At 58.7% G+C, this 57671-nt stretch carries 46 protein-coding genes (2 of these 46 only partly in view); 23 read left to right on the top strand and 23 right to left on the bottom strand.

Features of this window, described 5'->3' with window-relative positions; translation table 11 throughout:
• From E4631_RS01105 to E4631_RS01090, 5 genes are all read left to right on the top strand, one after another.
• Window positions 1-740, top strand: partial view of a MoxR family ATPase gene (locus tag E4631_RS01105; protein WP_166648137.1) — the 3' portion only. 331 nt of this gene lie to the left of the window's left edge; only the last 740 of its 1071 coding nucleotides appear in the window; its start codon lies beyond the left edge, outside the window; it ends in the stop codon at window positions 738-740.
• Between the two features lie 64 nt (window positions 741-804).
• Complete coding sequence (locus tag E4631_RS26880; protein WP_317129118.1) at window positions 805-1035, top strand: GxxExxY protein; 231 nt, start codon at window positions 805-807, stop codon at window positions 1033-1035.
• Window positions 962-1207, top strand: coding sequence for a GxxExxY protein (locus tag E4631_RS26875; protein ID WP_317129117.1), 246 nt, complete (start codon window positions 962-964; stop codon window positions 1205-1207). The genes E4631_RS26880 and E4631_RS26875 overlap by 74 nt, the downstream gene beginning before the upstream one ends.
• A 40-nt stretch (window positions 1208-1247) precedes the next feature.
• Window positions 1248-2597 (top strand): DUF58 domain-containing protein, encoded by a 1350-nt coding sequence (locus E4631_RS01095; protein WP_240734583.1) that lies wholly within the window; start codon window positions 1248-1250, stop codon window positions 2595-2597.
• A gap of 161 nt (window positions 2598-2758) precedes the next feature.
• A complete protein-coding gene (locus E4631_RS01090) occupies window positions 2759-4624 on the top strand; it encodes a beta-N-acetylhexosaminidase (RefSeq protein ID WP_166648136.1) in 1866 nt (621 codons plus the stop codon).
• A gap of 20 nt (window positions 4625-4644) precedes the next feature.
• Here E4631_RS01090 and E4631_RS01085 read toward each other — a convergent pair whose 3' ends face one another.
• Both E4631_RS01085 and pucL read right to left on the bottom strand, forming a co-directional pair.
• Complete coding sequence (locus E4631_RS01085; RefSeq protein ID WP_133658253.1) at window positions 4645-5592, bottom strand: XdhC family protein; 948 nt, start codon at window positions 5590-5592, stop codon at window positions 4645-4647.
• A 124-nt stretch (window positions 5593-5716) separates the two neighbouring features.
• Window positions 5717-6565, bottom strand: coding sequence for a factor-independent urate hydroxylase (pucL, locus tag E4631_RS01080; RefSeq protein WP_133658252.1), 849 nt, complete (start codon window positions 6563-6565; stop codon window positions 5717-5719).
• A 69-nt stretch (window positions 6566-6634) separates the two neighbouring features.
• Between pucL and allB the strand changes: the two genes are divergently transcribed.
• The 10 genes from allB to E4631_RS01030 all read left to right on the top strand — a co-directional run bounded on the left by allB (window position 6635) and on the right by E4631_RS01030 (window position 16715).
• Window positions 6635-7969 (top strand): allantoinase AllB, encoded by a 1335-nt coding sequence (allB, locus tag E4631_RS01075; RefSeq protein ID WP_133658251.1) that lies wholly within the window; start codon window positions 6635-6637, stop codon window positions 7967-7969.
• 191 nt (window positions 7970-8160) lie between these two features.
• Entirely contained in the window at window positions 8161-9411 is a 1251-nt protein-coding gene (locus tag E4631_RS01070; protein ID WP_133658250.1) for a Zn-dependent hydrolase, read from the top strand.
• Between the two features lie 137 nt (window positions 9412-9548).
• Window positions 9549-10295, top strand: a complete 747-nt coding sequence (gene allE, locus E4631_RS01065) for a (S)-ureidoglycine aminohydrolase (RefSeq protein WP_133658249.1) — start codon at window positions 9549-9551, stop codon at window positions 10293-10295.
• A 93-nt stretch (window positions 10296-10388) separates the two neighbouring features.
• On the top strand, window positions 10389-10892 hold the full coding sequence (gene uraD, locus E4631_RS01060) for a 2-oxo-4-hydroxy-4-carboxy-5-ureidoimidazoline decarboxylase (RefSeq protein WP_133658248.1): 504 nt from the start codon (window positions 10389-10391) through the stop codon (window positions 10890-10892).
• Window positions 10889-11227 carry a hydroxyisourate hydrolase gene (gene uraH / locus E4631_RS01055; RefSeq protein WP_133658247.1) on the top strand — a complete coding sequence of 113 codons (339 nt, stop codon included), beginning with the start codon at window positions 10889-10891 and terminating at the stop codon, window positions 11225-11227. The genes uraD and uraH overlap by 4 nt, the downstream gene beginning before the upstream one ends.
• Before the next feature lie 95 nt (window positions 11228-11322).
• On the top strand, window positions 11323-12753 hold the full coding sequence (locus E4631_RS01050; RefSeq protein ID WP_133658246.1) for a phosphoenolpyruvate kinase: 1431 nt from the start codon (window positions 11323-11325) through the stop codon (window positions 12751-12753).
• A gap of 282 nt (window positions 12754-13035) precedes the next feature.
• Window positions 13036-13872, top strand: coding sequence for a bacteriorhodopsin (locus E4631_RS01045; protein ID WP_133658245.1), 837 nt, complete (start codon window positions 13036-13038; stop codon window positions 13870-13872).
• On the top strand, window positions 13859-14857 hold the full coding sequence (locus tag E4631_RS01040; protein ID WP_133658244.1) for a Brp/Blh family beta-carotene 15,15'-dioxygenase: 999 nt from the start codon (window positions 13859-13861) through the stop codon (window positions 14855-14857). Before E4631_RS01045 ends, E4631_RS01040 begins: the two co-directional genes overlap by 14 nt.
• A 97-nt stretch (window positions 14858-14954) precedes the next feature.
• Complete coding sequence (locus E4631_RS01035) at window positions 14955-15983, top strand: mechanosensitive ion channel family protein (protein ID WP_133658243.1); 1029 nt, start codon at window positions 14955-14957, stop codon at window positions 15981-15983.
• Between the two features lie 24 nt (window positions 15984-16007).
• The gene (locus E4631_RS01030) at window positions 16008-16715 is read left to right on the top strand and encodes a plasmid pRiA4b ORF-3 family protein (protein WP_133658242.1); all 708 of its coding nucleotides are present in this window, start codon (window positions 16008-16010) and stop codon (window positions 16713-16715) included.
• 92 nt (window positions 16716-16807) lie between these two features.
• On the opposite strand, the gene E4631_RS01025 is transcribed toward E4631_RS01030, so the two are convergent.
• A complete protein-coding gene (locus E4631_RS01025; protein WP_133658241.1) occupies window positions 16808-19090 on the bottom strand; it encodes a xanthine dehydrogenase molybdopterin binding subunit in 2283 nt (760 codons plus the stop codon).
• Window positions 19091-19203: 113 nt separating this feature from the next.
• Window positions 19204-20727 carry an FAD binding domain-containing protein gene (locus E4631_RS01020; protein ID WP_133658240.1) on the bottom strand — a complete coding sequence of 508 codons (1524 nt, stop codon included), beginning with the start codon at window positions 20725-20727 and terminating at the stop codon, window positions 19204-19206.
• 283 nt (window positions 20728-21010) lie between these two features.
• Between E4631_RS01020 and E4631_RS01015 the strand changes: the two genes are divergently transcribed.
• Complete coding sequence (locus E4631_RS01015; RefSeq protein ID WP_133658239.1) at window positions 21011-21781, top strand: hypothetical protein; 771 nt, start codon at window positions 21011-21013, stop codon at window positions 21779-21781.
• Between the two features lie 384 nt (window positions 21782-22165).
• Here E4631_RS01015 and E4631_RS01010 read toward each other — a convergent pair whose 3' ends face one another.
• From E4631_RS01010 to E4631_RS00920, 18 genes are all read right to left on the bottom strand, one after another.
• Window positions 22166-26047: a hypothetical protein gene (locus E4631_RS01010; protein ID WP_133658238.1), complete on the bottom strand. Its 3882-nt coding sequence runs from the start codon at window positions 26045-26047 to the stop codon at window positions 22166-22168.
• A 106-nt stretch (window positions 26048-26153) separates the two neighbouring features.
• Window positions 26154-29927, bottom strand: coding sequence for an ATP-binding protein (locus E4631_RS01005; RefSeq protein ID WP_166648135.1), 3774 nt, complete (start codon window positions 29925-29927; stop codon window positions 26154-26156).
• Between the two features lie 171 nt (window positions 29928-30098).
• Window positions 30099-30344, bottom strand: a complete 246-nt coding sequence (locus E4631_RS00995; protein ID WP_133658236.1) for a hypothetical protein — start codon at window positions 30342-30344, stop codon at window positions 30099-30101.
• A 37-nt stretch (window positions 30345-30381) separates the two neighbouring features.
• Window positions 30382-30963 (bottom strand): DUF420 domain-containing protein, encoded by a 582-nt coding sequence (locus E4631_RS00990; protein ID WP_133658235.1) that lies wholly within the window; start codon window positions 30961-30963, stop codon window positions 30382-30384.
• Entirely contained in the window at window positions 30947-31639 is a 693-nt protein-coding gene (locus E4631_RS00985) for a hypothetical protein (protein WP_133658234.1), read from the bottom strand. Before E4631_RS00985 ends, E4631_RS00990 begins: the two co-directional genes overlap by 17 nt.
• A gap of 7 nt (window positions 31640-31646) precedes the next feature.
• Complete coding sequence (locus E4631_RS00980) at window positions 31647-32000, bottom strand: cytochrome C oxidase subunit IV family protein (RefSeq protein ID WP_133658233.1); 354 nt, start codon at window positions 31998-32000, stop codon at window positions 31647-31649.
• Between the two features lie 89 nt (window positions 32001-32089).
• Window positions 32090-32866, bottom strand: a complete 777-nt coding sequence (locus tag E4631_RS00975; protein WP_133658232.1) for a cytochrome c oxidase subunit 3 — start codon at window positions 32864-32866, stop codon at window positions 32090-32092.
• 44 nt (window positions 32867-32910) lie between these two features.
• Complete coding sequence (locus E4631_RS00970) at window positions 32911-33501, bottom strand: cytochrome c oxidase subunit 3 (protein WP_133658231.1); 591 nt, start codon at window positions 33499-33501, stop codon at window positions 32911-32913.
• Window positions 33502-33603: 102 nt separating this feature from the next.
• Window positions 33604-34455, bottom strand: coding sequence for a heme o synthase (gene cyoE, locus E4631_RS00965; RefSeq protein ID WP_133658230.1), 852 nt, complete (start codon window positions 34453-34455; stop codon window positions 33604-33606).
• Window positions 34456-34498: 43 nt separating this feature from the next.
• A complete protein-coding gene (locus tag E4631_RS00960; protein ID WP_133658229.1) occupies window positions 34499-35647 on the bottom strand; it encodes a heme A synthase in 1149 nt (382 codons plus the stop codon).
• Between the two features lie 127 nt (window positions 35648-35774).
• Window positions 35775-37640 (bottom strand): cbb3-type cytochrome c oxidase subunit I, encoded by a 1866-nt coding sequence (locus E4631_RS00955; protein ID WP_133658228.1) that lies wholly within the window; start codon window positions 37638-37640, stop codon window positions 35775-35777.
• 29 nt (window positions 37641-37669) lie between these two features.
• Window positions 37670-38767, bottom strand: coding sequence for a cytochrome c oxidase subunit II (locus E4631_RS00950; RefSeq protein ID WP_133658227.1), 1098 nt, complete (start codon window positions 38765-38767; stop codon window positions 37670-37672).
• Between the two features lie 81 nt (window positions 38768-38848).
• Window positions 38849-40147: a quinol:cytochrome C oxidoreductase gene (locus E4631_RS00945; RefSeq protein ID WP_166648134.1), complete on the bottom strand. Its 1299-nt coding sequence runs from the start codon at window positions 40145-40147 to the stop codon at window positions 38849-38851.
• 7 nt (window positions 40148-40154) lie between these two features.
• Window positions 40155-40907: a cytochrome c gene (locus tag E4631_RS00940; protein ID WP_133658226.1), complete on the bottom strand. Its 753-nt coding sequence runs from the start codon at window positions 40905-40907 to the stop codon at window positions 40155-40157.
• Window positions 40908-40909: 2 nt separating this feature from the next.
• A complete protein-coding gene (locus E4631_RS00935) occupies window positions 40910-41494 on the bottom strand; it encodes a DUF3341 domain-containing protein (RefSeq protein WP_133658225.1) in 585 nt (194 codons plus the stop codon).
• On the bottom strand, window positions 41487-42965 hold the full coding sequence (gene nrfD / locus E4631_RS00930; RefSeq protein ID WP_240734581.1) for an NrfD/PsrC family molybdoenzyme membrane anchor subunit: 1479 nt from the start codon (window positions 42963-42965) through the stop codon (window positions 41487-41489). Before nrfD ends, E4631_RS00935 begins: the two co-directional genes overlap by 8 nt.
• A gap of 49 nt (window positions 42966-43014) precedes the next feature.
• On the bottom strand, window positions 43015-46071 hold the full coding sequence (locus E4631_RS00925) for a TAT-variant-translocated molybdopterin oxidoreductase (protein WP_240734579.1): 3057 nt from the start codon (window positions 46069-46071) through the stop codon (window positions 43015-43017).
• Between the two features lie 110 nt (window positions 46072-46181).
• Complete coding sequence (locus E4631_RS00920; protein WP_240734577.1) at window positions 46182-47525, bottom strand: cytochrome c3 family protein; 1344 nt, start codon at window positions 47523-47525, stop codon at window positions 46182-46184.
• A gap of 401 nt (window positions 47526-47926) precedes the next feature.
• Here E4631_RS00920 and rpsF point away from each other — a divergent pair, with 401 nt between their 5' ends.
• From rpsF to priA, 6 genes are all read left to right on the top strand, one after another.
• Complete coding sequence (gene rpsF, locus E4631_RS00915; protein ID WP_133658223.1) at window positions 47927-48310, top strand: 30S ribosomal protein S6; 384 nt, start codon at window positions 47927-47929, stop codon at window positions 48308-48310.
• Window positions 48311-48329: 19 nt separating this feature from the next.
• The gene (gene rpsR / locus E4631_RS00910) at window positions 48330-48602 is read left to right on the top strand and encodes a 30S ribosomal protein S18 (protein ID WP_133658222.1); all 273 of its coding nucleotides are present in this window, start codon (window positions 48330-48332) and stop codon (window positions 48600-48602) included.
• A 10-nt stretch (window positions 48603-48612) separates the two neighbouring features.
• Window positions 48613-49056: a 50S ribosomal protein L9 gene (gene rplI / locus E4631_RS00905; protein WP_133658221.1), complete on the top strand. Its 444-nt coding sequence runs from the start codon at window positions 48613-48615 to the stop codon at window positions 49054-49056.
• Between the two features lie 188 nt (window positions 49057-49244).
• Entirely contained in the window at window positions 49245-51413 is a 2169-nt protein-coding gene (locus E4631_RS00900; RefSeq protein WP_133658220.1) for a GSCFA domain-containing protein, read from the top strand.
• Between the two features lie 58 nt (window positions 51414-51471).
• Complete coding sequence (locus tag E4631_RS00895) at window positions 51472-53517, top strand: thioredoxin domain-containing protein (protein WP_133658219.1); 2046 nt, start codon at window positions 51472-51474, stop codon at window positions 53515-53517.
• 205 nt (window positions 53518-53722) lie between these two features.
• Entirely contained in the window at window positions 53723-56269 is a 2547-nt protein-coding gene (priA, locus tag E4631_RS00890) for a primosomal protein N' (protein ID WP_133658218.1), read from the top strand.
• Window positions 56270-56371: 102 nt separating this feature from the next.
• On the opposite strand, the gene E4631_RS00885 is transcribed toward priA, so the two are convergent.
• The gene (locus tag E4631_RS00885) at window positions 56372-56992 is read right to left on the bottom strand and encodes a hypothetical protein (RefSeq protein WP_133658217.1); all 621 of its coding nucleotides are present in this window, start codon (window positions 56990-56992) and stop codon (window positions 56372-56374) included.
• A 190-nt stretch (window positions 56993-57182) separates the two neighbouring features.
• Between E4631_RS00885 and E4631_RS00880 the strand changes: the two genes are divergently transcribed.
• Window positions 57183-57671: the 5' portion of a class I SAM-dependent methyltransferase gene (locus tag E4631_RS00880; RefSeq protein ID WP_240734575.1), read on the top strand. It continues 303 nt past the right edge of the window; the window shows 489 of its 792 coding nt (coding positions 1-489); the start codon lies at window positions 57183-57185; its stop codon lies off the right edge, out of view.

Genomic DNA, 57671 nt, shown 5'->3' with positions numbered 1-57671 from the left:
TTACGCCCGACCTGATGCCGGCCGATGTGCTGGGCACCAGTATTTTCCGGCCGGCGCAGGGCGATTTCGAGTTTCGGCCCGGCCCCATTTTCGCCAGCGTGGTCCTGATTGACGAAATCAACCGCGCTCCGGCCAAGACCCAGTCGGCGCTGTTTGAGGTGATGGAGGAGCGCACCGTGACCCAGGACGGCACCACGCACCACATGACTACGCCTTTTGTGGTGCTGGCTACGCAAAACCCTATCGAGCAAGAAGGTACCTACCGCCTGCCCGAGGCCCAGCTCGACCGCTTTCTCTTCAAGCTCAACGTGGGCTACCCCACTCTGGCCGAGGAAATCCAGATTTTGCAGGGTCACCACAGCGGCTTCGGCGGCACGCCATTAGAAAAAGTAAAAGCGGTGCTTTCCGCCTCTGACCTGGCCGCGCTGCGCCAGCAAGTGGGCCGGCAGCGCGTGGAGGCCAACGTGCTCGAATACATTGCCAAAATAGTGGGCCACACGCGGGCGCACAAGGCGCTGTACCTGGGCGCGTCGCCCCGCGCCAGCATCGCGCTGCTCAACGGCGCCAAGGCGCTGGCCGCCCTGCGCGGCCGCGACTTCGTGACGCCCGAGGACGTGCAGTTTCTGGCCGCGCCGGTGTTGCGCCACCGCATTATGCTCACGCCTGAGCGCGAGATGGAAGGCGGCACGGCCGATGAGGTGGTGCGGGCGATTGTGCAGAGCGTGGAGGTGCCGCGGTAGGTTATGGTTCGGGAAGTTACCGCTGAGGTGCGCGGTGGTAAAACGCTGAGGTTCGCTGAGTTTTATGCAGGAGAACGATATTTCTTACTTGATTCGGAAGGCAGCTTTTGAAGTGCATACTGAGTCGGGGCCGGGGCTGCTGGAGTCGGTTTATGAAACAGCCTTGCAGTTTGAGCTGCGGCAGGCGGGCTTGCTGGCGGAAGGCCCAGGTACCCTTGCCAATGGTGTACAAGGGCGTAGGCATGGATGTGGGCTTCCGCATGGATTTGCTGGTGGAGAACCGGGTGGTAGTTGAAATCAAGTCTATCGAGTCCATTATGGAGGTGCATCCTATGCAGCTACTTACTTATCTCAAGCTATCAGGCCACAAACTCGGTTTGCTTATCAATTTTAATGTGTCACGCCTTAAAGAAGGCATCGTGCGCAAAGTCAACGGCCTGGACGATTCTCAGCGAACCTCTGCGTAAACCACCGCGCACCTCAGCGGTAACTTCCCGAACCATAACCGTGTCCCTCTTCCTCACCCGTCGCTTTTTTTACCTCTGCGCCGCGCTCATCGCGGGCTTCGTGGTGGCGTTTTTCCTGCCCTGGCTGCTGGGGCCGATGGAAATTCTGCTGGGCGCAGCGGGGCTGCTGACGCTGCTCGATGCGGCGCTACTTTATGCGCCGACCAAGGGCAGCCCTACCCCCCTTTTTGGGCGGCGGGTGCTGGGCGACAAGCTTTCGAACGGCGACGACAACGAGGTAAAGTTATTCCTGGAAAGCCGCTACCGGTTTGGTATTCAGATGGAAGTGATTGACGAGATTCCGCACCAGTTTCAGCGGCGCGATGTGCTGTTTGAGGCCAGCATTGCGCCGGGGCAGACCCAGGTTATCACTTACCAATTGCGGCCGACCAAGCGCGGCGAATACGAGTTTGGGGCCCTGAACGTGTACGCGGCCTCGCCGCTGCGGCTGGTGCGGCGGCGCTTCCGCTGCGAAGAGGGGGGTAGGGTGGTGCCGGTGTACCCGTCGTTTTTACAGATGCGGCAGTACGAGCTGCTGGCCATCCACAACCGCCTCACGGAGGTGGGCGTGAAGCGCATCCGGCGGGTGGGGCAGAGCATGGAGTTTGAGCAAATAAGGCCCTACGCCGGGGGCGACGACCCGCGCACCATCAACTGGAAGGCCAGCGCCCGGCGTGCCGGCGGGGGCAGTGATACACTGGTAGTCAACCACTTTCAGGACGAGCGCGCCCAGCAGGTGTATTGCCTCATCGACAAGGGCCGGGTGATGCGGATGCCATTTGAGGGCCTGAGCCTGCTCGACTACGCCATCAATGCCACGCTGGTCATGAGCAACATTGCACTCATCAAGCACGACAAGGCGGGGCTGATTACGTTCGCGAACAAGCCCGGTGCCACGGTGGCCGCCGAGCGCCGGCCGGGCCACCTGCGCACCATTCTGGAAGTGCTGTATCGCCAGAAGACTCAGTACCTCGAAACCGACTACGAGCGCCTCTACGCCACGGTGCGCGCCAAGATTAAGCAGCGCAGTTTGCTAATTTTGTTCACCAACTTTGAGACGTTGCAGGGGATGGAACGGCAGTTGCCCTACCTGCGTGCCCTGAGCAAGGCGCATTTGCTGCTGGTGGTTTTCTTCGAAAACACCGAGCTGCGCACCTTCCTCGACGCGCCAGCCGACACGACGGCCGACGTATATAACCAAACCATCGCCGAGAAATTTCAGCAGGAAAAGCGCCAGATTGTGCTGGAGCTTCAGCGCTACGGCATTCAGGCACTGCTTACTCCGCCGCAATTGCTGACGGTGAACACGATAAATAAATACCTGGAATTCAAGGCCAGGGGACTCATATGAAGATTTTCGCACAGAGTTTAACCGGAGTTAAAAAGGAGTTTCACCGAGTTTTTAGACGACTTTCTCCGTGGAACTCCTTCTTAACTCCGGTTAAACTCTGTGCGAAAATCTTCCTGGTTTTTTCGAGCTTACTTGCCCACGCCCAGCGCCCGCTGCTGCCGGTGCCGGCGCAGGCTACCTGGCAGGCTGGCCACTACCGCTTTGCTACCGCGCCGCTGCTGGCCCTGCACCGCCAGGTCACCGGCCCGGCCGGCTCGACTGACGAGAGCTACCGCTTACATATCACAGCGGCCGGCGCGAGCCTCACGGCTGCCTCGCCGCTGGGAATTCAGCGCGGGCTGGCCACGTTTCGACAGGTTATTGAGAGCACGCCGCGCGGCTGGCGGGCGCAGCTTTGCGACATCCGCGACCAGCCACGCTTTGCCTGGCGCGGGCTCATGATTGACCCGGCGCGGCACTTTCTGCCGGTGGCCGTTATCAAGCGCAATATTGATGGCATGGCCGCCGTGAAGCTCAACGTGCTGCACTGGCACCTGAGCGACGACCAGGGTTGGCGCGTGGAGAGCAAGCTATTTCCGCGCCTGCACACCGTGGCCGGCGCCACCGGCTACTACACCCAGGCCGAGGTGCGCGAGGTGGTGCGCTATGCCACGCAGCGCGGCATTCGGGTGGTGCCCGAATTTGACCTGCCGGGCCACACCGGGGCGCTGCTGGCCGCCTACCCCCGCCTGGCCTCCAACGATTCCATCAAGACCCTGCCCGTGCGCTGGGGCGTGCTCAACATTGCCCTCGACCCCACCCGCGAGGGCACCTACACCATGCTCGACTCGGTGCTGACCGAGATGAGCGGGCTGTTTCCGGATAAGTATTTCCACATCGGCGGCGATGAGAACGATGGCCGGCAGTGGCGCCACAGCCCGCGCATTGTGGCTTTCATGAAAGAAAAAGGCTTTGTCACGACCAAGGGGGTAGTGGACAAGCACCAGCTGCAGAACTACTTCAACCGCCGGATGCTGACCATTTTGCAAAAGCTGGGCAAGACGATGGTAGGCTGGGATGAGATTCTGGGCCCCGACCTGCCCGCGCCGGTCGTGATTGAGAGCTGGCGCGGCCCCAAGGGCGTGCTCGAAGCCGTGAGCCAGCGCCACCCAGCCCTGCGCGCCAACGGCTACTACCTCGACCTCTACTTCACGGCCGCCAGCCACTACGCCGCCGACCCGTTGCAGGGAATCCCCGACTCGCTGCAAAGCCGCGTGCTGGGCGGCGAGGCCGAAATGTGGAGCGAGTTTGCCGACAGCGTTATCTACGAGAGCCGGGTGTGGCCCCGCGCCGCCGCCGTGGCCGAGCGCCTCTGGAGCCCCGCCGCCCTGAGCCAGGACGTGCCCGACATGTACCGCCGCCTGGCCTTCGTGAGCGAGGAGCTGGACGCGCTGGGCCTGCGCCACCGGCGCGCTCCGGCCGCGCTGCTGCGCCAATTGGCCGCGCCCTACCCGGCCGCCCTACCCTCCCTGCAAACCCTGGCCTCGGTCATAGAGCCAGTAAAAGAGTACAAGCGCCACTTCCAGGGCTTCAAATACACCACCGAAACGCCCCTTACCCGCCTCGTGGACGCCGCCCCGGCCGAGTCGGACGTAGCTCGCCGCTTCGGCGCCACGGCCGATAGCCTGGTGGCTGAGCTGAGCATCGCGGTGCCCAAGTTTCCGGCCGCGCCCCCTACCCTCTCGCCAACCGCCCAGCGCCAGCTAGCCAGCCTGCAAAATCAACTCGCCGGCTGGCAGCGCGCCACCGAGGCCCTACCCCCCCTGTTTGTGCTGAGCCCCAGCCTGGCCGAATATGCGCCGCTGGCCGCCCAGCTCAGCATTGTCGCCAACTTGCTCAGCGAGCGCCTCACGCAGCTGGCGCAGGGCCAGGCGCCGCCGCCCGGCTGGCAAGCCGCCGCCAAGCTCCAGCTCGACGCCGCCCAGAAACCCGTCGGGCAAACCGAGCTGGCCATCATCGGCCCGGCCCGCCGGCTGGTGGGGCTGTAGCGCGAGGTTTCCACTTCGTGCTACTGATTCCGCACCCGTATCAATTCCGCCGCCACGCTCACCGCGATTTCTTCTGGCAGGCGGCTGTTTATCGGCACGCCGATGGGGCCGTGCAAACCATCCAGGTTGAAGCCTTCTTCCAGCAGCACCCGGCGTAGCTCGGCTACTTTGGCGGCGCTGCCCATTACGCCGAGATAGCGATACTGGTGGCCTAGCAGGCGGCGCAGGGCCACGGCGTCGGTGCGGTAGCCCACGGTCATGACGACTACGTAGTGATGCGGGCCGGGGGGTAGGGCCAGGGATTCGTAGCTCACCCGCTGGCGGTGGTGGGCGTAGGGATTGGCGTCGAGGGTCGGCAGGTCGGCGCGGTCGTCGAGCACGGTTATCTCAAATTGCAGCGTGCTAGCTAGCTGCGACAGCGCCAGGCTCACGTGCCCACCGCCCACAATCGTGAGGTGGTCGCGGAAACCCAGCTGCTCGCGGTAGCTCCACGCAGGGCCGGGCTGGTAAGCGTAGAAGTCGGCCGGCTTTTCGGAGGCTAGCTGCAAGCCACCAGCTTCGCTTACCTCCCACGCGCCCCCTTTGAGGCTGCGCAGCATCGTTTCGATGGCCGCTACTACTGGCAAGTCAGCTGGTTGCAACGGCCATAGCAAGACTTCCTGCTCGCCGGCGCACATCATGCCCGAGCGGTCGGCAGGCGCCTCGCGCCGGTGAATCTGGGGGCGCAGCAGGGGGGTAGGGTCGCCGTCGCGCAGGCGCTGGCGGGCCAGCTCCACCCACTTGTGCTCCATGATGCCGCCGCCTATGGAGCCGGCTACGACCTCGGCCGTTACGACCATTTTGAAGCCCTGGCGGCCAGGGCTGCTGCCCTCGCTGCGCACCACGCACAGCAGCGCGGCCGGCTGGCCGGCGCGCAGGGCAGCGGCGGCGAGGGTCCAGGCGGGCAAGTCGCGGGGGGGGCGGGGCATTAGGAGTGGTTATTAGATGTTGTCATTGCGAGAAGAAACGACGAAGCAATCGTATCAGAACGAGTCGTTCATAAATTGTTCTGGTGCGATTGCTTCGTCGTTCCTCCTCTCAATGACAAATTAGCTATCCCCGCACCAGCGTGCCGGTGATGTAGCCAAACGGCGCATCCGTAGCTACAAAAACCTCATTCGTATTCGGCTGGCCGAAGGGCTCCAGGTTGAAGGGAATATGGTGCTTATTGGGCATGATGAGGCTGATTTCTTTTACCTCGGCGGTTTCTTCCAAGATATTTTCGCCGATGGCGTAGAGCGTGTGCTGCACCGAGAGGCTCTGGTGCGCGGAGAAGGTGCGCAGCAGGCTGAGGCGGATTTTTTGGTAGAGGGCCTCAAAATCGAGGTCGGCGCTGGTGTATTCCCACTCGGCCTCGCACTCGGTGGCCAGGATGCGGTCGGTGGTTTCGGGCAGCACGGTGTACTCGTCTTTGGGGTAGCCCACGAAGCCGGAGTCGGCGGTTTTGAGCAGCATCAGGCCTTTCAGGCCGGCCCACACGGTGGCGGGGCCATTGGCGAGTAGCTCTACCACGGCGCGGCGCTTTTCGTTGCTGCCGCCCACGAAGGCGTGCGGGTGGTCGTGGCCGTCGAAGCTCATGCGCTGCCAGGCGTGCTCCAGTATTTCGATGCGGGCCTGGCTCACCTGCGGATTGCGCGACACGAAATGCCGCGCCAGCACCAGCCCAAATGCCTCGATAGTACCCGTAAAATGCTCTTTGGCGAGCGCGTACACCGTGTTTTTCTGGGTGTCGGTGGGCACGATGAGTGCGTTGTCGCCCAGGGTGTGGGCGGCGTCGAAATCGCCGGTCAGCCGCACGCTCACCGACACCTGCCGAAACTCGTGGTGGCCGGCGTGGCGGATGACGCGCGAGAGGTTGACGGCGTTTTTACCGTAGGCGTTGGCGGCGAGTTTAATGGGCATAGCGTGTAGATTGCGGGGCAAAAAAAGAGCGGCAAGATAGTCGCCAGGTGCTACCCCCCCACTCACCCCATGCCCGACCTAATCTTAAAAAGCACGGCCGTCGTCACGCCCGAAGGCCAGCGCCCGGCCCTGCTGGTGCTGCAAAACGGTCGCATTGCCGACGTGCTGCCCTACGACGCGCCCGTGGCCGGCCCCGTGCTCGACCTCGGCGGCGCGGCTATCCTGCCCGGCGTTATCGACCCGCACGTGCACCTCAACGAGCCGGGCCGCACCGAGTGGGAAGGCTTCGACACCGGCACCCGCGCCGCGCTGGCCGGCGGCCTCACTACGCTGGTAGACATGCCGTTGAACTCGGCCCCGGTGACGACTTCGGTGGCAAATCTGCGCATTAAGCAGGCCGCCACTCAGGGCCAGCTGCATACGAACGTGGGCTTTTGGGGCGGCATTGTGCCCGGCAACGCGGCTGAGGTGGGGCCGCTTATTGCGGCGGGCGTGCTGGGGTTTAAGGCGTTTCTGACGCACTCGGGCATCGACGATTTTCCCAATGCTACGGAGGCCGATTTGCGCCAGGTGATGCCGCTGCTGGCCCGCCACGGCCTACCGCTGCTCGTGCACTGCGAACTGAGCGAAGACAATGACGAGTGGAAAAAAGGCGATACCCGCGCCTACCCCAACTACCTGGCCTCACGACCCAAAAGCTGGGAAGACGAGGCCATAAAGCTCATGGTGCGGCTCTGCGCCGAGTACCGCTGCCCGGTGCACATCGTGCATTTATCGTCGGCCAATTCCCTACCCCTCCTCGCCGAGGCCAAGGCCAACGGCCTGCCCCTGACGGTGGAAACCGGCCAGCACTACCTGTTTTTCAACGCCGAAGACATCGCCGATGGCCAGACGCAGTTCAAGTGCGCGCCGCCCATCCGGGAGCGGGCCAACAACGAGCAGCTGTGGCAGGCGCTGCAAAACGGCCTCATCGATTTCGTGGCTACCGACCACTCGCCCGCCCCGCCCGACCTCAAACAGCTGGCCAGCGGCGACTTTGCCAGCGCCTGGGGCGGCATCGCCTCGTTGCAGCTGGCCCTACCCGTGCTCTGGACCGCCGCCCGCGCGCGCGGCGCGGCGCTGCCCGACCTGGCCCGCTGGCTCAGCACTAACCCCGCCCGGCTCATCGGCCAAAGCCACCGCAAAGGCCAGATTACCAGCGGCTACGACGCCGACCTGCTGGTGCTGGCCGCCGACGAGAAATTCACGGTGACGGCAGAAATGCTGCACCACCGCCACAAGGTATCGCCCTACCTGGGCCGCGAGTTGGCGGGCGTGGTGACGCATACTTTCCTGGCGGGCGAGGAAGTTTTTCGGCACCCCGATGCCATGCACCTGAACCGTGGGCAGCTGCTGACGCGGTAAGCGTGTATGTTTGCGGTTTCGCCCTCCGCGTCAACCTCACCCCCTAGCCCGCTCTCCCGTGGAGAGGGGAAACTAGCTCTAGAATAGTTTTAGACTAGAAATTTAGAGTTAAAGACTAGTCCCCCCTCTCCACGGGAGAGGGGGCTAGGGGGTGAGGTTGACGCGGAGGGCGAGTATCCCTACAAACCATTATGCCTGACTACCCCACCCGCACCGCCCGCCTTCTCAGCCGCATTCACGAGCTGGGCGCCATCAGCGAAGACGCCACGGGCGCGACTGTGACGCGCACGTTTGGCACGCCGGCTTTTCTAAAAGGCCGCGACCTGGTGCAAGGCTGGTTTGAGGCCGCCGGCCTCGAAACCCGCCTCGATGGCATCGGCAACCTGCGCGGGCGGCTGCGCAGCCAGCGGCCGGGCGCCAAAACGTTTGTACTGGCTTCGCACATCGACACGGTGGTGAACGCTGGCAAATACGACGGGCCACTGGGCGTGCTGATGGGGCTGGACCTGGTGGAAAGCATTATTCAGCAAAGACTTGAGTTACCCTTCAACCTGGAGCTGATTGCTTTCAGCGACGAGGAAGGTGTGCGCTTTCATACCACCTACCTGGGTAGCAAAGTGGTGACGGGCGCCTTCGAGCCGGCGCTTTTGCAAAAAACGGATGCCAACGGCATTACCCTGGCCCAGGCCATTGCCGAAATGGGCGGCAACGCCGCGACCCTCGCCGCCGACGCCCTACCCCCCGCCGAGTGGCTGGGCTACTTCGAGCTGCACATCGAGCAAGGCCCGGTGCTGTGGGAAAGCGGCGTGCCGGTGGCGCTGGTCACGGATATTGCTGGGCAGCAGCGCGTGGAGCTGACCTGGCTGGGCATGGCCGGCCACGCCGGCACCGTGCCAATGGATATGCGCCAGGATGCACTAGCCGCCGCCGCCGAGTTTGTGCTCGCTACCGAAGCCTTTGCGCTGCGCCACGGCCACGGGCTGGTAGCCACCGTGGGCCAGCTGCGCCTAGTGCACGCGGCCAGCAATATTATTCCCGGCCAAGTCGTGCACAGCCTCGACCTGCGCAGCCCCGATGCCGACCAACTGGCGGCAGCTTACACTGACCTCCAGGCGCAGGCTGAAGCTATTGCCGCCCGGCGGGGGGTAGGGCTGACCTGGCAGCTGGTGCAAGCCACCGCGCCCGTGCAGTGCGACCACGAGCTGAACCGCCTGCTGGGCCAAGCCATCGCGGCCAGCGGCTACGAGGTAGACGGCCTGGTGAGCGGCGCCGGCCACGACGCAGTGCCGGCCTCGGCCGTGGCGCCGGCCACCATGGCCTTCATTCGCTGCTACAAAGGCATCAGCCACAACCCGTTGGAGAACGTGGAAGCGGCCGATGTGGCGGCGGCGCTGGAAGTGGCCGAGCGGTTTTTGCTGGAATTAAAAAACGCGCATGAATAAAATTGCCCGTCATGCTGAGCTTGTCGAAGCATCTCTACCGCTTCATCTGCATCGTACAATGAAGCGGTAGAGATGCTTCGACAAGCTCAGCATGACGTTTTGCTTTCCTTTATCCTTCTCCCCCCTACCCACACCTTATGCACTTAGGCTCTGCTACCCGCTCTGTTACCCGGCGCAACCACGCCATTATCGCGCCCGACGGCTACATCAACAGCAACGTACCCGGCTGGACGGGCGGCACCGTCAACGTCATTATCAATGAGCAGATGGGCGCGCGGCTCTGCCAAACGCTCGTGACCCTCACCGACGCCGGGCAGCTGACGGGCACTACCGAGGCAAGCCAGATTTTCTTCTACGTGGTGCAGGGCCAGGTGCAGGCCACCATCGGCGACGATAGCCGGATTCTGACCGCGGGCAAGTTTGTGTACGTACCCATCGGGCAGCACTACGTGTTCAAAAACCCCACGGCAAATACGCAGATTCTCACCTTTCACAAGGTGTATGAGCCGCTGGCGGGGCACGACCAGCCGGGCGTGCACTGGGGCGAAAAAGACGACAGCAAAGCGCCTATTTACATGAACGATGAGGCGCTGCGCATCCAGGAATTACTGCCCAATGAGCTGGGTTTCGACATGGCCGTCAACATCTTCACCTACCAGCCCGGCGGCAACCTGCCGATGGTCGAAACACACATCATGGAGCACGGCCTGCTCTACTTGCAGGGCCAGGCTATCTATATGCTTGACCAGCAGTGGTACCCGGTGCAGAAGGGCGATTCCATCTGGATGGCGCCGTTCTGCCAGCAGTGGGCCGCTTCCATTGGCAAGGAGCCGTCGGTCTACATCTATTATAAGAACGTGAACCGCTTTCCGACGGTGGTGTAGCGCGGACTCTGTGAGTCCGCGCGTTGCACAGCCTGCACGCCACCTTTTCCTTATCGTTCTACGCGCGGACTCGCAGAGTCCGCGCTACAGCTCATGACCCTCGCTGACCTCAACGCCCTACCCCCCGCCGCCCGCGCCGAGGCGCTAGCTACCTGCTGCGGGGCCGCCGCCTGGGTCGCCACCCTGAACCAGCAGTTTCCCTTCGCGTCGGCGGCAGTGCTTTATGAGGCGGCCGAGCGCACGTGGTACAACCTCACCGAGGCCGACTGGCGCGAGGCGTTTTTGCATCACCCGAAAATTGGGGATGTGAATGCATTAAAGGAGAAATTTGCCAGCACGGCTACCTGGGCGGCGGGCGAGCAGGGCGCCGTGCGCCAGGCTTCGGACGACACGCTGGCGGCGCTGGCGGCGGGCAATGAGGCCTACGAAGCGAAATTCGGCTACATCTTCATTGTGTGCGCCACGGGTAAATCGGCTGGCGAGATGCTGGCTTTGCTGCAAGCCCGGCTGCCGCACGAGCCGAATACTGAAATACACGTTGCCATGGGCGAGCAGGCCAAAATCACGCGCCTGCGCCTCGAAAAACTACTCGCATGAGCCAGCTCACCACCCATATTCTTGACACGACCAAGGGCCGACCGGCGGCGGGCGTTACCATCGCGCTCTTCGAGCCAAGCGGCGGCGACTGGCGCGAAATTGCGCGCGGCGCGACCAATGCTGATGGCCGCATTCCCGATTTATTGCCCGAGAATAAAATTCTGGCCACGGGCGTATACAAGCTCAAATTCTTCACCCAGGAATATTTTGAGCGCGACGGGCTCGCCCATTTTTATCCCTTCGTAGAAATCTGTTTCACCGTGGCCGACGCGGCGCACTACCACGTGCCGCTACTGCTTAACCCCTTCGGCTACAGTACCTACCGCGGCTCGTGAGCAACCTGTAAAACGGAGTGGCACTCCGTTTAATCGTTGAACAAGCCGCTCACGCATAAACGGAGTGCCACTCCGTTTTACACTTTCCCTACCCCATGAAACTCAGCCTTCAGGACTCCGACAAAACCGCTTTGCTCGACCAGTTGGGCGAAGCTAACCTGCGCTTTCAGCACACCTACCCCGGCGACCGGCCCGACCGCCAGCCCGTGCACACCGTGTATGGCGGCGCCAACCTCTTCAAAGCCGACACCTGCGGGCGGATGGGTGAAATCGCGCTGCGTAACCTCCAGACCTACGCCCCCAACTTCGTGGAGCTGGCGCGGGTGCTGGCGCTGGCCGGCCACGAGCACCTGCCTACCCTCGAAAAAGACATCCACGACCTCACCGACTACCTCGACAAGCTGCCCGCCGACCAGCGCCGCCAGGAGCCCGCCTGGCTGGCCTACACGGTGTACAACAAGATTGTGCAGAAGCTCAAGACCGAAGCCGTGGAGGATTTTCGCATCGACTTTGAGGATGGTTTCGGCAACCGGCCCGATGCCGAGGAAGATGCTACCGCCGTGCAGGCCGCCGAAGAAGTGGCCAAAGGCATGGCTGATAATACCTTATCGCCCTTCATCGGCATTCGCATCAAGCCCTTCACCGAAGACCTGAAGGCGCGGGGCGTGCGCACCCTCGACATCTTCCTGAGCACTTTGCTCGAAGCCACCGGCGGCGCCCTACCCCCCAATTTTGTGGTGATGCTGCCCAAGGTGACGATACCGGAGCAGATGACCACGATGGTACGCCTGCTGGAGCTGCTGGAAAGGGCTAACAACCTGGCTCCCGGCACCTTGAAGATGGAAACGATGGTGGAAGCCACCCAGATTGTGATGGACGACGAGGGGCGCAACCCGCTCCTGCGCATAATTCGGGCCAGCGAGGGGCGCTGCATTGCGGCGCACTTTGGCACGTACGACTACACGGCTTCGGCCGGTATCACGGCCAAGTACCAGACCATGGCGCACCCGGTGTGCGACTTTGCCCACCACATGACCAAGGTGGCGCTGGGCGGCACCGGCATCTGGCTCTCGGACGGGGCTACCAACGTGATGCCCATTGGCCCGCATCGGGGTGATAACCTGAGCTTTGCGCAGCTGCGCGAAAACCAGGACGCCGTGCACAGCGGCTGGCGCCAGGCCTACCACCACACCACGCACTCGCTCATCAACGGCTTTTACCAGGGCTGGGACCTGAACCCCGCGCAGCTGCCCATGCGCTACGCGGCCACCTACAATTTCTTCCTTAGCTCCTACGAAAGCGCCGTGCACCGCCTCAAAACCTTTGTGGAACGCGCCGCCATTTCGACGCTCACCGGCGATATTTTCGACGATGCCGCCACGGGTCAGGGCTTGCTCAACTTCTTCCTGAAAGCGCTGAACTGCGGCGCCATCTCGGAGGAAGACATTGTGCCCACTGGCCTCACGATTGAGGAAATCGAGACGCGCTCGTTTTATCGCATTCTTGAAGGCCGCCGCAAGGCGTAGCGGCGGACGCGCAGAATAAGCACCAAGAACTATACATAATTCGGGCATTTATCGCCCCAAAGCCTCTCCTGGCAGCGCTCGCCTACCTTTCGGGGTAGCGGCTGCCGGGAGAGGCTTTACTGTTGGTAATCAAGAATTTAAAAATTAGTAGCCTTCAGTAAGCTCACGAAATCTTCATGTATAATGAGCACATTATGAAGCAGTTAGCCACCAACGCTTAAACTGCCTGGTGCGTAGGAAAGAGAGCAAATAATCCGTTTTCTCACTCCTATTCCTTTTCCCATGACTTTTGCTACTGAATTTGTCCCGACCGCCGGGGAGGTTGGCATGCTGCCCATGCTGACGTATTTTTTCATGACGTTTGCAGCCTACTGCTTTTTGGGCAACGTGTTTTTCAGCGTGCTCACCAACCAAAGCGTGGCGCCCGAGCACCGCATTTCGCGGGCCTACGGCGGGGTTATTGCCATTGTGGCGGGGGTGTCGTACTTCCTCATCACACGGTTTTACCACGGCATGCTGCAAGACCTCAGCCACTTGACTTCGCCCGAGGCGCGGACCGCCCTCATTCGGCACAGCTACCAGGCCATCGGCCAGTACCGCTACATGGACTGGGCCGTGACTACCCCCCTGCTGCTGCTTAAAGCCGCCTCGATGCTGCGCATTCGCTACAGCGAGGCCGCTGGGGCTATTACCCTGATGCTGTTCGCTGACTTTTTTATGGTCGTGACCGGCTACATCGGCGAGCAGCAATTGACGGCGGCGGGCGAGATTATTACCAGCGGCAAGCTGCTGTGGGGTGCCATCTCGACGGTGGGCTACGTGGTGGCGGTTGTAGTGCTGTACGGGCTGTATAAGAAGTTTGCGGAGCGCGGCAACGACACCGAGCGCTGGGGCTTTAAGTTTATTGGCATCACGACCGTTACCACCTGGGGCGTGTACCCGCTGGGCTACATGCTGACGATGACGAGCATCGACCTGAACTACATCCACATCGCGTTCAGCCTCTTCGACGTGTTCAATAAAGTAGGTATCTCAGTGGTGGCCTACCTGGTGGGCAAGCGCCTGCTCGACGAGCGCCTGAACGAGAAGAAGGTGCTCGACGGCTATGCCACGGCCTAGCCTGGCCGATAGTCTGCGCCAGCCCACGGTGCGGCCCCAGGTCTACTCCTACGGAATAGTGCTGGTGGCCGTGGCCGTGGGCTGGCTGCTGCCGGGCGCGGCCGGCTGGGTGCTGGGGCCGGCACTGCTGCTGGGGCTGGTGCTGCTGGGCGTGGCCCACGGCGCCTGCGACCAGTACGTGGTGCCCGCCACGCACCCCGCGCTGGCCCACGACCGGGTGCGCTACTGGGCCGTGTTCTTGGGCGGCTACCTGGGGCTGGCGGGGGGGGTAGGGCTGCTGTGGTGGTGGCAGCCGGCGCTAGCGGTGGCCTTCTTTTTTGGGCTGTCGGCCTGGCACTGGGGCTCGGGCGATGCGCCGACCGCGGCGCGTTACCGGGCGCAGTGGGTGGCGCACGGCCTCTTGCGCGGTGGGCTCATTTTTGCGGTGCCGCTCTGGTTTTGGCCCGCCGAAACGCGCGCCCTCACCAATGGCCTGCTGGCCCTGGCCGGAGCCGCGCCGGTGAGCGCGGCGGCCGTAGGCACGGCGGCGCGCGGGCTGGGGCCGCTGGTGCTGGCCGGCCACGCGCTGCTGTGGGGTAGCTATTGGGTAACTAATCAGCGCCGGCTGGCCCTGGCCGATATGCTGGAAGCACTGCTGCTCAGCCTCTTGCTGGTGGCGCTGCCGCCGGTGTTGTCGGCGGGCGTGTACTTTGTGTTTTGGCACAGCTTGCAGCACATGCTGCGCATGAATGCCCTGATGGGCCGGCCCTTTGCCGGCAGCGGGCGGGCCTTGTGGGCCGAGCTGGGCTTCTTTCTCAAGCGCTCGGCGCCGCTGCTGGCCATTAGCGTGGCGGCGCTGGCGGTGCTCTACGGCTTGGCGTGGGCGCGGGCGGCGGGCGGGCCGGTGCTCATCAGCCTGGCGCTGCTGGTGGCCTCGGTGGTGACCCTACCCCACGCGCTGCTCGTGACGCTGGGCCTGGATGCGGCCCGCTGGCGGCGGGGGTAAAGCGTACTTATCTGCTTTGATTTGACAACCCTTAGGCAAATTATTGCGTGTGTAAGCAAAGCGCGGTAGCGCTCTTACTTTACCCTTTACCTCCAGTATGGATTTCTCGATAGCCTGGCAGCAAATCAACGACATGGGCCGCGAATTTATGGTGCTGCTGCCCAACCTGATTTTCGGCATTATCGTCTTTGTCGCGTTCATTTTTGCCGCCCGCGGCGTGCGCACGCTGGTGCAGCGCCTCACGGAGAATCGCCAGCAGAGCGAAAGCCTGAAAATCCTGCTGAGCCGCCTGGCTTACGTGGTGACCCTCATTCTGGGTATTCTCATCACGGTAACTATAGTGGTGCCCAGCTTCACGCCGGCCAGCTTGCTGAGCGCGCTGGGGGTAGGCGGCGTGGCAATTGGCTTCGCGTTCAAAGATATTTTTCAGAACTTCCTGGCGGGCGTGCTGCTGCTGCTCACCGAACCCTTCAAGCTCAACGACCAGATTAAGTACAAGGATTTTGAGGGCACCGTGGAGTCGATTCAAACCCGCGCCACTACCATTATGACCTACGATGGCCGCCGGGTAGTTATTCCGAATGCCGAGCTGTTTATCAATGCCGTCACCGTGAACACGGCCTACGACAAGCGCCGCCTGCAGTACGACATCGGCATTGGCTACGGCGACGATATTGCCACGGCCCGCAAGCTGATACTGGAAGCCCTGAGCAGCATTGAGGGCGTGCTGACCGACCCCGCGCCCGAGGCGTTGGTCGTGGACCTGGCCGGCAGCAGCGTCAACATTCGGGCGCGTTGGTGGATAAACCCGCCGCGCCGCGCCGACTTTATGGCGGCGCAGGACCGCGGGCTCGAAGCCATCAAAAACACGCTTACGGCCCACGGCATCGACCTGCCCTTCCCGACCCAGCAAATCTTGCTGCACGACCAAACCGAGGCCACCGACGGCGACCGCAAAACCCAGCGCGAAGGCTGGCCCGCCGGCGGAGGCGACGTGCCCAAGTCGCGCCAGCAGCTACGAGAAGCCGAAGCTCAGCAGGCCGCCGAGGTCGGAAGGAATGAGGATAACGCCAGTTCTTTTTCCGCTAAGCCGGAAAAGAGCGCCGCGCCCGCCCCAGCCGGCTAGCCCACGCCACTAGCTAGGGCGGCGTTGCTGCCTACCTTCGCCGCATGGCTAACTTACTCACTCTCAAAGCTGCGCTACACGCAGCCGCCCGTGTGGCGGCGGCTGGTGCTTCCCGACACGCTCACGTTCTGGGACTTGCACTTTGCCTTGCAGCTGGCTTTTGGCTGGGAAAACGCGCACCTGTTCGAGTTCAGTACCGGGCGGGGTAGCCCTGGCGACTTGCTCACTGGCTCGCCACCCATGCAGCCCGGCGAAGCCGACTACCTGCCCGAGTGGTGGCGCGACCCGCGCCAGGTAGCGCTGGCCGAAATCCTGCGCGCGCCGAAGGATAAGCTCAGCTACGTGTACGACATGGGCGACCACTGGGAACACCAACTGGTGGTCGAAAAAACTGCGCCGCTCGCCGCCGGCGCGCCCCTACCCCCCGTGCACTGCCCCGATGGCCGCCGCGCCGGCCCGCCCGAAGACATCGGCAGCATTCCCGGCTACGAAATGCTGCTCGTCGCGCTGGCCGAAAAAGCCGCCGGCACCCGCAAGCGCATGCCCAGCCACTTCGCCGGCCTCGGCAAGTATGACCCCGACGCGCCCGAGCTGGATATTGTGAACGACAACCTGGCCCAACTTTCCTTCATCGTGGCCGACGAAAACGCCTCTATCGAAGCATATCGGCAGCAGCTGGCCGCCCAGCCCCGGCCCATCCGCCAGCGCCCTACCCCCGACGAACTGCTGTAGCAGCTGGCGGCGCTGCCTACCCCAAGCGTTCCGCCCGTAGCTCCAAAGAAACCGGAAAAGTCATAGGTTATTCGCCGAGATGGGGTTATACGTTAGCTAGCCGCAAGCTGGCCCACAGTCACAAACTCGGGGTAGAGCGCGCCGAGTACCCGCTCGGGCGTCAGGGGCGCCACGAGGGGTAGGGCGGTGCCGGGGCGAAAGGCGCGTACGGCATCGCGCAGAGCAAAGTACGCGCCGATGCCGTACATCAGCGGCGGCTCGCCCACGGCTTTGGCGCGCAGGATGGCGTTGGGGTGGCCGGGCGTGTCGAGAAAATGCACGTCGAGCACGGCGGGCACCGAGTAGAGGTCGGGTATCTTATAGCTGTTCAGCGAGTTGCTGAGCAGGCGGCCTTCGTTGTTGTAGCTCACTTCTTCCAGCGTCATCCAGCCGATGCCTTGCACGGCGCCGCCCTCAATCTGGCCGCGGTCGATGGCGGGGTTGAAGCTCTGGCCAAAATCGTGGGCAATCTGCACGCTGTCGATGGTGTAGGTGCCGCGCAGACAATCGACGGTGGCGGTGGTCAGGGCCGTGCCATAGACGTGGTAGGCGAAGGGGTGGCCGCTCTCGGTGCTGGCATCAAAATGCACACCGGGGGTAGCGTAGTGGGCGTTTTCGGTGAGCGCCACGCGCCGCACGAAGGCACTGCTCACCAGCTTCTCCCAGGTGGTTTCGGCCGGAATACCGGCGGCCAGCACCTGCTCATTTTCAATAATAATGCCTTCGTAATCGACCGCAAACTCGGTGCTGGCGTGGCGCAGCAGGCGCTCGCGCAGCGCTAGGCAGGCCAGCTCGGTGGCCTTGCCGTTAAGGTCGGCGGTGGCGCTGGCGGCGCTGGGCGAGGTGTTGGCCACGCGGGTGGTGTTGGTGCTCTCGATTTTGATGCGATTAATCGAAATGCCCAGCGTGCGGGCCGCCACCTGCGCAATTTTGGTGTTCACGCCCTGGCCCATCTCTACCGCGCCGGTGCTGATGCCCACCGAGCCATCGGTGTAGATGTGCACCAGTGCCCGCGTCTGGTTCATAAACGTCTTGGTGAACGAGATGCCGAAGCAGATGGGCATCATCGCTACCCCCTTCTTAAAGAGCTGGTTATCCTGGTTAAACTTCGCCACGGCAGCGCGCTGGCCGTCCAGGTCAAATAGCTCGGCGGCGGTGTCCCAGGCCTGCTCGGCGTGGCAGCCTTCGGCCGGCTGGCGATACGGAAACAGGTCGCCCTCGCGCAGCAGATTGCGCCGCTGAATCTCGCTCGGCAGCACGCCCAGCGCCTCGGCCGCCTTGGTGATAGCCGACTCAATAACGAACATGCCCTGCGGCCCGCCAAAGCCCCGGAAGGCCGTATTGGGCGGCAAATTGGTGCGGCACGAGTTGGCCGCGGCCGTCACGTTGGGGATGCAGTAGGCGTTGGTGGTGTGGAAGAGCGTGCGCTCCAGCACGGCCGGCGAGAGGTCGGCGGCGGCGCCGGCGTTCTGGTAGTACGTCACCTCGTAAGCCAGAATTTTGAGGTCTTGGTCGAGCCCGATTTTGAAGTCGGACGAGTACGGGTGGCGCTTGCCGGTCATGCGCATGTCGGCCATGCGGTCGAGCACCAGCTTCACGGGGCGCTTCGTGAGGAAGGCGCCCAGTGCGGCCAGGCAGCCCCAGGGCGTGGCCTGGTCTTCCTTACCCCCAAAGCCGCCGCCGAGGCGCGTCACATCTACCTCAATCTGGTGCATGCCGATGCCCAGCACCACGGCGCAGTGGCGCTGCACGGCCGTCGGCCCCTGCGTCGAAGAGATGATTTTGACGCCGCCCAGCTCGGTCGGGAAGGCGTAGGCACCCTGCGTTTCGATGTACAAATGCTCCTGCCCGCCACTCTCCGCTACCCCCTCAAACACGTGCGCGCAGCCCGCAAACGCCCCCGCCGAATCGCCGATGCGGAAGGTGCGCGGCGGCACAATCAGCTCGCCCTGCGCGGCGGCCTGGCGCGGGTCGGTAATGACGGGCAGCGGCTCGATATCGGCCTGAATGAGCTTGAGCGCCGCGTGCGCCTGCTGCTCGGTGCGGGCCAGCACCAGCGCCACCGGCTGCCCCCGAAAGTGCACGTGGCCCTCGGCCAGCAGCGGCTCGTCGGGCACGATGCCGCCAATCTGGTTGCGACCGGGAATGTCCTGGGCGGTGAGGATACGCACCACGCCGGGTGATCGCTGGGCGGCGCTCAGGTCCAGGCCATTGAGCACGCCGTGGGCCAGCGGCGACTCGTACACGGCCGCGAACAGTGTACCCTGCTGCTCGGGCACATCGTCGAGGTACTGCGATTCGCCGCGCACGTGGCGCTGGGGGTCAAGGTGGTTCATGGCTGTAAAACGGAGTGGCACTCCGTTTCCGAGAGCGCCGGGCAAAACAATACACAATTTTTTGCGCTCTTATGGCGCGGACGATTAGACGATTAACGGAGTACCACTCCGTTTTACATCAATTCCGCCAACGACATTGCCGGCGCGAAGCGCAGGAAATGCGCAAACAGTAACTGCCGCAGCAGCAGGCGCTTATAAGCCGCCGTGCCGCGTACGTCGCCGATGGGACTGATTTCTGCCTGCATCACCTCGTTGGCGCCGGCCACCGTGTCGGCACTCAGCTCGCGGCCCAGCAGGTACTCGCCGGTGCGGCGTAGCAGCAGCGGCACCGGCCCTACCCCCCCGGCCGAGAGCCGGGCGGCCGTAATCAGGCCGTTTTCGAGGCGCAGCCAGGCGGCGGTGTTCACGCTGGCAATGTCGAGGTGGGTGCGCTTGGATACTTTCTCGAAGTTGAACAGGTCGCCGGACAGCGGGGCAGGGAAGCTGATTTCAGTTACCTGCTCGTCGGCGGCTTTCGCCAGCTTCTTGTAGCCCAGGTACAGCTCGGCCAGCGGCAAAACCCTCCCTACCCCCCCGGCGGCGGCCAACGTCACCTCCGCGCCCAGCGCCAGAAATAATATCGTTAAATCGCCAATGGGCGAGGCGTTTACGAAGTTACCGGCCACCGTGCCCATGTTGCGAATGGGCGTGCTCGATACCAGCTTGAGGTAGTCGGGCAGGCGCGGCAGCAGGCCGCGCATCAACTCCGATTCAAGCAGCTGGCTGGCCGTGGTGGCGGCACCCAGCACCACGCGGCCGCCCTGCTGGCGCAGGCCGCGCCGGCCGCTTTGGTCGAAGAGCAAACGCACGGGCTGCTGGCGCAGCTCGTCGAGGCGCTGCACCAGCAGGTCGGTGCCGCCGCTCAGTAGTGGATGGGTGGCGTGCGGGAAGTGGCCGTTGGCGTGACCATTCTGGCTTTGGGCGTGGCCGTTGGGTGAGGTAGAAGCAGTGCTGCCATTGACGGCGTGGCCGTTGGCGGCGGGGGTAGGCGCTTCGGCAGCGGCCGTTTCGGCGCGCAGGGCGGCCAGCCGGGCAGGCATTTCTTCGAAATAGGCGGGCACGAACTGCTTTTCTCTCAGCCACTTTACGCTATCGGTGGTGGGCCTTGCAGCCAGCTCGGCGGTGAGGGCGGCGGCGGCGCGCTCCAGCGACTTGTAGCCCGTACAGCGGCAGATGTTGCCGTCGATGGCGGCGCAGGTATTCGTTTCGGTGGCGGGCTTGTCGCTGAGGCTGTGGCCCGTCAGCGACATCACGAAGCCGGGGGTGCAAAAGCCGCACTGTGAGCCGTTGTTTTCTACAATGGCCTGCTGCACCGGCGTGAGCTGGCCGCCGGCCTGGTTGATGCCTTCTACCGTGACCACATGCTTGCCGTGCACGTTGCCGAGCGGCGTGAGGCAGCTCGTCATGCTTTGGTAACTAATGCGTTGCCCACCTTCGACCGGCTCGCCCACCAGCACGGTGCAGGCGCCGCAGTCGCCCTCACGGCAGCCGATTTTGGTGCCCATCAGGTGCTCGTGGTAGCGCACGAAGTCGAGCAGGGAGCTGGCCGCCGGCTCGGTGGTGTGGATAGGCTGGTCGTTGAGAAAGAAGGTAATCATTAGCTGGGGCGCTATTAGCTGAGCACGGAGGCTAACAAGTTACTTCCAGATTTTATATCGGGCAAGGCCAAACAGGTCTGACAAGGGGTAACTACTTGGTTACTAGTCGCACATTGGTAAGCCAAACTGAGGTAACCTGCCTGCAAGTTGCCTCAGTTTATAAAATTATTTTGCTGTTATACAGAAGCTTATAAATATTTCACCAGCAGATAAATTGGAGATGAATGGGAGATAACCAACGTCTCTATATATTTGCTTCGTTCTCGTATATTCTTTTCTTTATATGTTGCGCTCCACCTTCTTTACGCATGCTCTCGGGCTGGGCACTACCCTGCTCGTTTTGGCCAGCGCCAGCTTGGGCCTACCGGGCTGCCACGACAAAACGCCCGCGCCCGACCCTTGCCAGGGCCAGGTAGCCAACCCGCTCACGGTAGGCTTTATTGAAGCCTTTGGCACCCCTACCCCCGACACGGCTTACAACAACCAGCCAATGGTGTTTGAGGCCCCGGCCGCTCCCTACACCAGCTACCAATGGCTGGTGGGCCAAATAGACGCCCGCACCGGCCGCCGCATCAGCGTCCGCTTCGACGACAAGACCCTGGGCTCTATCCCGGTGCGCCTTATTGCCACGCGCCCACCCAACACAGCCTGCTTTAAGAACGACGACGGCGTGGACACGCTGACCAAGGTACTCACCCTGGTACCCTACCGCGACCGACGGGCCCCCATCTATGGCCGGTTTCGGGGAGCAAATAAAGATACTCCTAGCGATACATTTACTATACGCATTTACCAGGGACCTAATGTTGCCTACCCTAACAACCCCGTAGCCGAGCCCAGCAACTACATCGTTGGGGTGCCTAAAGGGTGCCAGAAACCTTATTATGATATCGGCCTTACTTGGCGCGGAATAACTGCTAGTGATGGCGGGTGTAGCGGTGGGGATATCACCAAGGGCTACTTGACAACGCGCGACAGTATTCGTCTTGAATACCGGGCGCAAGTCAGCCCCGCTATTATCGATAAGATTTTCCTAGGCAAACGCGTCCGCTAAGCCTCTTTTCTCCCGCTTTTCCTTTTTCACTTTATACGTTTTTTCTACTCCTTTGGGGTGAGGTTACTCAGTGCGTCCCTACTCTTCCCCCAGTTTGGCACTGCTCAGTCAGTGCCCTGCCCGCAGTTGGCGTCATGACTGACCCGGCCGCAGCTACCAACCATGGGGGCCAGCCTAACACCTTTAACTGGTATCATGACAATTATCAGGCTAATATCTACAGCGGCAGCCGCTACACATCAAACAGCCCGCACCCCGGAGTTGGTACTGGCCAACGCCTAACAACGAAGATTGCCGTGACCAACTAGCTTTAGGCAGGCTGACGCATTGCTTAGCAACTCCCTTGCGGCTTACTCTGCAAGGGAGTTTTTCTTTTACTCGACCCTAAAACAGCACGGCCACCTGCATCCTACCCGTATGCACGATGTTGGAGCCGCTGGCTTTGCGGCCGTCGTAGGCTACGTTGATATTCAGGCCGTTGGTGAGGCGCTGCTCCAGGTTGAGGTTCCAGGTGTAGTTGGTGCCGGGGCGCAGGGCCTGCAATACTTCGAGGGCTACTACGGAGGCTTGGTCGCCGGCGAAGCTCACGCGCGTGACGTGGGTGGCGGCCGTGACGGTGCGCTTGCTCACCTGGCTCACGCGGGCTTCGAGGCCCAGGTCGTCGAAGGTGCCGTTGGTATCGCGCACGCGGGCGGCCCAGGTGTTGCCCTTGGCGGTGTGCAGCAGCGAGCCGGTGAGGCGCAGCGCCGGGCTGGGCTGGTAGCTGATTTCGGGCTGCACGGTGTAGATGAGCAGGCTGAAATTGCGGTAGCTGGAGCTGGTGGGGTCGATGGAATACGTGGCCTGGGCCTCCCGAATGTCGCGCGCCACGGTGAGGCGGCCCGTGAACGACTGCGCCAACGTGCGGCGCAGCAACAAGCTCTGGGACTTGAGGTTGCGCAGGTCGAAGCCCTCCGTGAGCAGCGTTTTCTGTTGGGTTTGCTGCAAGGTTAGCTCGGCGCCGAAAATAGGATTGGCACGGTTGAAATACAGCGTATTACGCAGCAATTGATTAAACGCCAATAGCTTGTCGTCTTCCTTGCCGTAGCTGAACGGGCTGAGCCGGTTGAGGAGGGTAGGGCTGGTGGTGCGCCTGTCCACCGTGACGCTGCTCACGCTGCTGAAGCGGGCCACCGCGGCCTGCCAGCCGCCGGCCTCGCGCCAGCCGCGGGGCGCGTTCACGGTGAGGCGGTAGCTGAGGCGGTTTTGGTAAGCCGTGATATAGTCGTTGGTGGGCAGGTACACCTTGATGTAGGTGCGGTACTGGGCATCAGTGGTTTGGGCTTCCAGAAACTCGTCTTTATCCTGCACGCCGTTCTTGTTGAGGTCGCCGGCATAGTAGTGGGTGCCTTGGCCGGCGGGCACGGCCACAAACGAGAAGTCACGCTTCAGCTCGCGGCCGGTTTGCACGCTGTAGGTCAGCTCGGAGCGAATCTGGTTTTGGAGCAGGCTGAGCGAGTGGTCGATTTTGCCCAGAATATTGCGTTGGCGGGCGCTGTCGGGCTGGCTCACCAGGTTCACATCGCGGTAGGTGGCCACGATGCGCAGGTCCTGGTTTTTGCTGAGGCGGGTGCTCAGGTTGCCCTGCACAGTCTGCGACTGGTTGTGCACCTGCAGGTTGTTCTGCTCGGCGGTGGGCGTGCGGTCCTGCCGGAAGCCGTAGCTGAGGCCGTAGCGGGTGCGGCCGGTATCGGGGCTTTGTAGGGCGAAGGTGTGCTCGTCGAAGTAATTGGCCGACCGGATGGTATCGCCCAGCGGCGAGACCACCTTGTTTTTGTCAAACCGATAGGTGTAGCTCGGAATGACCCTACCCCCCCCGTAGCGCACGGTGGCCTCGCCGCGCGCCCAGTTGGAGTGGAACCGCCCGGCCTGCGAGTTGAGCACAAACAGCGAGCCGCGCACGTCGAGCCGGCCCACCTGCTGGGCCACATCGAGCCACTGTTGCACGCCGCTCACCTCGCCGGGCCGGTAGCGCCGGCTCACGCGGTAGTTGATGGCGTGGGCGGCGTCGCGGCTCAGGCCCACGGCAAAGTTGAAGATATTGTCTTCTTTGGGCGCGGCCGTGGTGGCGTTGGCGGTGCTGGCGGCGCTCCAGTTGCGGTCAAACTCGATGTCGCGGTAGCGGTCAATCGGCGAAAAACCGGGCTTGGTGTACTCGTAGTCGAGGGCCGAGCGCAGGCGGTAGTTGCGTAGCGCGGCCGGCGCCCAGGTAGGCAGGGCACGGTCTTGCACGGTGTAGCCTAGGCGCATGGCCCCGCCGCTCTGGCTGCGGGTGCCGGTGCTGTCGAAGCGGTTGCGCTGCAGCTGCGAGGTGGCCAGGTCCACGAATACCGCCGTGGTTGGGTCGAGTTGAAACGTGGCCCCGGCCGTGGCCATCTGCTTGAGCAGGGGGGTAGGGATGAGGCGCACCGGCTGGTAGTCGCCCTGGTTTTTGCCCGCGTGCTTGTACACGCGGCCGTTGGCGTTCACGTCGGCCGGGCTGGTGCTCAAAACGTAGCTACCCAGCCCCGCACCCACCTGCGTGAAGCGCACCGTGTACACCCCGCGCAAGGAGTCGCGGGCATACACGTACACGTACTCGCGCAGGCCGGTGGTGGTATTAAGCTGCGCCACGCGGTTGTACTGCACCACCGAGCGGGTGAAGGCCGCCGAGTCGGCGCCCGGCGCCGATACCACCGACACGTTGCCGGCGCCGCGCAGCAGTTGGCGGTCCTGGTACGAGAGGCTGAGGTTGGCGGTGGCATCGGGGTTGTCCGATTCTTGGTAGAAATTGCCGCGTAGGTTCAGCTTGCCAATTTGCTGGTAGTGGCTCAGCGTGTAGAGCGAGCGCGAGTAGTTGAGGTCGGAATACTCGAAATCAACTTTCAGGCGCGAGTTGCTGGTGATGAGGTGGCGGGGCGAAAACGTGATTTCAGCCAAGTTATAATCGACCACGTAGTCAAAATCGAAGCCCCGCGTTTGCAGCCGGCCATCGAGGTACACCCGCTCCGAGCCGGCCAACACGATGATAAACTGCTCGCCATTGGGCCCCGTGAGGCGATACGGGCCCTGCACGTTATCAATCGGGGTGAGGTCGATGCTGGCAAATTTGCCCTTCGCTACCCCCCCCGCCACCAGCGTCGAGGACCGAATCTGGCCCAATTTATCGAGCACCGTTACGCTGCCGGTGCCGGCCGGGCCGGCGGCCGGCGCGCCGGGCATCGGCTGGCCGGGCGGCACGCCGGCGGTGGGCGGCAGCAGCGGCGCGGTGGCCGAGCCGGCGGGTGCGGCGCTGTTGGTGGTCACGCCGTTGGTGTAGGTCGTGAACGACGAGGGCGGCGCGTTGCTCACGCTGTTATTGGTGGTGCCGGCCTGCAGCGGCTGCGGGCCGGGCGCGCCCAGGTTGGCCTCGATGGCCGCGCCCTGGATATTCTTGTAATAGCGCAGGAAGTAGTCGGGCTTGTTGCGCAGCACCACGTCGCCGGCCGTCAGGTTCCACTGCGGGCCGGTGAGGGTGATGTAGATTTTGTCGAACTGCTGCAGCGTCTGCGTATTCCCCTCGGGCTGAAACGGCACGTTCTGGTCCGAAATCGCCGCCGTGAGGCGAATATTCTCCGTCAACTGCCCCTCCAGCTGCAGGTTCAGCGCCGAGTTCACAAATACGTTCTGCGTATTACCAAACGAAATGCCCCGGCTCAAATTACCGGTCTTACTGATTCCCGGCGTGCTCAGTATCTGCTCTTTCTGCGAAAAATCTTCCACCCGCAGCATGGGCCGGTCCCGGAAGTCGAGCGTATCCATGAGGCCGCGCGGGCGGCGGTAGCGGGCGCGCAGCAGCGGCAGCGGCAGCACGCGGTAGCACAGCAGCACCGAGTCGGGCCGCGGGGCGCCGAGGCTGTCGCGCGGAGCGGGCCGCACCAGCTGGTAGCGGTCGAGCCGCGCATCATACGCCACCGACTGCCCATCGGCCACCACCGAAGCCGGCACGATAGTGAGCGTATCGCTGAGGGCGAAGCTGGTGGTGTCGCGGCCCGGCACCAGGCGCAGGTAGCGGCAGCGCCGCGTGCTGGGTGGCCCTGGCTCGGGCGCGGCGGGTAAGGCAACTTTAACCGCAGCGGGGGGGGTAGGGGCCGCCGTGGACGGGGCTGGCGTCGTTTGCTGTGCCCGCAGTGGCCGGGCGGCCAGCAGCCACAGGGCCGCCAGCAGCCCTACCCATAGCAGCGGCACACAGCGTAAACGACGAATCATAGACTAAATTTCGGGACGAGCTGGCGTAACGCGCGCTGCGTGCCGATTCGTGCCGCCGAGGTTGGAGGTTGCCGATTTTTGGTCGAAAATCAAGCCAACCCCTACACTACCCCGCCAGCGGCAGCTCAATAAAAAACGTCGTCCCTACCCCCTCTTCCGTCTCGAACCAGATGCGGCCGCCGGCGCTCTCGATGCCGCGCTTAGCCACCGCCAGGCCAATGCCCGAGCCGGTAGCCTTGGTAGTGAAGTTGGGCCGGAAGATATTTTCCCTCACTTCTTCCGGAATGCCCGCGCCATTGTCGGTGATGGTGATGAGCACGTGGCCGGGGCCCTCGGGGCGCAGGGCCACGCGCTGGCTGGGCGAGCGGCCGGGCGGCACGGCCTGCTTGGCATTGAGCAGCAGGTTGTTGAAGGTACGCACCAGCAGGCTTTCATCGGCAAAGACGGTGAAGGTGCCGTCGGGGGGTAGGGCCAGGTCCAGGTCTACGCGGCTGCCACCATCCTGCTCCCGAAACAGGTTGGCGCACTGCCGCAGCACGGCCGTCACGTCGAGGCGCGTGGGGCGCATGGCGGGCAGGTTGGTGAAGGTGCTGAACGAGGTGGCGATGTCCGAGAGCACGTCAATCTGGGTGATGAGCGTCTGGGAAATGCGGCCAATCAACTCCTCCGCATTGGGGCGCCGCTCGGCAATGGCTTTTTGTAAGTATTGCAGGCTCAGCTTCATGGGCGTGAGCGGATTCTTGATTTCGTGGGCTACTTGGCGGGCCATCTCGCGCCAGGCGGCTTCTTTTTCCTGGGCGGCCAGCTCGCGCTTGCTGGCTTCGAGCTTACCGAGCATGGCATTGTATTCGCTCACGAGCAGGCCGATTTCGTCGTCGCTGCTGCGGTAGTCGAGCATCTCGTTGCGGCCGGTGAGGGTAGTGCGCATCAGGCGCTGCGTCAGCAGCTTGAGCGGCGCCGTGAGCTGGCGCGTGGCCAGAAATGCCAGTCCCAGAAACACTAGGAACATGAGCGTGAAGATGTTGAGGATGGTCGTAAACAACTCCGTCAGCTTGCTATCCAGCTCCTTCTGCGAGTCAAAGAACGGAATGCCCACGTAGCCCAGCACCGGCCCGGCCGGCCCATCCACACTGGCGGCCCGCACCGGCAGGTAGAGCGAGCTAAACGAGAGCGTGCCCGCCCGCTCGGTGAGCAGCGTGCGGCTCAGGCCCCGCTCACGCAGGTCGATAATGGCCTGCGGATTGAGCAGCGGCCCCAGCAGGCCCGCCTCAAAAATGAGCGGCTGCGAGCTCACTAGCAGCTCGCCGCGCGCGTCGTAGAGGTTGAGGTCGGTTTCGGTGAGGGCGGCCACGTTGCGGGCCAGCGCCGTGAGCACCGGCCGGGCGGTGGTGTCGCTGAGCTGGTCGCGGCGGCGCAACAGGCTTTCGAGGGCAATGTGGCCGCGGCGCTCGTAGGTGCGGCGCAGGTCGCGGCGGTAGCCCGAAATCACCTGGCTGGCCGTGGCCAAGCTCACCACCAGCAGCGGAATGAGAATACCTAAGTTGAGCAGCAGCTGAATGCGGGCGCTGAAGTTGAAGCGCACGCCCCAGCCGCCGCGCCGCCCCAGCACGTAGGCCCCGCCCGCCAGCAGCCACACCAGCACGTTGAGCAACAATTGGAAAGAGAAATTGGAAAACCAGTCGGCCAGTGAGTATGTGGCCGTCGTGACCACCACAATGCGCCGGCCACTGGCGTCGCGCATGGCCAGGTGGTGAAAATCACTGACTACCAAGCCATTTTCGTATATTCGAGGGTCGCGCAGCAAGGCGGGGGGTAGCAGGTTAGCGTAGTCAAAATCACCCTCACTGTACACCATTCGTCCCTGCGAGTAGCCGGCGTAGCTGAGGTCGGTGGCCAGGCCGGGCTGGAAGAATTTCTGGTCTACCAACAACTCAGGCAACACGCTGTAGCTGGCCAACTGCTTGAGGCTAAGCGTGAGTAGGATAGTACCCGCCGGGGTAGGCGGGCCGATGCCACCCGGCGCGGGTAGCGTCACGGGCACCACCGCCACGTAGCGCCGCGAGCTGAAGGAATTATCCGATTTCAGCAAATACACGCCGGGCTGGTCGGTGGGGGTAGCCGTGCGCGAAAGCTCGACGCGGGTTTGGTTGAAGGTCAGCGAGTCGTCGGCCTCGCCGCCCACCGGCTGGCCCTCGGGGTCAAACAGGTCAACCGACTCTTCGTACTTGTCGAAATACGTGCGCAAATACTGGCGCTCGATGCGGCGGCGCACGGCCTCCGTACGCACGGGCTTACCCATCAGCAGGCGGGCAATAACAGGGTCGGCCGCCAGCTGCCGCAGCCGCTGGCCTAGCAAAAACTCTCCCTGCAAGTCATTATCCACCAATAAATTACCCGCAAGCCGTTGTTTATCCAGCAGCAACTGGCGCTCAAACTGCCCATACAGCGCTGTGGCCCCCACCGCCGAGGAAAGGGCCAACAGCAGCAGCAGCAGCAGGTAGCGTGGCGGCCCCTGGGTAGGCCGGTAGTGCAGCTCGCCCAGCCGCACCAGCATTAGGTATAGGCAGGTCATGCCGGGCAACAGCAGCAAAACCTGGTGCAGCAGCGCCCCTACCCCCAGCAGCGTGGCCGCCAGCGCCAGGCCGCCCCACAGCAGCGGCCGGCGCGGCAGGCGGCGCAGGTCGGGCGCCAGCAGCCCGGTCCACAGGTAAAAGCCCGTCACAAACGCCGCCGTGTGCAGCAGCACGGCCAGCACCAGCACCAGCCGGAAGCTGCTCACCTGCATGCTCTGGGTGATATCGAGGCTAAGCTGACTGTTGCTGAACGCGCTGGCGTAGTAGCTGTAGAGCCCCACTACCGCTGCCACCAGCCCCAGCAGCGCCGGAATACCCCAGCGGCCCACGGGCGCTTGCTGGGCCCGCGTGGGCAGCCGATAGTGGCGATTGACCACCACCGAGGCGCCGGCCAGCAGCAGCGCCAGCACCCCGTTCAGCAGCAAGTCGCCCAGCGATGGCGCCAGGCCCGACACGGCGTACACGCGCGGGTCAAACAGCGGCAGCTCCAGCCAGGCGTAGGGCAGACTCAGATAGAGCAGCGCCACGCGCAGGGCCAGCGGGGTACCCGCCAGCGCCAGCATGGCCAGCCCTACCCGCTCCTGCTGCCACCAGCGCCAGGCCAGGCCCAGCCACCCCACCGTGTAAAACGCAATGCCCAGCAGCAGCAGCAGCAGCGGCAGTAGCCGCCCCGCCACCACGCTGCCCGGCAGCTGCACCACCGAAAACAGGTAGTGTCCCTGCGAATCGACCAGCGCCGCCACCAGCCCGTTGGTTTCACCGGGCAAAATGCGCGCTGCCTGCACCTGCACTTGAAGCCCTTGCAGCAGCGCGGGCTCGGCCCCCTCGCGCAGGTAGCGGTTGCTGATGCCGTAGTGCCGCGCCAGCGGTATGTAGGCCAGCACTACCACCGGCCCCAACGCCCGGCGCACCACCAGAAACTCGCCTAGCGCCGTTTGCGACAGGCGCTCGGGGGTAGGGTCGGCCAGCTCGGTAGCCGTGGGCTCGGGGCCCGAGGCCGACCAACCCACTACCCTGCCCTCTTCGGCTACGAAGGTGGGGTAGGAACACTGCGCCAGCAGGCGGCTAAACTGGGGCGCAGTGGGCGGCTGGCACTCCAGGGCCACGTGACCGGCTTCGCGGCCGGCCGTGGCGGCGGCCTGCGTCACTAGGCTTTGCAGGCGCGCGGCGTTGGGGTAAATGGGGCTGGTGCCGCTCAGCTGCCCGTAGGTATACACCAGCCAGCAGGACCCAAAGCTCACCAGTGCCAAAAGCAGAAATGCCAGCGGCCAGAAGCGAATGAAGGATGTGCGAGCGGGAAGTAACAAAGACAAGGCTAAAAACGAAAGCAACCGAACTCAAACCGGACAAAAACCAAGCCGGCCACCCACTGCAAGCTACTACGCACACCGACTTCCTACCCCCTCCGGCTCACGCAAAAGCCGCCGCTGCTACCCCATGAGGCAGCAGCGGCGGCTTGCAATGTTGGCGAGGTAAGCCTACATTTTGGTGGGGCGCTTAGGGTGCGTCCGCCGATACCAGAAGAAGCCCACGGCTCCCATCAGGATGTAGGGCACGGTCATCATATACACAATGCCTTTATTGAGGCCATCCACATCGTAGTCGTCGCGTTCCTGGCGGGCGGCTTCCACCTGGCTTTTGCACATCACGCACTGGGCCTGGGCGGGTAGCACTGCCACCAAAGCGAACAGGCTCAGCATCAAACTAAAAATCAGCTTTTTCATAAGATTACAACGGTCAAGAGGGCAGAATGTTCGATGGCTACCCAGCCAGGTAGTAAGGCGCAATCATTAGGTAAACGATAACTCCTGTTACGGAAACGTAGAGCCAGATGGGAAAGGTCCAGCGGGCAATGCGCTTGTGCTTGGTATACTGCCCAGTGAGGGCAAAATACAGCGTAAACAATACCAGCGCTACCGTAACTACCGCGAGGCTGATATGGGTCAGCAGCAGTAAAAAATAAAGCGTACGCACAAACCCTACCCCCCCAAAGTGGGTGCTCTCGACCTGTGAGTGGTAAGCCACGTAGGAAATCAAAAACAACCCACCCAGCGCAAACGCACTGCCCATAGCCGCACGGTGCGCCAACACATTCTTTTGCCGAATGAAGTAGTAGCCTACCAGCAGGGCCATCGCTGTCAGCGAGTTCAGGACGGCATTCACGGCCGGCAAGGCGTGCAGGTAAGGCCCTGCGCCCTCAATCCGGAAGATATTCTTGAAGTAGAAAATCACGGCCACTAGCAGCGGCACCGCAACTCCCAGCGTACCCAGGATAATCTTATACTTGGTATAGTCGCCCGGTTCCAGCACGGGTGGGTGCAGCTGCTCAGTGGCGGTCGTCATAGGTGTACAGCAAAACGTTAATCTCTGTGATAAGCCGCTCGACCTCATACTTGTCGGCAGCGTCATAATAGCCGCGCACGTGCTGCGCTTCGTCTACTAATAACAGCTGGCCGGGCAGCAGGTTCCCCGGCTCGGTAGCCGGTCGGAAGGGATAATGCGCGGGCAGCAGCGCAGTTTGCCCAAACTCGTACTGTGCCAATCGCCGCAACGTATCGGCCGGAGCCGCGCCAAAAAACCACTTACCACTGATAGTGCCGTACTGCTCGCTTAGCTTCCCCAGGTTGGCCTCGGTGGCGGCGGCAGTTGCCTCGGTGGCAACCAGCGTAACCAGTCGCACCCGCGGCTCAGGTCGAAAGCGCTCCTGAATCCGGGCCAGGGCGCGGGTCGCGGGCTCTCCTACCCTCCCTGGCGCGTAGAACTGCACCACGTAGAGCCCTTTGCCCAGCTCGGCACTCGTGAGCCAGCGGCCAGCAGCCGTTAGCAGCCGAAACGGCTGAACCCGGTGGAAAACAGTATCGCGCTGCCACCCTCCGGCCGACGAGCGGACGGAGTCCGCCCGCTCGGGCAAGTAGGTTGGCAGCGCGTAATGATTGCGGCCGAAGCCGTAGAGAAACAAGAACGCCAGCACCGGCACCAGCAGCAGCAGGCCCAGCAGAATAGTCTGGCGTGGTCGCATCCTATAGTTAGTTGCTGAACATGTGCGAGAGTGCTTCGCCCACGTACGAGCCTTCGGTCACAAGTGCTACTACCAGCCACACAAGTAGCGCGGTAGGAATAAGAATGGTCCAGATAAGGCTTTTAGCCTCGTGCTTGAGGTGCATAAACTCGCCCACGATGAAGAAGGCTTTCAGAATCGTCATAATGATGAAGATGCTGTTACGCAGCGTGCGCAGGCCCGGCGAAGTCATGCTGAAGGCAATTGCGAACTCAAGTGCCGTAATACCAACCAGAATCCAGAAAGTTTTCCAAATCCAGCCAGTATTTGGCTTCGCAATTTCGCCGGGATGCAGGGCGAGTTCTTCGGCGTGATTAGACATTGAACTGATTATTAAGTAGTGATTAGTGGTTGCTTATTGTTGGCTGGTAGGTTGAAAGAAGCTCAAGCAGCTACCAACAATCAACCAACTTACACGAGATAGAAGAAGGTGAATACGAACACCCACACCAAGTCCACGAAGTGCCAGTAGAGGCCGATTTTCTCAATCATCTCGTAGTGGCCACGCTTCTCAAATGTGCCGTTGGTGGTAGCAATAAAGCACCACACCAGCAGCGCTACACCCGAAAAAACGTGCGTGCCGTGGAAACCCGTAATGAAGAAGAACAGGTCGGCAAACAGCGGCGGGCCGTACTGGTTAGCCGCCAGGTTGGCACCGTACATGATAGTGCCATCTGCCATGCGGGTGCCCTCTTCGTGGCCGCCGATGAAGTGGCTCCACTCCCAAGCCTGGCTGCTGAGGAACATAGTACCAAACAAAATGGTCCACAGAAGCCACTTCTGCACATCGGCCTTATCCATGCGGTGGCCAGCCTCTACGGCCAGTACCATCGTCACAGAACTGAAGATGAGAATCATCGTCATCAACGCCACGAAAGCCAGCGGCAGGTCCATACCATGCAGGCCAGGGAAAGCATTAAATACTTTCTCGGGGGTAGGCCAGTAGGCAGAGCTGAAATGGAACGCCTTGGCCGTGCCCTCATATACGCCGTGCTTGTGGCGAATGAGGCCGTAGGCCGTCAGGAAAGCCCCGAACGTGAACGTGTCCGAGAGCAGAAAGAACCACATCATCAGCTTGCCGTAGCTCGCCTTAAAGGGTTCGTTGCCGCCGTCCCAGGTACCGGTGCGGGGCGCATCGGCGTAGGCGGCAGGGGCAGCGGTGGGCTGCAAAGTAGTGGAATGGGCCATAACGGACAACAGATAGACAGGCGGGCTTTACGCCAAATTCCCGTTTAATGGTTCAAAAGTAGGAACAAATACAGGTACAGCCAAAGCCCACCCAAGAAGTGCCAGTATAAGGTAGCGTTGCCAATCGAGAGCATAGCGCGCGAATGCACCTGATAACTAAGGCTTCGCTTCAGTACTACCCCCACAAAAATGAGCCCCGTGATAAGGTGGAAAGCGTGTACGCCCATGAGCACATACACAAAAGAGCCCGACGGATTAGCATCGGCACCCCCGAAGAAAGTGTGCCCCGCTACCAAGTCACTCCACGAGTGCATCTGGCCAAACAGAAAGGCTACCCCCAGCCCCAGCGTCAGGAGCAGGCCCAGGTTAGTGCGCTTTACTTCGTCACGCTTGGCCGAGAAGTACGCCCACTGCATGGCGGCGCTACTGAGCGCAATAATGATGGAATTGACCAGTAGGCTAACGGGCAGGTCAAATTCGCGCCAGTTGCCCTCGTCACGCCGCACAATGTAGCCGCTGGTAAAAGCCGCAAACATCATCACAATACTGAAAATCAATAGGATAAGCAACACACGCTTTGGGTGCCAGCCCAAGCCCAGTTCCTTATCAGCAAACGTAGCTTCCGAGGTTTTCATATCAAATGGGTTATCAAACAATTCTTACTGCCGCCGGTCATTCGTGCGGCTTCTATTCGCACTTTCCGTCAGTAGTAACAACACAAAATCAACAACTATCGCTCAAACTTTGTCTAAAAGCAGCGCGATTTGTACGATAGGTAAATACAGGAACGAGGCGAACATGATGCTAAGGGCCGCCTTGCGGTCCTGCGTACGCATAAGCCGCACCGTGAGCAGGGTAAACAGCACGCCGCATACCAGGGCCACTCCCGCCGACGTACGCCCCGAGATACCCAGCACCAGCGGCAGCAGTGATACCGGGATGAGCAGCACCGTGTAGGTCATTATCTGAAAAGCGGTGCGTAGGTCGCGGTTACCGGGGGTAGGCAGCATCTTAAAGCCTGCCCGCTTATAGTCTTCGTCGGCTACCCAGGCAATGGCCCAGAAGTGCGGAAACTGCCACATAAACTGGATACCAAATAACACCCACGCGGCCTCGCCCACGTAGCCCGTAGCTGCTACCCAGCCAATAAGGGGGGGTAGGCCGCCCGGAATAGCTCCCACGGCCACACATATCGGCGATACCGTCTTGAGCGGCGTGTAAATAAAGCCGTACAGGATAAGCGATAGCAGCGACAAGGCCGCCGTTAGCGGATTGAAGTAGTAGGCCAGTAGCCCCAGCCCCATCACCGCTAGCACCACGCAAAAGGCCCAAGCTTCGCCCGGTGAGATGCGGCCGGTAGGTAGCGGCCGGTTTTCGGTGCGGCGCATCAGCTTGTCCAGGTCCTTTTCGAAAACTTGGTTGATTATGTTGGCAGCGCCGGTTACTAGCAATCCGCCCAGCAGTACCAGCAGTGCCCGCCCCCAGTTTGGCGTAGCTGAGCCCAATAAGTACCCCAGCGCGCTGGAAAATGCCACCGTGAAGGAAAGCCGAAACTTAAGCAGCTGAAAATAGGCGCGGGCCTTCGTCATTAACCAGATATAATTGCTACGGCAAAGGTACGCCCGACCAGGGCTAGGCGTAGTATGAATGCGCTTGTGGCAGGGGTTGCGCAACCGCCGGCACATTCCCTACCCCCTTTTTCGGCCACAAAGCCAGCAAGGTGAGAAATTGCGTGCCGAAGAGCAACGTGGCCAGCGTCAGGTGTATGGGCTGCATGAACGCGGGCAATGCCCAATAAGCGAGCGTGATGCCCGCAACCATTTCCAGCGCCAGCACTACCCAAGTAGCCATCACCAACCGGCGCAACCGGGGAATTGCCAGCTGCCACAACCGGTATCCTACCACTACGTTGGCCAGCACCACAATGGCCGCCAGGGTGCGATGAGATTCGAAAATGCTGCCCAAAGCCGCTACCCAAGTATCTCGCTGGCCATAAGCGGCCGCGGAGGCGATGCGGTCAATCTCTTCCCGCACCTGCGTGCCCATGATAATTTGCGCGAACGTGAGCAGCAGTACGCCCCACAGTGCCCAGCGCAATCCTGCGCCAGCACTAGCGGTCTCAAGCGGCGCAGTAGAGTTGGCTTCTGCCAGGTGGACGATTGCAGCCTCGCCACTGGCCCTACCCCAACGCGCCCGCTGCACCGCGTAAAGCAGAATCGCCACAATGAACAGTGCCAATCCCATGTGGATAGTCACCATAATGGGGAGCAGATTTGTCGAAACTACCAACGACCCCAGCCACCCCTGCACTCCGGTCAGCAACCAGCCAACTATTGCCAGCCACAATACCGGCCGGTCGCGTCGCCAATAAGGCAGCGCCACCACAGCATTCACAAATACAAAAATGCCAATAAGCGCTCCCAACAACCTGTTGAGGTACTCAATCCAGGTTTTAGTGGCGTTAAAATCAGTTTCTACATACTGCGTTGGGTGCGCGAAAATCTCCCCCGCTACCTGCCGAAAGCCCAGGCTCGCAAGCGTACGGGCCAACTTTTGGTTCTTAGCAACGCGCTGCGTCAAATACACCTGCTTATAATCAGCGGGCAGTTGACTGATTTCGGTTGGCGGCACCCACTGCCCAAAGCACTTGGGCCAATCAGGACAACCCATCCCTGAACCAGTAGCCCGGACAATTCCGCCCACAAGAATTAGTAGGTAGATACTGCTAACTGTCAACACACTCCAGAAGATGAAGCGCTTCGCAAACTGTGGCTGCTGCATAGTACTTGTTAAACAAAGCAACGAGGCTTTTTTCTTCCCAGAATATCTTTGAAACGAGAAGAAAGTCCATAAAAAAACGGGCCGCCGTAGTACGGCGGCCCGTTCAGGCACTCAGGTAATCAGTAAGCTATTCGGCCAACTCCCGCTCGTAAGGCAGGTTAGAAGAAGGCGTTTGTGAATACGGTACATTCTGCGGAATAAAGTCCACTTCCGAACCAGGCTTGCTGTAGTCGTACGGCCAGCGATAGACAGCTGGAATCTCACCAGGCCAGTTACCGTGGCCCGGTATAATGGGGGTAGTCCACTCCAAGGTAGTCGAATTCCAAGGGTTCTCTGTAGCACGACGGCCGCGGAAAATGCTGTAGAAGAAGTTGAAGATGAAGATGAACTGAGCAAAGAAGGCCAGAATAGCAGCAACCGAAATAAACTTGTTCAGGTCAGCAAATTGCGAGAATGCATCAAAGCCTGTCCAAGAATAATAGCGACGCGGGAAACCGGCAATGCCAACGTAGTGCATAGGCATAAAGACCAAGTATACGCCTAGGAAAGTCAGCCAGAAGTGAATATAGCCTAGCTTTTCGTCCATCATGCGGCCAAACATCTTTGGGAACCAATGATAGACACCAGCAAACAACCCGAAGAATGCCGAAGAACCCATCACCAAGTGGAAGTGAGCTACCACGAAATACGTGTTGTGCATCTGGATATCAAGCGTGGCATTGCCAAGAATAATACCCGTCAAACCACCCGAGATAAACAGCGATACAAAGCCAATGGCGAAGAGCATTGCAGCCGTAAAACGGATATTGCCACGCCACAGAGTAGCCAACCAGTTGAATACTTTAACGCCTGACGGTACTGCAATAATCAATGTCAGGAACATAAATACAGACCCGAGGAAAGGGTTCATACCAGTTACAAACATGTGGTGAGCCCATACAACGAACGACAACAAAGAAATACCAATCAGCGAGCCAATCATTGCCCGGTAGCCGAAGATGGGCTTACGAGCGTTGGTAGCTAGGATTTCCGAAACCATGCCCATTGCAGGCATGATTACGATGTATACCTCAGGGTGACCAAGGAACCAGAACAAGTGTTGGAACAATACCGGTGAACCACCTTGATTGTGCAGCGCCTGACCAGCAATGTAGATGTCCGACAAGAAAAACGAAGTACCAAACGAGCGGTCAAAAACCAGCAGCAAAGCAGCGGAGAATAAAACCGGGAACGAAAGAATACCAAGGATTGCAGTCAGGAAGAAAGCCCAGATAGTAAGCGGCAGCTTACTCATACTCATTCCACGGGTACGCAGGTTGATTACCGTCGTCACGTAGTTTACACCGCCTAGCAACTGCGACACAATGAAGAACACCATGCTAACCAACCACATCGTCATACCCATACCAGAGCCTGGGATAGCTTGTGGCAGTGCGCTTAGCGGAGGATAAATTGTCCATCCTGATGCCGCCGGACCCGTTTCCAGAAACAAGGAAGCAAACATGATAAGGCTCGACAGGAAGAAAAACCAGTACGAGAGCATGTTCATGAACCCGGAGGCCATGTCACGGGCGCCAACCTGCAACGGAATAAGGAAGTTGGAAAATGTACCTGATAGGCCAGCAGTCAGCACGAAAAACACCATAATAGTGCCGTGCATCGTTACAAGTGCTAAGTAAAACTCTGGAGCTAGCTTACCACCCTCTACCCATTTGCCAAGTAGCGGCTGCAGCCAGCTCATGGTAGCCTCAGGCCAACCCAATTGCAAGCGGAAGAGACTCGATAGCAAGCCACCAATGATGGCCCACACCATCCCTGTTATCAGGAATTGCCGGCCAATCATCTTATGGTCTTGGCTGAAAACATATTTCCACAACCAGTGCTGGTCATGATGCTCATGGTCGTGCAGGTGCTCGTCGTGCTCAACGTGAGGTGCCGCAGCGGTACCTATCCCACCCTGAGCCTGCGCGGAAACCGGAAGATTAGTAGCCATATTATGGTAGAATTACTTAAAGATGCAGCTTAAAGCGAAGCCTGGGCAGCTAGCGGAGCAGGAGTTTCTCCGGTTTCTTCAATCGAAGAAGCACGCGCTTCTTTACTATTACCTTGGCCAAGGCCGGTTTGCTTGCTCATTTGCTTGAAAGAAGCCATGAGGTCAGCATTTTTAGAAACAGGGGTTTGAGCGGCAAACCATGCAACGTAATCATCAGGCTCGTCAACTACAATGTTGAACTTCATAGCGAAGTGACCTTGACCACAAATCTGGTTACAAGCTAGTTCGTAGTTGAAGTTCGGGTTACCAAGTCTGGCACGCATCTCATCCGTTGTCGTAGTAGGAGTAAACCAGAATCGGGTAGGCATACCTGGTACAGCGTACATCTGAACCCGGAATTGTGGCATGTATACAGCGTGCAACACATCACGCGACCGAATTTTTATTAGTACCGGGTGACCTTTCGGAACGTGAATTTCGGAAGCAGTGAAGTCATCGAGAGCAGCTTTATCGCTCAGGTCAAAGCCAAAATCATTAGAAGCATCAATAAGACGGTAGTTCACTACCCCTAGCTTCATATCCCGGCCAGGATAACGTACAAGCCAGTTGAATTGCTTACCCATTACTTCAAGCACAATAGCATTCTTAGGGGCCGGACCGGTGATACGAGTCCAAGCTTTCCAACCTGAAAATATCAAAGCCGCCATTACAATAGCAGGAATGATAGTCCAGATTACTTCAATCTTATTATTATGTGAGAAGAAGTAAGCCCGACGCCCCTCTTTATACTGGTACTTATAAGAATATATAAAAAGTAAAGCCTGTGTGATTACAAAGGCTATGCCTATTACAATCATCGTAGTCCAGAACATCCGCTCCATTGCATGCCCATGTACAGAGGCAACAGGTGGATTCATTTTGCTATAGTTCTCAGAAAACGACCAGAAAAATGCAGCGCCCCCAAATACCATAAACACCAGCATCAGTATGGCGTTGATTCGGTTGCTAGTACCAATTTGGCGCACATACGAGCCAGAGAAAATAGCAGTTAATATCTGGAGACGAAACAGCAGGCCGAAAACAACCAGCAATAATGCCGAGACCAGTAGGATGGTTAGGGTAGTCATTTGATATAAGTAGAAGCCAGAACTTAGTACCCACTTGAAACAGTCGCCCAAGCTCTAAGTTCTAAAAAATCTAAGCTCTTATTAGGTTGTGTGGTGAACGCTCTCGTCGATGAAAGGGTGATTGACTGGGATGAGCGAAGCCTCAGAAAGACGACGAGTAACCAGAATCAAGAAGGAACCTAGGAAAATCATCGCGATGCCAATCTCTATGAGAAACCCGTTGTCGCCCTTCAAAGTGCCCGGCATAAGCATTAAATAGAAGTCCGACCAGTGACCAATAAGAATAGCGATACAAACGATTTTCATAATAATCATTTGGCGCTTAGCGTCGCGGGTCATCAGGGCAAGGAAAGGGAAAGCAAAGTTGATTACCAGGTTAAAATAAAACATCCAAGTATATCGACCTTCAAACCCACCTAGGCGCTGATTGAAATAAACTGCTTCCTCAGGCAGGTTAGCATACCAGATGAGCATGAACTGCGAGAACCACACATATGTCCAGAAGATGCTGAAGCCAAACATTAGCTTTCCCAAATCATGGAAATGGTTAGCGTTCATGAAACGCAGATAGCCGGCTTGCTTCAAAAATATGGCTATCAGTGCGGTAGCAGCAATACCAGATACCCACCAGGAGGCGAAAACATACCACCCAAACATGGTGCTGAACCAATGAACATCGACTGACATAACCCAGTCCCAAGCCGACATGGAAGATGTAACGGCATACAGTACCAAGAACAAGGCTGCAGTAGTAATGCTAGTGTGGAAGTAACGCGTGCCACCATACAGATCTTCCTGCAAAGACAGTTGACGTAAGCGCCAAGAAAAAACCGCCCAAATGGTGAGATAAGACACCATCCGGATGAGATAAAAGCCAAACGTCAGAAAACCCGACTTACCAGCAATAATCTTATCATAAATGGGTGAGCCTTTGGTCATGATTCCGTCATGCGTCCAGTGGAATATATCATGACGGCCCAAAATGAAGAGCAATACCATGATAACGCCACCGGGAATCAGCCAAGCAGCGAGTGCTTCGTTGATTCGTTTTACAACTACCGACCAACCTGCATATGCCACGTATTGGATAGCCATGAATACAGTACCAATAGCTGAAACACCTACAAAAAAGAGGTTGCTATGCCAAAGGCTCACCACAATGCGGCGAACCAGTACTGAATGCTCTTCTTCGTGAGCAACACCTGCATGAGCAGCTACTGCCTCGTGGCTTTCACCAATATGTAGCACTGCTGCTACAATACCGATTATCAACAACAGTATTCCTGCCCCAATAATGGTGAAGAATGTCCGTTGGGTCTTGGGGCTCAGTTCAAGCTGCTCAACGGCGGCGGGTTCGTGATGATGAGTCAGAGTTGCCATAGTCTAGTTATTTGCTTGAGCCGTTACGGCCAGTAGTGCCTTGGCCTGGTGCATCCGCACCGGTGTCAGCTTGTGCCTTGCCTTCCGCTTTTTGATTATTTCCGTCGGTCATAACCGACGCATTACCCATCGACGCACTTGTAATAGGGGCTGGAGCATCAACCTTAACTATCTTAGGTAGGTCAGCAGGGTCGTTATTAAGCTGTAGTACGTGTACGTACATCGCAATTTTCCAACGTTCTTCCGGATTAACCTGAGAGCCGTGGGGCATCATTCGGTTGCGGCCCCATTGAATGACGTGGTAGATGTGTCCATCATTCATCGTCTTATAGGCACCAGCAGAATAGTTAGGCACGCCTTTAAACTTCATTCCTACTGGCCCTTGGCCATCGCCTTTCTCGCCATGACAATGTTGGCAGAAGCGTGTGAAGAGCGTTTGACCTTCTTCAATATTAGCCTTGGTATAGGGGTAAGGATTACGAAGCACACGCTCTGCAATTCCTACACTATCCTTTGGAATATGGTCGAAATAAGCAATCTTACCTCTCGGTACAGTACCGAGTGCTGGCGTACGCTCATTGATTCCAAAAGAGTTAACCTTGTTATAGGCTATCTGACGTAGTGGTTCGTAAGGAATCGACTCGTACATTTCAGGTGCATATTCTACACCAGGGTCGTTAGCATCAGGCGAGCAAGAGACCAATCCTACGCTTAATGCCAGGGAGGCCACAGACAGGCCATATTTGAGGGAAAGCGACATCATTAGAATTTGGTCATTTCCTTTTGATTGACTTCACTCGCACCGTTTTCACGAAGTAGTTGAGTCAATTTCGGCAATTGCGAACTGTTTTCATCCAACTCGATAGCCATCACAAACTTGTCGTCGGTGGAGCGAACATCAAGCACTGGCGTTTTGAAGCGCGGGTAAAGCTTAGAGATAGTATAGAAGGTAATTACCATGCCGTGGCAGGTAAAAAACACCGTTAACTCAAAGCTAACTGGAATGAATGCTGGCAACGAGATAGCAGGCTTACCGCCAATAATCATTGGCCAGTCAAAGCCAAGCATATAAATCTGCATCCAGAGCGCGAACGATAGCCCACACATGCCATAAAAGAAGGCTGCTATCGGCAAGCGTGAACGTTCAATTCCTAAAGCATCATCAATGCCGTGAATAGGATAAGGTGAAAAAACCTCGTATATTTTCACACCGGCTGCACGCACATTGTCAACAGCGTGTAGCAGTACATCTTCATCCTCGAAAATTCCGAGAGCAAAGCGTTTGGTGGAACTGGTAGTAACCGGGGCAGCGGTAACTGGTGCAGCAGTAATGGCAGGGCTAGTCATTTTGCTTGTCGTAGTTTACTGGGGCAGAAGCAGGAACACCGGGAGTAGCATATGGCGCGAGAGAAGCATGAGTGATTGAACGGCCACCACCTTCGTTTGCACCGCCGTAAGTCGGTCCGTCATTCACGGTATATTTGAGAATAGCTTTAACTTCTGCCATGTTGATAACCGGGAAGAACTTGGCAAATAGTAAGAACAGTGTGAAGAACAAACCAATAGTTCCTACATATACGCCTACATCAATACGAGTCGGGGAGAACATTGCCCAAGAAGAAGGCAAATAGTCACGGTGTAGCGAAGTAACAATAATTACAAATCGCTCGAACCACATACCGATGTTTACAATGATTGACAGGATGAATGTCAATACAATGCTATAGCGAACACGACGGAACCACACCAACTGAGGGGTGATAACGTTGCAAGTCATCATGCTGGCATATGCCCACCAGTAAGGACCAGTAGCACGGTTGATGAATGCATATTGCTCATACTCTACTTGCGAATACCAAGCAATAAAAAACTCCGTGATGTATGCTACCCCTACAATTGAGCCCGTAACCATCATGATTTTATTCATGAGGGCGATGTGCTCCAAAGTAATATAATCCTCTAGCTTGAAAACTACACGGGTAATGAGCATTAGCGTCAGCACCATTGCAAACCCTGAGAAAATAGCCCCTGCTACAAAATAAGGAGGGAAGATTGTCGTGTGCCAACCTGGAACCACTGAAGTTGCAAAGTCCATCGAAACGATAGTGTGTACCGATAGCACTAGCGGGGTCGAAACACCAGCCAGAATCAGCGATACTGTTTCATAGCGCGACCAATGCTTGGCAGAACCAGTCCAGCCCATGCTAAGCATAGAATAACTAAACTTTGCAATCTTTCCCTTAGCGCGGTCGCGGATAGTAGCGAAGTCCGGCACCAGACCTGTATACCAGAAAACCAGTGATACAGTAAAGTAAGTAGAGATGGCAAATACGTCCCATAAAAGGGGCGAGTTAAAGTTTGCCCACAAAGAGCCAAGGGTATTCTGAAGCGGGAATACGTAGAAAGCCAACCATGGACGACCCATGTGCAACACCGGAAACATAGCGGCGCAGATTACAGCAAAAATCGTCATGGCTTCTGCTGCCCGGTTAATGGACGAACGCCATTTCTGACGGAACAGAAGCAGCACAGCCGAGATAAGCGTACCTGCGTGGCCAATACCTACCCACCAAACAAAGTTGGTGATATCCCACGCCCAGCCGACAGTCTTGTTTAATCCCCACTCGCCGATACCGTACCAAAGAGTACGGTATACAGAGTAGAAAAATACTCCAAGCAGAATCAGCGAAACGCCCAAAGCTCCCATCCACCGGATGTTCGGCGCAGCTTCTACCTGATAGCAGATGTCTTGAGTAACGTCGTGGTACGTTTTGCCACCCGTTACGAGCGGTTCGCGTACTGGTGATACGTGCTGCATAATGATGAATATTAGTGACTTAACTTATTACAAACAAAAGGGCTGCTATTTACGCATTCTCTTCCGCAGGGAAGAACTCAGCTGCACCATTCCGAATCTTAGTGAGATACGTGATGTTGGGCTGCACGTTGATAGAGTCAAGTACATGAAATGCACGTTCTCCATCCTCGCGACGTAGCAATTGACTCAGGCGGCTGCTGGGGTCACGCATGTCACCAAACAGAATAGCCTCAGTGGGACAAGACTGTGCGCAGGCAGTTACAATTTCGCCATCTTTAGGACGACGCTTTTGCTTCTTCGCTTCCAGCTTACCGAGCTGAATCCGCTGCACGCAGAGTGAGCACTTCTCCATTACCCCTCGAGCTCGAACTGTGACATCAGGGTTGAGTACCATCCGACCAAGGTCAGTGAACATGTGACCGTTGACATCTTCAAACTTCTCGTTAGAGTAGTAAGAGAACCAGTTGAAGCGACGAACCTTATACGGGCAGTTGTTGGCGCAATAACGAGTACCTACGCAACGGTTGTAGGTCATTTGGTTCAGACCCTCGGAACTGTGCGTGGTAGCTAGAACCGGGCACACCGTTTCGCATGGAGCGTGGTTGCAGTGCTGGCACATCATAGGCTGGAAAATCACCTGCGGGTTATCCGAAGGGTCTTCCATTGCCGCGTATGTATTCAGCTTACCATTCTTCTCAAATTCATCCTCATGATGCGCTGAGCTGTAATAGCGGTCAATACGCATCCAGTGCATCTCGCGGCGGTTAATAACCTGCTGCTTGCCTACAACTGCAATATTATTTTCGGTTTGGCACCCAATCACGCATGAGCCACAGCCAATGCAAGAGTTGAGGTCAATTGCCATTCCCCAATGGTGGTCATTATACTGATAGTCTTGCCATAGCGAAACCTTATTAGGTTTCTCCAAACCATCAGGGGTAGCAACAAGCTCGTATTCCGTTACCTCTTTAGGGTCCTCGCGATACTTGGCCAGTGTGTTCTCCTGCACCACCTCATGGCGGTCCATTATAGTATGGTGGGTTTGAGTCTGAGCAATCGGGTTTGTAGCACCCGTTTTTTCAAGCGTTACGGTAGTGTGGTATATTACACCGTTGGAAGTAGCTTGAGCCAGAACGAAGGCATTCGCACCAACAGCATCGCCTACTTTACCCGCCCTAGTACGACCATAGCCAAGTGCGATACTAACTGTACCATCTGCTTGGCCTGGCTGCACTAATACGGGCAGCTCAATGCTCTTGCCGTTGGCCGTTACTTTAACTACATCACCTTGGCTCCACTTCTGCTCCTCCGCCATTTTGCGGGGTACGGCAACATAATTGCCCCAAGTAGCTTTAGAAATTGGGTCGGGTAGCTCGTGCAGGAAGGGATTATTAGCTTCTACCCCACCCTGGCCAATACCTACTTTCTCATAAAGTACGGCCTCAATGCCAGTCTTAGCTCCGTTGCTAATACCGCTTGTGGCTTCGGCCACGCTCATTGCGCGCCCCGTGAACGGGTTAGTAGTGAGTGCGGAACCAGTAGCCACACCATCGTGCACCACTTTATCCCAAGCTGCCTGAAAGCCAGCGTTTACACCAAGTGTAGTGCGCCAGCCATCTTTCAGGAAGTTGTAATAAGACTCATTAGAACCAGCCCAACGCAAGAAGGTCTCTTGAGCTTGGCGGGTTTTGAATAAGGGAGTAATTGCGGGCTGCGCGAGGCTTAAGAAACCACGCTTAGGCTCGTAGTCGTTCCAAGATTCTAGCCAATGGCTGTCGGGTGCTTGGTATTGGCAGAGGAAGCCAGTTTCGTCGAGACGGTCGTTGAGTGAAATGCTAAGGGGCACTTTAGGCAATGCCGCTTCAATTTCTGCTCCACGCGGGTGGTTATAAACCGGGTTAGCGTTATAAAAGATAACAGCCCCGATAGCACCACTTTTCAACTCGTCAACAAATTGGGCCATCCGAATATCATCGCCTTGACGAACAAACGAAGGCGCTGACAAATTGATGGTGGTGCCAACATTACCAAGCGCTTGGTTGGTGGCTGCTACAATCGCCTGCACAGCAGGGTCGTTAGAGCCCGCCACTACTAAGGAAGCTCCGCGATTAGCCTGCAACTCTTTAGCAGCTTGTGCTACCTGCTTCTGAGCGAGAGCGGACAGTCCGGTAGTAGTTCCACCACCAGCAACTGCATTGTATAGGGCCAACGCAATAGTCCCCATCTCCGATGGTTTTACTGCTACCCGAACGTCTGCATTTGAACCCGTTAGGGAAAGCGCCGTCTCAAACTGGAAATGGCGCGACATAGTGCGCTTCTCGGTGCTCACCTTCCGATTGGTGACGTACTGCCGAGAATATTCAACCGGCGATATCCACGTACCTAAGAAGTCGGCGCCTAAACTAACAATTACGTTAGCGCGGCTAAAATCATACGAAGGAAGTACGCCACCGTTAGCCTGAATCAAGCTAGAAGCTGAGTTTACATCATACATGATGTGCTCAACATTGCGGTAGCGCCCGGCCAAAGCAGCAATAGCACGCTTGGTACTAGGACTAATAATAGTATGGGAAACAAGCGCAATTTTGCCGGTTGTGCCAGCAAGGCCTGTCCGTACTGCCTGGTCAACCTGGTCGTAATCGGCTGGTTTGCCTTTGATGGCAAACTCCCGCAGGCGCGCGCCGTCGTACAGGTTCAGAACTGCTGCTTGGGCACGAGCTGAAAGACCACCACGCGTTACAGGCGATTCAGGATTACCCTCTAATTTTATAGGACGACCATCCCGGTTTTTAACCAAAACGGCGTTATAATCCGAACCCGTAAAATAAGTCGAAGCGTAGAAGTTGGAAATAGTAGGGTCTATTTCCTCCGGCTTATTGAGGTAGGGAATTGCTTTGTGGACAGGCGTTTCACACGCGGCTAGCGTAGCGGCAGCTACACTGAAGCCCATAAGCTTGAGGAAGTCACGGCGCGGCGCTACTGATGCATCATCAGTGCTGCCAGCGCGGCCTTCCTTCACCGGCAAAAAGTCGGGAAACTCAGCAAAAGCATTTTTTACAAACTCCGGTGAGTTGTCTAGCTCTTCAATTCCCTTCCAGTATTTCATCTTATCAGTAATGAGACATTCAAACTAAGGCATTATCGGGGTAACAGCAAGTAATGCCGCTACCCCAATAAATGGCTCATGTCTTTTATAAAGGCTTAGCTAAGAAAAATTTAGTAGTGGCACTTGGCACACTCAGTACCTCCGTTCGATGACACGGTGAAAGGAACTGCGTTGTTTGACTTGTCGTGTAGTTTCACGAGGTTGTCGTAGTATGCATTGCCTTTCGTGTTGAGCGGAGTTTCGCGGTGGCAGTTGATGCACCAGCCCATGGTAAGAGCCGAATATTGGTACACCACTTCCATATTTTGGATAGGACCATGGCAAGTCTGGCACTGAATACCACCAACCTGCGTGTGCTGTGAGTGGTTGAAGTAAGCCAAGTCGGGCAGATTGTGGATGCGCACCCACTGAATAGGCTGCTTCCGCTCGATGGCCCGATAGATTTTCTTGATTTCGGGCGACTCTGTTTTAATCTGCGAGTGGCAGTTCATGCAGATGTTTGCCGATGGAATGTTAGCCGACTTGCCTTTGTAAACCGAAGTGTGGCAGTAGGCGCAGTTTATCTGGTTTTCACCTGCGTGAATTTTGTGCGAGAAAGCAATAGGCTGGGTAGGCTGGTAGCCCTGCGTGAGGCCCACGGCCATTACGCTCTGCACTCCAACGTAGAGTAGCACCAAGGCAAACACAACGCCCACTATTCCGCGCAGTGCTGGCGACTGGTACAGCTTGGCCCAATCAAAGCGCTGGTCCAAAATCTCCACATCGCGGCCATCCAAGTCCTTGCGGCCTTGCAGCACATCCTTCATCAGATTAGCGATAATGGCCAGCGTTACTACCAAGACAATCAGCACAACCACCAAAACGATGAGAAGAATGTCGGTATAGCCACCGGCTGCGGCACCGGCCGTATCACCAGCTTTGCCGCCGTCTACTGCGGTCGCATTGCCTGCAGTTGCACCACCGACAGTAGCAGTAGGCCCGCCTTCCTGCGAGGTTACCCAAGCAATGATACTGGTTATCTCTTTGTCCGATAACTGCGGAAAAGCAGGCATTTGCTGCTTTCCGTTATCGTTATAGAGTTTTACCGCGTACTCATCGCCGCTGGCAATTACTTTGGCTGAGTTGTGTATCCACGGAATAATCCAAGAGATGGAACGGCGTTTGGTGATGCCACCAAGCGCTGGACCAACTACTTTGTCATTGACCGCATGACACTGCGCGCAGTTGTTTTTGAACAGCGCATCGCCGGCAGCGATAGCTGCGGCATCGCCACCACCAGAGCCCGGTGCTGCTGCGGCAGGCGCAGCAGCGGTACTAGGGGTAGCTCCTGCGGCGCCACCAGGCGCCACGCCAGCTTTTTCGACAGTGGCTGTCTGCTGGGCCATGGCCGGGGCCGCCACGGCTAGAAATAGTGCGAGCACCCAAGAACTGGTGCGTGATAGAAAGCTATTCATCATCCAAACGAACCGGTAAAAACGGATTGCGGGCGTACCCTTTCCGGGGTACAAATGTAGGCTAGGAATCGTGGGCGGCAAAGGTTAGAAAGCCATTTTCAGTATGCTCGCGCTTATTTGGAAGCAAACTAAACAGCTAACCAAGGTCTTATTTTAAGCCTACTTATTACTAAGATATTGGTTGTTTGACTAACTTCCTGCTGACAGTTTTGGTTTTCTCTTTCCCAAAAATGAGCGGGGATTTTTAGCGTTCTGGCGAATAGCCCAAACCGTTGGCGCGCTAACTGCTACAACCCAGCGCTTTTACAGTTGCACACGCACAATGACTTGGTAATGCCGCGAAAAATCAGTACCTTTGCCCCCCGATTCATTTTTTTCACTTTTTAAAATCAACCCCGTCAATGGACGTAAGAAATTACGAGACGGTCTTCATCCTTACCCCCGTGCTGAACGAGGGCCAGGTGCAAGAGACGGTCGAGAAGTTCTCGCAGGTGCTTAAGGAAAATAGCGCCGACCTCATTTCTACTGAAGCCTGGGGCTTGCGCAAGCTGGCTTACCCAATTCAAAAGAAATCCACTGGTTATTATTTCACGCTGACTTACAATCACAGCGGGGAAGGTAACATCGTAGATGTGCTTGAGCTGGCTTTCCGCCGCGACGAGCGCATCATTCGCTTTTTGACCACGGTGCTTGATAAGCATTCTGTGACTTACAACGAGCGCCGCCGCAACGGTGAGATGAACCAGCAGAAGGCGCCCCAGGCGGCCGAAACTGTAGCTCAGTAACCCTCTAGCAAGCAATACGATGGCTACGAATAATAACCGCAACAACAACCGTGACAACGGCAACAAGCCCGTTGACACGCGCAACAAGTACTGCCGCTTCAAGAAGAACGGCATTAAGTACGTGGACTACAAAGACCCGAACTTCCTGCTGAAGTTTGTGAACGAGCAGGGCCGCTTGCTGCCACGCCGCATCACCGGCACCAGCCTGAAATTCCAGCGCAAAGTGGCGCAGGCCGTGGCAAAAGCCCGTCACCTGGCCCTGATGCCCTACGTAACTGACGCCCTGAAATAGACCTGAAGACATGGAAATCATTCTGAAAGACGACGTTAAGGGTCTGGGCTATAAGAACGACCTCGTAACGGTAAAATCCGGCTACGGCCGCAACTACCTGCTACCTCAGGGCTTGGCTATGCTGGCTGATAAATCGGCTAAGAAAATAGTAGCTGAAAACGTACGCCAAGCCGCTCACAAAGCTGAGAAGGTGAAAGCTGATGCCCAAGCTATTGCTGACCAAGTAGGTGACCAGGTATTTGACCTGCCCGCCAAGGTGGGTGAAACCGGCAAAATCTTCGGCCGCGTAACCACGCTGCAATTGGCTGAAGCGCTGAAAAACAAGGGTATTGATGTGGACCGCAAGCGCTTGAGCTTCGACCAAGAGCCCGTTACTGCTGGCGACTACACTGCTACGCTCAACCTGCACAAGGAAGTGAAGCACACGGTAAAATTCCGCGTAGTAGCTGCTTAATTTAAGCTGTCAGCCAATAGCTATTAGTTATTAGCTAGTTTTTTAGGAGAGCCCCGATAGATGGTCTTGGTACTAGCCAGGCCATTTTATCGGGGCTTTTCGCTGATTTACAAGACGATAACACAGGAGTAGGCTAATAAGCTAACAGCTATTAGCTAACAACTGCTTACCGCCTACCTTTGCAATTCATGTTTCGGACTGAATTAACTATTGCGCCGCAGGAGCGGCAATTGGCGCGCACGGCGCGGGTACTCACGGTAGGCTCGTGCTTTGCCGACAGCATCGGCGAGCGGCTACGGCTGAATAAGGTAACAACGCTGGTTAACCCGTTTGGGACCGTGTTTCAGCCTTTGGCGCTGGCGCAGCTGCTACGAGCGGCCGCCGGCGAAGAGCAGGATTGGCAGCAGCACGTGGTGGAGGCGCGCGGCCGCTGGCAGAGCTACGACTTTCATAGCACCATCGGGGCTGAGTCGCCGGTTGAGCTGCTTCAGCTCATTCAGGAGACGGTGCGGCGTGTGGGCGATTTTGTACGCACAGCCGATACCGTGGTGCTGACTCTGGGTACCGCCTGGGCTTATCGCCTACGCGAAACCGGCGAGCTGGTGAGCAACCTGCATAAGCTGCCAGCAGCGCTATTCGAGAAGGAGCTGCTAACCGCTGATGAGATTGTGAATGGTTTGGCGGAGGTGCATGCGTTGCTGCGGCGCCTTAATCCGGAGATACGCATTGTATTGACGGTGAGCCCCGTGCGACACATCAAGGATACGCTGCCGCTGAATGCGGTGAGCAAGTCAGTGCTGCGCGTGGCTTGCCACTACTTAAGTGAATTGTTGCCGGGTGTAAGCTACTTTCCGGCTTATGAGCTGCTGACGGATGAGCTGCGTGACTATCGCTTCTATGCCAGTGATATGCTGCACCCTTCAGAGGTAGCGGAGGATTATATCTGGGATAAGTTTGCGCGAATTTATTTTGATGCAGATTTCGGCCGTTTCCGCAAGGAATGGGCGGCGGTGCGTCAGTCGTTGGGCCACCGGCCGTTGCACCTGGGTGCTCCTGAGCACCGCACCTTCCTGGACCAGACGGCCGAGCGGCTGGAGCGCCTCGGCAACCAGGGCGTGGATGTGCGACAGGAGCTTCGCGATGTGCAGCGCCAACTGGTATCGCTACCCCCTCCTAAAGTAGTGCATGTGCCTGAAGTGGCACTGGATGATGAAGAGCGCATTGATATTGGCAATGACGCGGTAGCGGGTGCTGAAAAAGCAGCTACTACGCAACCGGAGATTGCCAACAGGCAGTCGGAGCGCCGCAACGGCCGGCAGGATAATCGCCGTGATGGTCGCCGTAACGACCGCTCTGGCCAAGACCGACGGGGTAGCCGGCCCCTACCCCCCGCCACAGAGCCGATGGAGGATGGTGCTGCTTTGCTACTTGAAAACCAGTTGGTCGAACCGACTTTGGAAGCGGTGACTGAGCTACTCGCAGTAGCCGATGACCAAGCTTTAGCTGGGGAGGAGATAACCGCTTATCCAGCCAAAAAGAAGAAGCGGCGCTCGCGCGGCGGAGCGAAGCGCACTGCGCGCAAAAACGCCGCGCGCATGGCTGCGGAGCAAACGGATGGCTTAGCGGAAGAAGAATTATTGCAGGAGCTGGCTCAAGAAGCGGCGGGCGTATCATTATCTGCTGAGCAAGCGCAGGAGGTAGCTGCTGGACTAAGTGACGACGCCGAATTGAGCCCCTTAATGAGTGATGTGGCTGTGACGAGCACGGCTCCCACGACCGCCGCGCTGCCTACCCCCCCCCGCAAGCGCGGGACGGGCCCAACACCCAAGCGGTCGAAGGTGATTACTAAATCGGGGCTGGTGAAGCGGGGTGAGCGCCGCAGCTTGTACCGTGCCGGTGCCTCAACAGCTAGTGACAGCACCCCAATGGCGGAGGCGAGCCCGGCGCAGGCGCCAATTATTTCGCCGGCAATTATTCCGGAGATATTACTGGAGCGGCCGGTTGTGGCCGAAGCGGTGCGGCCTACTCCAACTGATACACCGGCCGAATCTGCGGCGCCGACCAAGGCGCGCCGGGGCCGCTCAAAAGCGACTACCCCCTCGCTAGCTACCAACGAGGAGGGCGCTGCTCCTACGGCTGAGCAATCTTCGTCGCCTATTGCCAGTGAGCCTGCGGCGCCGAAAAAACCCGCGCCCCGTGCCAAAAAGGCAACGACTGCTACGGCTGCTAAAGCAGTTAAAAAACCGGCGGTCGCGAAAAAAGCTGCGCCGAAAAAACCGGCGGCAAAAACGCCCGCGCCGCGGCGAAGTCGCGCTGCTGGTAGCACTCCACCAGCCGGCGACTCGCCCGCCACTTGATTTTTCAAAACCCAGCCCGGCCGGCTGGGTTTTGTTTTACCCGTCGCTTCCGAAACGTATGTCCAGCTCCTCCCCTACCCCCGCTGCCAACCGCCTGGCTCACGAAACCAGCCCCTATTTGCTCCAGCACGCCCACAACCCAGTGGACTGGTACCCGTGGGGACCAGAAGCGCTGGCGCGCGCCCAGGCCGAGCAAAAGCCCATTTTGGTGAGTATTGGCTACGCGGCATGCCACTGGTGCCACGTGATGGAGCGCGAGTCGTTTGAGAATGAGCAGGTAGCGCGGGTGATGAACGCGCATTTCGTGTGCATTAAAGTAGACCGGGAGGAGCGGCCCGATGTGGACCAGATTTATATGGACGCGGTGCAGGCGATGGGCATTCAGGGCGGCTGGCCGCTAAATGTGCTGCTGACGCCCGAGGCCAAGCCGTTTTACGGCGGCACCTATTTCCCGCCCGGCAACTGGGTGAAGCTGCTCGAAAATGTGGCCCAGGCCTACGCCGGTGAGCACCGCGCCGAGCTGGAAGGTTCGGCTGAGCGCTTCGTGCAAGTGCTGCGAGCGAGCGAGCTGGAGAAGTATGGCGCGGCCCGCGAGCTGGTGAGCACGGCCGTCAGCGACGAAGAATTTAAGCTGCTGGCTTATAATCTGGCCCAGCGTTTTGACCGGGAGCGCGGCGGCACCAACCGCGCGCCCAAGTTTCCGATGCCCAGCATCTGGCGGTTTTTGCTGCGGGCGCACCACATTTCGGGCAGCCAGCAAATTTTGAATCAGGTTAACCTCACGCTACGCGAGATGGCCTGGGGCGGTATTTATGACCAGGTGGGCGGCGGCTGGGCTCGCTACTCGGTCGATGCGGAGTGGCTGGTGCCGCATTTCGAGAAGATGCTGTATGACAATGGGCAGCTGCTGAGCCTCTACAGTGAGGCGTTTCAGGTGACGCAGGAGCCGCTGTACCGCGAGGTCGTTTTGCAGACTGTGGCTTGGGTGCGGCGCGAGCTGACCAACCCGGAGGGCGGCTTTTATTCGTCGCTCGACGCCGATAGTGAGGGTGAGGAAGGCAAGTTCTACGTCTGGACGCGCGAAGAATTACAGGCTGTTTTGGGCGAGGAAGAGCCGCTGGCGGCGGCTTACTACCAATGTACAGGACTCGGCAACTGGGAGCACGGCAACAACATTCTGCACCGTCGGCAGTCGGACGCTGACTTTGCCACTGAGCACATGCTGGAGGCACACGTGTTGGCCAAGCTCATTCACGGCTGGCAAAAACAGTTGCTGGCCGCCCGCGCCAACCGCGTGCGGCCGGGCCTCGACGACAAGGTGCTAACGGGCTGGAATGCGCTTATGCTCAGCGGGCTGCTGGCCGCCTACCGGGCGTTTGGTGAGCAGGAGTTTCTAGACTTGGCGCTGCGCAATGCCGAGTTTTTGCAGGCCAACCTGCGCGACGGGCCACGCCTCTACCGTACCTGGAAGAACGGCCGCGCCACTATCAACGGCTTTCTGGAAGACTATGCGCTGGTGATTGAAGCGTACATCAGCCTCTACGAAGCAACCTTTGCCGAGAGCTGGCTGCGCGAAGCGGAAGCGCTGACGACCTACGTGCTTGATAATTTCTTCGACCCTACCGAACAGCAGTTTTTTTACACCGATGCCAGTGCCGAGCCGCTCATCGCCCGCAAAAAGGAATTGTTCGATAACGTCATTCCCGGCTCTAACTCAGTGATGGCCCATAACCTGCTGCGTTTGGGCCGCCACCTTGAAAACACTGACTATCAAGCACTAGCTACGGCTATGCTGGGCCAGGTGCAGGCACTTGTAGCCAAAGAGCCGCAGCATCTCACCAACTGGGCCAGCCTGTACGTGGCCTTGCTACGGCCGGGCGCCGAAATCGCCATCACAGGCCCTGAAGCAGAGGCGTTTCGGGCGCAACTGAGCCAGCGTTTTCTGCCTAATGAAGTGCTGGCTGGCAGCCTTACGGCCAGCGCCCTACCCCTGCTTGAAGGCCGCACCGGCGGCGACCAAACCACGCTCTACGTGTGCCGCGACCGCGCCTGCCAACTGCCGGTACACACTGTGCCCGAGGCCCTGGCCCAGCTAGCGCAGTAGCGCTAGTGCTGGCCGCCGTTTAGTGCGAAGCGCGTAACGGCAGGCCAGGAAGTGGAACGAGTCTCTGACTCGCGGAACCAACCTGCCTGCCGAGTCTGGAGACTCGTTCCATTTTCCGGCCTGCCGTTGCGCGCTTCGCGCTAAACGGCGGCCAGCGCCTGCCGCGGGGTTATCTTTACTATTCGCCCGCTGCTAGCTGTTTCCTGTGTCGCTTACCTTCGAATTTGCTGTTCCTACCCCCGCCCCGGCGGCCACGCCCGACCGCGTAACGCTGTTTGTGGACGTGATTTTGCCCTTGCCGCTACCCAAGCTCTATACCTATCGGGTACCGTTTGAGCTGAACGACAACGTGGTAATAGGCGGGCGGGTAATCGTGCAGTTTGGGGCCAAACGCACGCTGAGCTGCATTGTAGCGGCCGTACACGAAACGCCGCCCAAAGACTACCAGGCCAAGTATATTCTGGAGTTTATCGACGATGCGCCCGTCGTGACGCAGCCGCAGCTCAAGCTATTTCGCTGGATAGCCGAATATTACCTCTGCACGTTGGGCGAGGTGATAAATGCCGCGCTGCCGGCTGCGCTCAAGCTCAGTTCTGAGTCGCGCATTCAGCTGCACCCGGCGTACCTGAATGAGGGCAGCCCCTACCCCCTCGATGAGAAGGAACAGCGCATCGTGGACAACCTGCGCACGGAGGACGGCAAGGCGCTGACGTTCACTGAAGTGGGCGACCTACTGGGCATCGCGTCGTTTCACAAGGTCATTAAATCGCTGATGCAGAAGGATATTATCTTTCTGTTTGAGCAAATGTCGGACAAGTATTCGCCTAAGGTGCTGAAGAAGGTTCGGCTGGCCCACCACTACGTGAGCACTGGTGCCGTGGAGCGGCTCTTTGAGGACCTGGCCAGCAAGCCCAAGCAGGTGGACGTGCTATTGAAGTATTTGCAGCGCGTGCCGGTGCACCACAATGAGCACCTCAACCACCTGGGCATCGAAAAAGCCTATCTCACTAGCTCACCTCACCTGTCGGCCTCGGCAGTGAACACGTTGATTAAGAATGGTATTCTGGAGCAGTTCGACCAGATTGTGTCGCGTTTTCCGCTCGATGAAAACCCGGTGGCCCAGATGCCCTACCAGCTCAATGAGGCGCAAGTAGTAGCCCGCGACGAGGTGATGACCCTTTTTGACCAGCAAAATATCGTGCTGCTGCACGGTGTCACGGGCTCGGGCAAGACGGAGATTTACATCGACCTCATTCGCAACGCGTTGGATGGCGGCGGGCAGGTGCTGTACCTGCTGCCCGAAATTGCCCTCACGGCCCAGATTGTGACCCGGCTGATGCGCGTGTTCGGCTCGCGGCTGGGCGTGTACCACTCTAAGTTCTCCGATAATGAGCGGGTAGAGGTGTGGAATGGCGTGCTATCGGGCCGCTTCCAGGTGGTGGTGGGCGTGCGCTCGGCAGTGTTTCTGCCGTTTGATAATCTGTCGCTCATCATTGTGGACGAGGAGCACGAAAGCTCCTACAAACAGTATGACCCCGCCCCGCGCTACAACGCCCGCGAGGTGGCCCTGATGATGGGTAACTTCCAGGGTGCCAAGGTACTGCTGGGCTCGGCCACGCCGGCTGTGGAAACCTACTACATGGCCCGGCAGGGCCGCTACGGGCTGGTCACGCTCAGCAAGCGCTTCGGCGAGGCGGGCATGCCTGAGATTGAGCTGATTGACACCCGCAAGCTGCGCGCCGAGAAGAAGATGCATAACCACTTCTCGGCCGATTTGCTGAACGCGATGGAAAGCAAAATCGCGCAGAATGAGCAGGTTATCCTGTTTCAGAACCGGCGCGGCTACGCGCCGGTCACGGAGTGCAACGACTGCGGCTACATTCCCAAGTGCCAGAGCTGCGCCGTGAGCCTGAGCTATCACAAGCACGCCCACGAGCTGCGCTGCCACTACTGTGGCTACCACGAGGTCATGCCTACCCAGTGCCCGGCCTGTGGCTCGCGGGCGCTGCGCACCCAGGGCTTCGGCACCGAGAAGCTGGAGGACGACCTCAAAATCATGCTGCCGCAGGCCAACGTACAGCGCATGGACCTCGACACGACCCGCGCCAAAAACGCCTACCAGCAGATTATCGGCGACTTCGAGCAGCAAAAAACCAACGTGCTGGTGGGCACTCAGATGGTGACCAAGGGTCTCGACTTCGAAAACGTGAGCCTGGTGGGCATCGTCAACGCCGACGCCATTATTCACTACCCTGACTACCGGGCCCACGAGCGTGCCTACCAGATGTTTGTGCAGGTGAGCGGCCGGGCCGGGCGCAAGGGCAAGAAAGGCAAGGTATTAATTCAGACCGGCGACCCTACCCAGGTCATTTTCGACAAAGTCATTCGCAACGACTACCTCGAATTTTATGAGTACGAGATAACCCAGCGGCGCGAACACGAGTACCCGCCTTTCGCCCGCATGATAAAGCTGACGGTGAAGCACATGGACCAGGAACTGGCCCAGAAGGCGGCCATCCTGCTCACCCAGGAACTGGCCGACCGCCTCGGCCGTGGCCCGGTGCTGGGGCCGGAGGCGCCGTACATCTTCCGCATTCGCAATTTCTTTTTGCAGGAAATCGTCATCAAGCTCAGCCGTGAACACACGGTGCTGAAGGCGGCCAAGCTGGCCATTTGCGCCGCCCTCGATGTGGTGCGCGACCAGAAAGAGTACCGCCAGGCTCGGCTGGTAGTGGATGTGGACCCGATGTAGCGCCCGGCTTTTCCGCTCGCGATTGGTCAACTAAACAGCAAAAAGCCCCTGCCGCACTCAATGCGGCAGGGGCTTTTTGTAGGAGGTAGGCCAGCGAGGCGCTTACAACTCGTCTAGCAGCCAGAGCACGAGGAAGACTACACCAATAAGGGCGATGATAAAGCCAATAAAGCCGATTGCACCACCAAATATCGACAGGAGCAAACCTATTAATAGGAGAATAAGACCGATACGCAGGTTGCCGCTAACGCGAGCCGTGTGCGCCGTGTTATCGCCCTGCTTGAACTGGGGCGACTTAGTAGCCAGCTTGTTGAGCTTCTTGGTAACTTTGGCCAGCGCCATACGCTGCACCAAGTTTAGCTTCTGCGGAGCCGGCGCGGCGACCATGGCAGCTTCGGGCGCAACGGCGACTTCAGCCTGCGCTTGGGGGGTAGGCGCCTCTACCTTGGCGGCGCGCGGGGCTATGGGAGCCGTAGCGACCACAATCTCGGGGGCTACAGCAGGCGCTTGGGCCACGGGAGCGGCGGCAGGCGCTTGGGCCTCCTGAGCGGGGGTAGCAACGGGTGCAGTGGCTACGCGGGCTTTAGAAGCGGCAGTGGTAGTGCCTAGGTAGGAGGCTGATTTGGGCAGAAAAGCGTATTCAGCGCGGCTGCAGGAGCTAAGAGCTAAGGCACTGGTTAGGACTACCGCGAGGCGGCCCAAAGTAGAAGTCAGATTTTGCATAAGGTGAAAAGCAAAATGGTGAATGAAAGAATTGTGACCCGATTACGTTGTAGAAACAGATTTGGCTGACTGGTGAGCTTATTTTTTTTACTTTCGAGCCGCGCTACCCCTTCCTCACTGCTGAACGACAGGGAGCTTTCGGTTGTTGTGCAGCGGGCAGAAACCTACTTTATTGACCATATTGCTAGTTATGAGACACGCCGTAGTACTGTGGGTAGGCATGGGAACCCTGATGACCGTGGCTGCCTGCACACAGCTGCCCATAGAGTCGAACGTGGCGGGCCGAACTAGCTTTCGGGCCGATGCTATCACCAATGCCAGCCGCCCGCCCGACTCGCAGGGCTACCAAAGCCGCCCGGCCCGCGACCCCAACGGCATTGGCCGCTACTACCAGGGCCGGCAAATTGCCCACGTGATGGGCCACGAGGGCGCCGACTGGCTGGAGCGCGACGAGCGCAGCCAGGAGGAAGGCACCGCCACGCTCATCAAAGAGTTGCACCTCAAGCCCACCGACACGGTGGCCGATATTGGCGCGGGCACGGGATTTTTCTCGTTTCAGTTGGCGCCACTGGTGCCGCAGGGCCGTGTGCTGGCCGTCGATATTCAACCCGAAATGATAGCCGAACTCAAGCAGCGCCAGGCCAAAAACGGCCTGCGCAATGTGGAGCCCGTGCTGGGC

This window comes from Hymenobacter sp. UV11 (assembly GCF_004684095.1).
In the GTDB taxonomy this organism is placed as follows: Bacteria; Bacteroidota; Bacteroidia; order Cytophagales; family Hymenobacteraceae; genus Hymenobacter.
This window is presented reverse-complemented; position numbering and strand designations above follow the sequence as displayed.

What these genes read in the sequence shown, in the direction of transcription:
- E4631_RS26880 (WP_317129118.1), top strand. Translation starts at nt 805, where the DNA reads ATGCAGGAGAACGATATTTCTTACTTGATTCGGAAGGCAGCTTTTGAA.
- E4631_RS26875 (WP_317129117.1), top strand. Translation starts at nt 962, where the DNA reads ATGGTGTACAAGGGCGTAGGCATGGATGTGGGCTTCCGCATGGATTTG.
- E4631_RS01085 (WP_133658253.1), bottom strand. Translation starts at nt 5,592, where the DNA reads ATGCCCCGCCCCCCCCGCGACTTGCCCGCCTGGACCCTCGCCGCCGCT.
- pucL (WP_133658252.1), bottom strand. Translation starts at nt 6,565, where the DNA reads ATGCCCATTAAACTCGCCGCCAACGCCTACGGTAAAAACGCCGTCAAC.
- allB (WP_133658251.1), top strand. Translation starts at nt 6,635, where the DNA reads ATGCCCGACCTAATCTTAAAAAGCACGGCCGTCGTCACGCCCGAAGGC.
- E4631_RS01070 (WP_133658250.1), top strand. Translation starts at nt 8,161, where the DNA reads ATGCCTGACTACCCCACCCGCACCGCCCGCCTTCTCAGCCGCATTCAC.
- allE (WP_133658249.1), top strand. Translation starts at nt 9,549, where the DNA reads ATGCACTTAGGCTCTGCTACCCGCTCTGTTACCCGGCGCAACCACGCC.
- uraD (WP_133658248.1), top strand. Translation starts at nt 10,389, where the DNA reads ATGACCCTCGCTGACCTCAACGCCCTACCCCCCGCCGCCCGCGCCGAG.
- uraH (WP_133658247.1), top strand. Translation starts at nt 10,889, where the DNA reads ATGAGCCAGCTCACCACCCATATTCTTGACACGACCAAGGGCCGACCG.
- E4631_RS01050 (WP_133658246.1), top strand. Translation starts at nt 11,323, where the DNA reads ATGAAACTCAGCCTTCAGGACTCCGACAAAACCGCTTTGCTCGACCAG.
- E4631_RS01045 (WP_133658245.1), top strand. Translation starts at nt 13,036, where the DNA reads ATGACTTTTGCTACTGAATTTGTCCCGACCGCCGGGGAGGTTGGCATG.
- E4631_RS01040 (WP_133658244.1), top strand. Translation starts at nt 13,859, where the DNA reads ATGCCACGGCCTAGCCTGGCCGATAGTCTGCGCCAGCCCACGGTGCGG.
- E4631_RS01035 (WP_133658243.1), top strand. Translation starts at nt 14,955, where the DNA reads ATGGATTTCTCGATAGCCTGGCAGCAAATCAACGACATGGGCCGCGAA.
- E4631_RS01025 (WP_133658241.1), bottom strand. Translation starts at nt 19,090, where the DNA reads ATGAACCACCTTGACCCCCAGCGCCACGTGCGCGGCGAATCGCAGTAC.
- E4631_RS01020 (WP_133658240.1), bottom strand. Translation starts at nt 20,727, where the DNA reads ATGATTACCTTCTTTCTCAACGACCAGCCTATCCACACCACCGAGCCG.
- E4631_RS01015 (WP_133658239.1), top strand. Translation starts at nt 21,011, where the DNA reads ATGTTGCGCTCCACCTTCTTTACGCATGCTCTCGGGCTGGGCACTACC.
- E4631_RS01010 (WP_133658238.1), bottom strand. Translation starts at nt 26,047, where the DNA reads ATGATTCGTCGTTTACGCTGTGTGCCGCTGCTATGGGTAGGGCTGCTG.
- E4631_RS00995 (WP_133658236.1), bottom strand. Translation starts at nt 30,344, where the DNA reads ATGAAAAAGCTGATTTTTAGTTTGATGCTGAGCCTGTTCGCTTTGGTG.
- E4631_RS00990 (WP_133658235.1), bottom strand. Translation starts at nt 30,963, where the DNA reads ATGACGACCGCCACTGAGCAGCTGCACCCACCCGTGCTGGAACCGGGC.
- E4631_RS00985 (WP_133658234.1), bottom strand. Translation starts at nt 31,639, where the DNA reads ATGCGACCACGCCAGACTATTCTGCTGGGCCTGCTGCTGCTGGTGCCG.
- E4631_RS00980 (WP_133658233.1), bottom strand. Translation starts at nt 32,000, where the DNA reads ATGTCTAATCACGCCGAAGAACTCGCCCTGCATCCCGGCGAAATTGCG.
- E4631_RS00975 (WP_133658232.1), bottom strand. Translation starts at nt 32,866, where the DNA reads ATGGCCCATTCCACTACTTTGCAGCCCACCGCTGCCCCTGCCGCCTAC.
- E4631_RS00970 (WP_133658231.1), bottom strand. Translation starts at nt 33,501, where the DNA reads ATGAAAACCTCGGAAGCTACGTTTGCTGATAAGGAACTGGGCTTGGGC.
- cyoE (WP_133658230.1), bottom strand. Translation starts at nt 34,455, where the DNA reads ATGACGAAGGCCCGCGCCTATTTTCAGCTGCTTAAGTTTCGGCTTTCC.
- E4631_RS00960 (WP_133658229.1), bottom strand. Translation starts at nt 35,647, where the DNA reads ATGCAGCAGCCACAGTTTGCGAAGCGCTTCATCTTCTGGAGTGTGTTG.
- E4631_RS00955 (WP_133658228.1), bottom strand. Translation starts at nt 37,640, where the DNA reads ATGGCTACTAATCTTCCGGTTTCCGCGCAGGCTCAGGGTGGGATAGGT.
- E4631_RS00950 (WP_133658227.1), bottom strand. Translation starts at nt 38,767, where the DNA reads ATGACTACCCTAACCATCCTACTGGTCTCGGCATTATTGCTGGTTGTT.
- E4631_RS00945 (WP_166648134.1), bottom strand. Translation starts at nt 40,147, where the DNA reads ATGGCAACTCTGACTCATCATCACGAACCCGCCGCCGTTGAGCAGCTT.
- E4631_RS00940 (WP_133658226.1), bottom strand. Translation starts at nt 40,907, where the DNA reads ATGTCGCTTTCCCTCAAATATGGCCTGTCTGTGGCCTCCCTGGCATTA.
- E4631_RS00935 (WP_133658225.1), bottom strand. Translation starts at nt 41,494, where the DNA reads ATGACTAGCCCTGCCATTACTGCTGCACCAGTTACCGCTGCCCCGGTT.
- nrfD (WP_240734581.1), bottom strand. Translation starts at nt 42,965, where the DNA reads ATGCAGCACGTATCACCAGTACGCGAACCGCTCGTAACGGGTGGCAAA.
- E4631_RS00925 (WP_240734579.1), bottom strand. Translation starts at nt 46,071, where the DNA reads ATGAAATACTGGAAGGGAATTGAAGAGCTAGACAACTCACCGGAGTTT.
- E4631_RS00920 (WP_240734577.1), bottom strand. Translation starts at nt 47,525, where the DNA reads ATGAATAGCTTTCTATCACGCACCAGTTCTTGGGTGCTCGCACTATTT.
- rpsF (WP_133658223.1), top strand. Translation starts at nt 47,927, where the DNA reads ATGGACGTAAGAAATTACGAGACGGTCTTCATCCTTACCCCCGTGCTG.
- rpsR (WP_133658222.1), top strand. Translation starts at nt 48,330, where the DNA reads ATGGCTACGAATAATAACCGCAACAACAACCGTGACAACGGCAACAAG.
- rplI (WP_133658221.1), top strand. Translation starts at nt 48,613, where the DNA reads ATGGAAATCATTCTGAAAGACGACGTTAAGGGTCTGGGCTATAAGAAC.
- E4631_RS00900 (WP_133658220.1), top strand. Translation starts at nt 49,245, where the DNA reads ATGTTTCGGACTGAATTAACTATTGCGCCGCAGGAGCGGCAATTGGCG.
- E4631_RS00895 (WP_133658219.1), top strand. Translation starts at nt 51,472, where the DNA reads ATGTCCAGCTCCTCCCCTACCCCCGCTGCCAACCGCCTGGCTCACGAA.
- E4631_RS00885 (WP_133658217.1), bottom strand. Translation starts at nt 56,992, where the DNA reads ATGCAAAATCTGACTTCTACTTTGGGCCGCCTCGCGGTAGTCCTAACC.